The sequence below is a fragment of the Streptomyces sp. NPDC088097 genome (assembly GCF_044741845.1).
In the GTDB taxonomy this organism is placed as follows: Bacteria; Actinomycetota; Actinomycetes; order Streptomycetales; family Streptomycetaceae; genus Streptomyces.
The window spans coordinates 55,654-113,324 of sequence record NZ_JBIUTJ010000015.1; the positions used below are offsets into that span (position 1 = coordinate 55,654).

36 protein-coding genes and 4 pseudogenes (2 of these 40 only partly in view) are annotated in these 57,671 nt (G+C 71.6%); 18 read left to right on the plus strand and 22 right to left on the minus strand.

Annotated elements, in window-relative coordinates:
* Positions 1-244 carry the 3' end of an FG-GAP-like repeat-containing protein gene (locus ACIOD1_RS29525; protein ID WP_401905705.1) on the plus strand. Its footprint begins 884 nt before the window's first position, so the window shows 244 of its 1,128 coding nt (coding positions 885-1,128); its start codon lies off the left edge, out of view; it ends in the stop codon at positions 242-244.
* A 76-nt stretch (positions 245-320) separates the two neighbouring features.
* On the plus strand, positions 321-2,885 hold the full coding sequence (locus ACIOD1_RS29530) for an FG-GAP-like repeat-containing protein (protein ID WP_401905707.1): 2,565 nt from the start codon (positions 321-323) through the stop codon (positions 2,883-2,885).
* Between the two features lie 337 nt (positions 2,886-3,222).
* Here ACIOD1_RS29530 and ACIOD1_RS29535 read toward each other — a convergent pair whose 3' ends face one another.
* Positions 3,223-3,513, minus strand: coding sequence for a transcriptional regulator (locus ACIOD1_RS29535; RefSeq protein WP_365630218.1), 291 nt, complete (start codon positions 3,511-3,513; stop codon positions 3,223-3,225).
* Positions 3,514-3,607: 94 nt separating this feature from the next.
* Between ACIOD1_RS29535 and ACIOD1_RS29540 the strand changes: the two genes are divergently transcribed.
* On the plus strand, positions 3,608-3,958 hold the full coding sequence (locus tag ACIOD1_RS29540; RefSeq protein ID WP_365630215.1) for a hypothetical protein: 351 nt from the start codon (positions 3,608-3,610) through the stop codon (positions 3,956-3,958).
* Between the two features lie 366 nt (positions 3,959-4,324).
* On the opposite strand, the gene ACIOD1_RS29545 is transcribed toward ACIOD1_RS29540, so the two are convergent.
* Entirely contained in the window at positions 4,325-5,227 is a 903-nt protein-coding gene (locus tag ACIOD1_RS29545) for an NmrA/HSCARG family protein (RefSeq protein WP_401905711.1), read from the minus strand.
* Positions 5,228-5,349: 122 nt separating this feature from the next.
* Between ACIOD1_RS29545 and ACIOD1_RS29550 the strand changes: the two genes are divergently transcribed.
* The 4 genes and pseudogenes from ACIOD1_RS29550 to ACIOD1_RS29565 all read left to right on the plus strand — a co-directional run.
* Positions 5,350-6,060, plus strand: a complete 711-nt coding sequence (locus ACIOD1_RS29550; protein ID WP_401905712.1) for a TetR/AcrR family transcriptional regulator — start codon at positions 5,350-5,352, stop codon at positions 6,058-6,060.
* 130 nt (positions 6,061-6,190) lie between these two features.
* Positions 6,191-6,958 (plus strand): annotated as a pseudogene (locus ACIOD1_RS29555) (ISAzo13 family transposase); the annotation flags it as partial.
* 38 nt (positions 6,959-6,996) lie between these two features.
* Entirely contained in the window at positions 6,997-7,602 is a 606-nt protein-coding gene (locus ACIOD1_RS29560; RefSeq protein WP_401905715.1) for a hypothetical protein, read from the plus strand.
* 22 nt (positions 7,603-7,624) lie between these two features.
* Positions 7,625-8,083, plus strand: a pseudogene (locus ACIOD1_RS29565) (transposase); the annotation flags it as partial.
* Positions 8,084-8,894: 811 nt separating this feature from the next.
* Here ACIOD1_RS29565 and ACIOD1_RS29570 read toward each other — a convergent pair.
* Positions 8,895-12,206, minus strand: coding sequence for a S8 family serine peptidase (locus ACIOD1_RS29570; RefSeq protein ID WP_365625661.1), 3,312 nt, complete (start codon positions 12,204-12,206; stop codon positions 8,895-8,897).
* 228 nt (positions 12,207-12,434) lie between these two features.
* Here ACIOD1_RS29570 and ACIOD1_RS29575 point away from each other — a divergent pair, with 228 nt between their 5' ends.
* Positions 12,435-12,716, plus strand: coding sequence for a hypothetical protein (locus ACIOD1_RS29575; RefSeq protein WP_365625658.1), 282 nt, complete (start codon positions 12,435-12,437; stop codon positions 12,714-12,716).
* Between the two features lie 332 nt (positions 12,717-13,048).
* Here ACIOD1_RS29575 and ACIOD1_RS29580 read toward each other — a convergent pair whose 3' ends face one another.
* Positions 13,049-13,390, minus strand: coding sequence for a DUF6980 family protein (locus tag ACIOD1_RS29580; protein WP_401905717.1), 342 nt, complete (start codon positions 13,388-13,390; stop codon positions 13,049-13,051).
* A 279-nt stretch (positions 13,391-13,669) separates the two neighbouring features.
* Here ACIOD1_RS29580 and ACIOD1_RS29585 point away from each other — a divergent pair, with 279 nt between their 5' ends.
* The 3 genes from ACIOD1_RS29585 (at position 13,670) to ACIOD1_RS29595 (ending at position 16,852) form a co-directional block, all read left to right on the plus strand.
* The gene (locus tag ACIOD1_RS29585) at positions 13,670-16,135 is read left to right on the plus strand and encodes an MFS transporter (RefSeq protein ID WP_401905719.1); all 2,466 of its coding nucleotides are present in this window, start codon (positions 13,670-13,672) and stop codon (positions 16,133-16,135) included.
* A 189-nt stretch (positions 16,136-16,324) separates the two neighbouring features.
* Complete coding sequence (locus ACIOD1_RS29590; RefSeq protein WP_401905721.1) at positions 16,325-16,645, plus strand: hypothetical protein; 321 nt, start codon at positions 16,325-16,327, stop codon at positions 16,643-16,645.
* 72 nt (positions 16,646-16,717) lie between these two features.
* The gene (locus ACIOD1_RS29595) at positions 16,718-16,852 is read left to right on the plus strand and encodes a hypothetical protein (RefSeq protein ID WP_365625646.1); all 135 of its coding nucleotides are present in this window, start codon (positions 16,718-16,720) and stop codon (positions 16,850-16,852) included.
* Between the two features lie 182 nt (positions 16,853-17,034).
* On the opposite strand, the gene ACIOD1_RS29600 is transcribed toward ACIOD1_RS29595, so the two are convergent.
* The gene (locus tag ACIOD1_RS29600) at positions 17,035-20,487 is read right to left on the minus strand and encodes an endonuclease/exonuclease/phosphatase family protein (protein ID WP_401905723.1); all 3,453 of its coding nucleotides are present in this window, start codon (positions 20,485-20,487) and stop codon (positions 17,035-17,037) included.
* 976 nt (positions 20,488-21,463) lie between these two features.
* On the opposite strand from ACIOD1_RS29600, the gene ACIOD1_RS29605 reads away from it, so the two are divergent.
* From ACIOD1_RS29605 to ACIOD1_RS29620, 4 genes and pseudogenes are all read left to right on the plus strand, one after another.
* Positions 21,464-22,234, plus strand: a complete 771-nt coding sequence (locus tag ACIOD1_RS29605) for a YqcI/YcgG family protein (protein ID WP_401905725.1) — start codon at positions 21,464-21,466, stop codon at positions 22,232-22,234.
* On the plus strand, positions 22,231-23,151 hold the full coding sequence (locus ACIOD1_RS29610) for an EamA family transporter (protein WP_365625637.1): 921 nt from the start codon (positions 22,231-22,233) through the stop codon (positions 23,149-23,151). The genes ACIOD1_RS29605 and ACIOD1_RS29610 overlap by 4 nt, the downstream gene beginning before the upstream one ends.
* Positions 23,152-23,493: 342 nt before the next feature.
* Positions 23,494-24,171, plus strand: a complete 678-nt coding sequence (locus tag ACIOD1_RS29615; RefSeq protein WP_365625634.1) for a DUF4232 domain-containing protein — start codon at positions 23,494-23,496, stop codon at positions 24,169-24,171.
* 495 nt (positions 24,172-24,666) lie between these two features.
* A pseudogene (locus tag ACIOD1_RS29620) lies at positions 24,667-25,515 on the plus strand (polyprenyl synthetase family protein); the annotation flags it as partial.
* Here the strand turns inward: ACIOD1_RS29620 and ACIOD1_RS29625 are convergent.
* The 8 genes and pseudogenes from ACIOD1_RS29625 to ACIOD1_RS29660 form a co-directional block, all read right to left on the minus strand.
* On the minus strand, positions 25,461-25,850 hold the full coding sequence (locus ACIOD1_RS29625) for a hypothetical protein (protein WP_401905726.1): 390 nt from the start codon (positions 25,848-25,850) through the stop codon (positions 25,461-25,463). The pseudogene ACIOD1_RS29620 and the gene ACIOD1_RS29625 sit on opposite strands and share 55 nt — an antisense overlap.
* A 245-nt stretch (positions 25,851-26,095) precedes the next feature.
* Positions 26,096-26,653 (minus strand): hypothetical protein, encoded by a 558-nt coding sequence (locus ACIOD1_RS29630; RefSeq protein ID WP_401905729.1) that lies wholly within the window; start codon positions 26,651-26,653, stop codon positions 26,096-26,098.
* Positions 26,650-27,162 (minus strand): hypothetical protein, encoded by a 513-nt coding sequence (locus ACIOD1_RS29635; RefSeq protein ID WP_401905731.1) that lies wholly within the window; start codon positions 27,160-27,162, stop codon positions 26,650-26,652. The genes ACIOD1_RS29630 and ACIOD1_RS29635 overlap by 4 nt, the downstream gene beginning before the upstream one ends.
* Before the next feature lie 387 nt (positions 27,163-27,549).
* Positions 27,550-30,609, minus strand: a complete 3,060-nt coding sequence (locus ACIOD1_RS29640; protein WP_401905733.1) for an AMP-binding protein — start codon at positions 30,607-30,609, stop codon at positions 27,550-27,552.
* Positions 30,610-30,703: 94 nt separating this feature from the next.
* Positions 30,704-34,069 (minus strand): amino acid adenylation domain-containing protein, encoded by a 3,366-nt coding sequence (locus tag ACIOD1_RS29645; protein ID WP_401905735.1) that lies wholly within the window; start codon positions 34,067-34,069, stop codon positions 30,704-30,706.
* The gene (locus ACIOD1_RS29650) at positions 34,066-39,741 is read right to left on the minus strand and encodes an amino acid adenylation domain-containing protein (protein ID WP_401905737.1); all 5,676 of its coding nucleotides are present in this window, start codon (positions 39,739-39,741) and stop codon (positions 34,066-34,068) included. Before ACIOD1_RS29650 ends, ACIOD1_RS29645 begins: the two co-directional genes overlap by 4 nt.
* 116 nt (positions 39,742-39,857) lie before the next feature.
* Positions 39,858-43,010: an amino acid adenylation domain-containing protein gene (locus ACIOD1_RS29655; protein ID WP_401905739.1), complete on the minus strand. Its 3,153-nt coding sequence runs from the start codon at positions 43,008-43,010 to the stop codon at positions 39,858-39,860.
* Between the two features lie 438 nt (positions 43,011-43,448).
* Positions 43,449-43,721: pseudogene (locus tag ACIOD1_RS29660) on the minus strand (transposase); the annotation flags it as partial.
* Between the two features lie 180 nt (positions 43,722-43,901).
* On the opposite strand from ACIOD1_RS29660, the gene ACIOD1_RS29665 reads away from it, so the two are divergent.
* The gene (locus ACIOD1_RS29665; RefSeq protein WP_365625613.1) at positions 43,902-44,855 is read left to right on the plus strand and encodes an SDR family NAD(P)-dependent oxidoreductase; all 954 of its coding nucleotides are present in this window, start codon (positions 43,902-43,904) and stop codon (positions 44,853-44,855) included.
* A gap of 257 nt (positions 44,856-45,112) precedes the next feature.
* Here ACIOD1_RS29665 and ACIOD1_RS29670 read toward each other — a convergent pair whose 3' ends face one another.
* The 3 genes from ACIOD1_RS29670 to ACIOD1_RS29680 form a co-directional block, all read right to left on the minus strand.
* Positions 45,113-46,561, minus strand: coding sequence for a SulP family inorganic anion transporter (locus ACIOD1_RS29670; protein ID WP_401905742.1), 1,449 nt, complete (start codon positions 46,559-46,561; stop codon positions 45,113-45,115).
* Between the two features lie 23 nt (positions 46,562-46,584).
* Positions 46,585-47,184, minus strand: a complete 600-nt coding sequence (locus ACIOD1_RS29675) for a carbonic anhydrase (RefSeq protein ID WP_365625607.1) — start codon at positions 47,182-47,184, stop codon at positions 46,585-46,587.
* 162 nt (positions 47,185-47,346) lie between these two features.
* Positions 47,347-47,772: a hypothetical protein gene (locus ACIOD1_RS29680; protein ID WP_365625604.1), complete on the minus strand. Its 426-nt coding sequence runs from the start codon at positions 47,770-47,772 to the stop codon at positions 47,347-47,349.
* 660 nt (positions 47,773-48,432) lie between these two features.
* On the opposite strand from ACIOD1_RS29680, the gene ACIOD1_RS29685 reads away from it, so the two are divergent.
* The gene (locus ACIOD1_RS29685) at positions 48,433-48,705 is read left to right on the plus strand and encodes a hypothetical protein (protein ID WP_401905745.1); all 273 of its coding nucleotides are present in this window, start codon (positions 48,433-48,435) and stop codon (positions 48,703-48,705) included.
* A 90-nt stretch (positions 48,706-48,795) separates the two neighbouring features.
* On the opposite strand, the gene ACIOD1_RS29690 is transcribed toward ACIOD1_RS29685, so the two are convergent.
* Together ACIOD1_RS29690 and ACIOD1_RS29695 are read right to left on the minus strand one after the other, a co-directional pair.
* On the minus strand, positions 48,796-49,491 hold the full coding sequence (locus tag ACIOD1_RS29690; RefSeq protein WP_401905748.1) for a TetR/AcrR family transcriptional regulator: 696 nt from the start codon (positions 49,489-49,491) through the stop codon (positions 48,796-48,798).
* Positions 49,492-49,928: 437 nt separating this feature from the next.
* The gene (locus tag ACIOD1_RS29695) at positions 49,929-51,170 is read right to left on the minus strand and encodes an FAD-dependent monooxygenase (protein WP_401905819.1); all 1,242 of its coding nucleotides are present in this window, start codon (positions 51,168-51,170) and stop codon (positions 49,929-49,931) included.
* Positions 51,171-51,386: 216 nt separating this feature from the next.
* Between ACIOD1_RS29695 and ACIOD1_RS29700 the strand changes: the two genes are divergently transcribed.
* Positions 51,387-51,521, plus strand: coding sequence for a PT domain-containing protein (locus ACIOD1_RS29700; RefSeq protein ID WP_401905749.1), 135 nt, complete (start codon positions 51,387-51,389; stop codon positions 51,519-51,521).
* A 305-nt stretch (positions 51,522-51,826) separates the two neighbouring features.
* On the opposite strand, the gene ACIOD1_RS29705 is transcribed toward ACIOD1_RS29700, so the two are convergent.
* The 4 genes from ACIOD1_RS29705 to ACIOD1_RS29720 form a co-directional block, all read right to left on the minus strand.
* Positions 51,827-53,035 (minus strand): hypothetical protein, encoded by a 1,209-nt coding sequence (locus ACIOD1_RS29705; RefSeq protein WP_401905751.1) that lies wholly within the window; start codon positions 53,033-53,035, stop codon positions 51,827-51,829.
* 589 nt (positions 53,036-53,624) lie between these two features.
* Entirely contained in the window at positions 53,625-54,599 is a 975-nt protein-coding gene (locus tag ACIOD1_RS29710) for a hypothetical protein (RefSeq protein ID WP_401905753.1), read from the minus strand.
* A gap of 787 nt (positions 54,600-55,386) precedes the next feature.
* Positions 55,387-57,456 carry a WD40 repeat domain-containing serine/threonine protein kinase gene (locus ACIOD1_RS29715; RefSeq protein ID WP_401905755.1) on the minus strand — a complete coding sequence of 690 codons (2,070 nt, stop codon included), beginning with the start codon at positions 57,454-57,456 and terminating at the stop codon, positions 55,387-55,389.
* Positions 57,457-57,493: 37 nt separating this feature from the next.
* On the minus strand, positions 57,494-57,671 hold the 3' portion of the coding sequence (locus tag ACIOD1_RS29720) for a WD40 repeat domain-containing serine/threonine protein kinase (RefSeq protein ID WP_401905757.1). The gene runs 1,898 nt beyond the window's last position; the window shows 178 of its 2,076 coding nt (coding positions 1,899-2,076); the start codon falls outside the window, past its right edge; it ends in the stop codon at positions 57,494-57,496.

Genomic DNA, 57,671 nt, shown 5'->3' on the forward strand with positions numbered 1-57,671 from the left:
CCTCGTGGCGCGGGACGGGTCCGGGAACCTGAGGATGTGGACGCACAACGCGGGCGGCTACTTCAACGCTTCCGTCACGGTCACTGGTGGCTGGGACTTCTCGCAGACGGCTGCGGCCGACTTCGACGGCAACGGCAAGGCCGACCTCATCGCCCGCGACGACAACACCGGCAACCTCAACATCTGGGCCGGCCGCGGTGACGGCACCTTCGGCGCCGCCTCCGCACTCACCGTCGGCTGGTAAATCCCAGCCCCACACCCGCCGCCCGGTATCACGCAACCGGGCGGCGGCTCCGCCCCCCGATCCGAGGAATCCTCCGATGCCCTTCCCGAAACGCGCCTTCCTCCGAATACGGACCACGGCCCTGCCGCTGGCCCTCTCCCTGGCCGCCGGCGGGCTGGTCACGGCCACCGCCGCCCCCGCTCACGCCGCGACGTACAGCACCGTGCGTGAGGCATTCAACAACACGGCGATCAGTGCGGACGGCGCACCCGGCTCGGCCGACTTCGACGCCGCGGGACGCAGCATGTCCGCCACCGACCTCGACAAGGCCGGCTGGCAGCGGGGTGCACGCGTCACGGTCAGCGCGACGACCTACACGCGGGCCGATGTCGCCCCCGGTCAGCCCGACAACGTGCTGGCGACGGGCCAGACCCTCGCGGCACGGGGCTCCGGCAACGCTCTCGGATTCCTGGCATCGGCGACGTCCGGCTCCCTCTCCGCGCCCGTCACCGTGGCCTACACCGACGGCACATCGGCGCGGCAGACCCTGGAGGTGGAAGACTGGAACACCGGGGGGACGGCGACGGCGGCGCTCAGCCTGGACCACCGAAACACCGTCTCCGGACAGCAGACGGCCGCAGCCCGGCTCTACGCGGTCACCGTGCCCCTCGACCCGAGCAGGACCCTCACATCGGTGACCCTGCCCAGGACCGGCAGCGCCGCCGCCCCGGGCGCCCCCGCCCTGCACGTCTTCGACATCGCCATCCGCAGCACACCTGTCGCCCCGGGCGGAAAGTTCTGGGCGGGCAGCTGGGGCGCGTCCTTCGGCCAGGCCCGGCAACTGGCCCAGCCGGGCTGGGCCCAGCAAACCCTGCGCGTGGTCGTCAACCCGCACACCAGCGGCGCCACCGCCCGCATACGGTTCGCCAACACCTTCTCTCCACAGCCGATCCGGCTCGGCCACGTGACCGTCGCGTCCCAGGTCCCGGCGGGCGGCGCGGCCGCGACCCAGGCCCCTGTCTCCCTGACGTTCGGCGGCGGCCAGGAGACAACCCTTGCGGCCGGCGGTGAAATCTACAGCGACCCCGTCGCCTTCCCCGTCACCGCCGGAAAGAACCTCCTGGTCAGCGCCTACCTCCCCGACCAGGTCACCGTCGTGCCCACACACGACTACGCCCTGATGACCTCCTTCATCAGCGGCCGCCAGGCAGGTGACCACACGGCCGACACCACCGCGACCGCCTTCCCGGACACGCTTCCGTACTGGCCCTTGGTAAGCGGCGTCGACATCGCCGCGACCGAGAACATCGGAACCATCGTCGCCCTGGGCGACTCCCAGACCGACGGGGCGCACTCCACCCCGAACCGCAACCAACGCTGGCCCGACCACTACGCGGCGGCGCTGAACACCACCTCCCAGACCGCCGGCGTCGTCAACTCAGGCATCAGCGCGAACCGTCTGCTGACCGACCGCGCGGACAACGCCGGCCCCAGCGCCCTGAGCAGGCTGGACCGAGACGTCTTCGCCCAGAGCAACGTCCGCACCCTCGTCCTCTACGAAGGCATCAACGACCTCGCCCTCGACGGCGCGTCCGCGGAGTCGGTCAAGGACGCGATCCGCCGCATCTGCGCGCAGGCGAAGGCCCGCGACATACGCGTCGTCGTCGCCACCATCCCCGCGTTCGGCGGGTACACGGCCTACAGCGATGCAAAGGAGAACGTCCGCCAGCAGGTCAACACCGCTATCAGGACGACGACCGAGGCCGACGCCCACACCGACTTCGACCTCGCCACACGGGACCCCGACATGCCGTCCCAGCTCCTGGCGAGCATGATCAAGCCGGGCGGCGACGACCATCTCCACTTCGGCGACGCGGGAACCAAGGTCCTCGCCGACACCCTGTTCCGGGGAGCCGACGGTCCCAGCGTGAACATGTCGCAAACCGCGGCGGCGGACTTCAACGGCGACGGCGTCCAAGACCTCGTCGCACGCCAGGACTCCACGGGCATCCTCGCGATGTGGCTCGGACGCGGCAACGGCAGCTTCGCCTCGTCCGTCGACGTGACCAGCGGCTGGCGCCCGTTCTCGCAGACTGTGGCGGCCGACTTCACCGGCGACGGCAAGGCCGACCTGGTCGCCCGCGACACCTCGGGGAACCTGAAGCTGTGGAACGGCCGTGGCGACGGCTCCTTCGGCTCGGCCGTCACGGTCACCGGCGGCTGGGACTTCGAGCAGACCACCGCCGCCGACTTCGACGGTGACGGCAAGGCCGACCTGATCGCCCGCGACGCCTCCGGGAACCTGAAGATCTGGTCCGGTCACGGCGACGGCACCTTCGGGGCCGGTGTGGTTCTGACCGGCGGCTGGAACTTCACGCAGACCACCGCCGCCGACTTCAACGGCGACCACCAGGCCGACATCGTCGCCCGCGACGTCGCCGGGAACCTCAAGATGTGGACGCACAACGCAGGCGGCTACTTCAACGCCCCGCTCACCGTCACCGGCGGCTGGAACTTCTCCCAGACCGCGGCGGCCGACTTCACCGGCGACGGCAAGGCCGACCTGATCGCCCGCGACGACAGCACCGGAAGCCTCCGGAGCTGGGCCGGCCGCACTGACACCTCCTTCGCCGGCCCCACCACCCTCACCGGCGGCTGGTGACGGATCCGAGCGCCCGGCCACAGCGCTCTACTCCGGGCTGACCGCGCGTACCGGCGGGCACACGAGCGGGGCGTCCCTCAATCCGCCGCCTCGGGACCATTCCGCTGCCGGCGGCGGCAGGGCAGTCGTCAGAGCGCGGGGCTGGGTGAGTTCGTCGACTTCATCACGCCGCTGACGCCCTTCGGCACCCATGACCTCATGTTCGGTCCGCACGGCGGCTGGAGAGTCCGTCGAGCAGATCCGCCCGGACCTGGTGATCCCCTCCGGCAAGCGCGCGAGGGTGGGCACCCCTTGATCGCCGGGATCTCCAGGCCACGGCCGGCCCCGCAGCCCATCCTCAGCCATCGTTCAGGACAGCATCCAGGAGCCCGGGAAAGCGGGAGTCGAGGGCGTCGCGGCGCAAAGTCATCAGGCGGGCTTTGCCGGCCCGCCGGGTCTGGGTGATGCCGGCCTCTCGCAGGATGCGCCAGTGATTGGAGAGCGTGGAGGGTGCAACGTCCAGGCCCGCTGGACTGCATCCGCTCTCGCCGCCCTCAGCCATCCGCCGGACCAGGAAGAGCCGGACTGGATCGCCCAGTGCGTGCAGCACCGTAGCCATCTCCATTTCCCCGAAGTCGAGTTGTCTCATCCGTCCTCCTTGCCTACGCCCACCTGGCGTCCCTAGTATGCAGCTCAATTCGATATTTCGGGATAGACGAAATGATCTGAGGGGTTACACGCCGATGCTCGCTACCTATGCCCGTGTCTACGTCGACGATCTGGACACCGCCCTGCCCACGTTCACAGAGCTCACCGGCGAGCAGCCAGGGCTGCGCTTCACCTACCGCGACCTGCAACTCGCCACCATCGGCAGCTTCTTGCTGCTCGCGGGCACCGATGACGCACTTGCCCCATACCGAGGCACCCACGCCACCGCGATCGTCGGCTCCCTCACCGAAATCCTGCGCCTGACAGACCGGCACGGAGGAGAAGTTCTGGACGGCCCCAACGAAGTGCCCACGGGCCGCAACTTGACCGTGCGGCACCCGGGCGGCGCGACCATCGAGTACGTGGAGTTCAGCAGCGCCGCATGACCAGTCCTCACGGCACAACCCGCCGGCGACGGGTCGCCCGTGAGCCCCGCCAGCAACGGCACGCCCAAGACCTCCGCGTACCGGGCCCTTGTCTTCACCCGCCCGCGACGGGCGGCGCGGTGCTGCTTCGGACCCGTCGCGGATCGTTGATCCAATACCGTTCCCGGACCTTGTCGCGGCCGCCACGCAGCGAGGGGCGGTCGGACGCGCCGATGGACTTCCACTTCGCCTGCTGCCGGTGACTGTGATGCTGCTGTGCGGGTGTACGCGGGCCCGTACCTGGTGTCAGCGGCACCATTTCGACCGGTTTCCTTGCCGCACTGGCTTCTGCGCCGGATGCGCCGTTCCGGGTGAGCCGCCGCGTTGTCAGCGCGTGGCGTCCCGTTGTGTCGTGAGACGGGCTTTGCCAGAGCGGCTGAGCCAGGTACGGAAGTCCATGACGCCCGGGTGGGCCTGGCGCGGCGGGGCGGGGTCGGTGTTGTAGAAGGTGGCGTTCGCCCAGGTGTAGACCTTCGCAACCTCGGGATGGTGCTCCCACAGGATGTCGAGCGGGATCTGGGTGTAGGGGATGGGATGCCCGGCGGCCGAGCCGAGGGCTTCGGCGATCTGCGGGGCGGTGAGGCGGTCGCCCATGATCTCGACGGCCCTGCCCAGGTAGGCGCCGGGATGGGCGAAGGCCGAGGCCGCGAATGCGCCGGTGTCGTCGATGGCGATCAGCGGCATGGCCAGGTTGTCGTGCCAGGGGACATTCAGTGAGCCGTTCTGGAAGAACCGTGCGGTGCTGGTGAAGTCCTCCATGAAGACGGCCGGCCGCAGGATGGTCGCAGGTATGCCCAGCGCGCGGATGTGCTCCTCGATCTGCCACTTCTCTATCTGCCCCCAACCCTGCTCACCGTAGAAGCGGTTCTGGCTTTCGGCGCCGCCGACGGATGAGAACACCAGGTGCCGCACGCCTGCGGCCTTCGCGGCATCCGCGACGTTGATGCCCTGGTTGAGTTCATTTCCGTTCGCGGACTGCACGCTGTAGACCCCGTATGCGCCGCGCGCCGCTTCCTTGATGGAGTCGCGGTCGTCCAGGTCGCCGCGGACGAGTTCGGCTCCGGCGGCGCTCAGCGCCGCAGCGGCCTGGGTGGTGTCGTCCCGGACGAGGGCACGGACGTGCCAACCGTCTGAGAGCAGGTGGCGGGAGGTGGCGCCGCCCTGGTTTCCGGTCGCGCCGGTGACCAGGACCGTCCTGCCGCGGGGGATGGTGGAGGTGTTCACGTTCATGACTCGGCTCCTGCCGTCGAAACGGGGACACTGTCGCGACATGAACATATGACGGAGTTCGATATTTCGTCAACTAAAAAATTTGATTGACGGTATCTCGCATCTGGTCATACGGTTGGGCTGTGAGTGCCACCCCCGAACGACTCCGCGACCCGCAGCAACGCGCCGAACGGGCCGCGCGCATCCTCGATGTCGCTGCGGATCTGCTGACGCGCCACGGCTACCGACGGGTCACCATGGACGATGTGGCTGCCGAGGCGGGCATCGGCAAGGGCACCGTCTACCTGCACTGGAAGACGCGTGAACAGCTGTTCAGCGCCGTATTGGCACGCGAGGTACTCCATGCACTGGACGGCCTGCGACAGACGCTTCACCGGGACCCGCAAACCTGCCTGCTGCACAACTTCGCCCGCGTGTACTTCCTGGCGGTCGTGGAACGTCCGCTACTGCGCGGGCTGCTCTTGGGCGACCCCCACCTGCTCGGCAAACTGACCGGCTCGCCCGACCCGGCCCGCGACGACCGGCACACCACGATGGCGCGCGCCTACCTCGCACTGCTCGCCGAACACGGCCTGCTCCGCGACGACCTGACCGCGGACGAGGTCGGCTACGCCTATCAAGCGACCTTCGAGGGCTTCCTACGCGCCGAGGGCTCGGCCCCGACGGGCGGCCCGGAGCAGCGGGCCGAGCTGCTCGCGCACACCGTTCGGCACGCCTTCGAGAACGAGACGCCCCCCGACCTCCCCTTCCAAAAACTCACCGCCGCTACGATCGCGCTGCTCGGCGACCTGATCGAGGCTGACCGTACCGCTTTCGGCCTACCCGAGATCTGAGCGCGGCCGACAGATGGCGAGTGACAGCGACGGCAGATATGGCGGTTCGGATCTGAGAAGGTGAGGCAGTCGGGGGCGAGCGGACGTCGGGCCGGAGCGGGTGCGAAGGCAACCGCGCGTGGAGACGGTGATCCCGTACGGAATCTACGACATGACCGCGAACACCGGCTGGGTGAACGTCGGCGTCGACCACGACACGGCCGCGTTCGCGGTCGCCTCGATCCACCGCTGGTGGCAGGCCCGCGGCCGACACGACTACCCCGCGGCGTCCCGACTGCTGATCACGGCGGACGCTGGCGGATCCAATAGCTACCGCTACCGGCTCTGGAAGGCCGAACTGGCCGCGCTCGCCGCCGAGACCGGCCTGACGGTCACAGTCTGTCACTTTCCGCCGGGCACTTCGAAGTGGAACAAAATCGAGCACCGGCTGTTCTCACACATCACCATGAACTGGCGCGGCAGGCCGCTGACCAGCCACGAAGTCGTCCTCAACACGATCGCCGCGACCACAACCCGGGCTGGGCTTCGTGTCGAGGCCGCCCTGGACCACGGCTCTTACCCGACCGGCATCGCGGTCAGCTGCGAACAGCTGCTGACCCTGCCGATCACCGCCCATACCGACCGTAGCCGGTGGAACTACAGCATCGACCCGGTCGGCGGCACGGACGCCGCACCGCGCGCCGACGAGCGCACCACAGCCCGCGAGCGAACCCTGCAGACGCTCGCCGATCCCCGCCTGACCGGCATGAACACCGGCGAACTGGATTCTCTGCGCGCCCAGTTGGCCCAGCCCAGGCAGCCCGGACCGAACAGCGCCGCTACGTACTCCGCGGAGGCCGGCGCGTTGCCACGACCGGCCGCAGCCGAGCACTGCTGTCGGACGCGGACGAGGTCCTGATCACCGTCGTCTACCTTCGTCAGGTCTGCCCGCAGAAGGTGCTGTGCGACCTGCTGGGAATCAACCCGGTCACCATCGGCCAAGCCATCGAGGCAACCCGGCAGTTACTGGACGAGCAGAAGATCAGCATCACACCGACCGTCGTACGGTACTTCACCCGCGCCGAAGACCTCCGCGCCTGGGCCACCGGCGTCGCTCCGGCCGAGCACCCTTCAGCGATTCCAACCCACCAGGCCCTCACCGACCCGGCACTGACCGGCACGAGCCGCGAGGCACTGCACGCCCTGCTTGAGGAGCTGATCGTGCCCTACGCCGCCGCGATCGAACTGCGCCGTCACCGCCAGCGCGGCGGCGACCGACGCCCAGGCAGTCGTGGCGGCGTCTTCCGGCAGAAGATGACCGACGGCGATCGGATCCTCGCCACGATCCTCTACCGGCGTCGCGTCTGCGGCCTGGACCCCCTCGCCGAGCTGTTCGGTGTCTGCCGCAGCACGCTGTGGAACGCGATCAAGGACGTCCTCCCGATCCTCGAAGCCCGCCGCATTGATATCACCCCCGCCGAGCACCGGCACATGACAGCAGCCGACCTGCTCGCCTCGGTCAATGAGCCGCAGACGGAGGACCATCGGGTAGGCCGCGGATAGCCAACGTGTTGTTCTTTGACGGCTTCACCTGCTGCGGAACTCCTTCCGCTACGCCGCCCGCCAGGACTGGGACAAGATCGCCAGGGTGCTCAAGCCCGTATACACGGCGGCGACCGAGGAAGCCGCACTCGACCGGTTCGCCGAGTTCGCCGACGCCTGGGGCAAGAAGTATCCGGCGATCGTGCGGCTCTGGGAGAACGCGTGGGAAGAGTTCACTCCGTTCCTCCGCTTCGACACTGAGATCCGCCGGATCGTCTGCACGACCAACGCGATCGAGTCGGTGAACGCCTGGATCCGCCGGGCGGTAAAGGCCCGCGGGCACTTCCCCAACGAGCAGGCTGCCCTGAAGTGCGTCTACATGGCGATCATGTTGCTGGACCCCACCGGCCGAGGTCAGGCCCGCTGGACCATGCGCTGGAAGACCGCCCTGAACGCCTTCGACATCACCTTCGACGGTCGGCTCTCCGCAGCACGTCAGTAACCCTCAACAACCCGAGTTACACCGCTCGTTTGACAGACCCCGTCCGCGCTGCTCGCTGCGGAGCCGGACTCGCCCGGACGAGACGGAACGCGGCCGCCGGGTCGGCGGCGCGAGTGACCGCCCGGCCGACGACGTGCGAGGCCCCGGCGGTGATCGCCGCACGTGGTGTTCGGGACGGGAGCGGTCGGCGCGGATTCACCGGGTAGCGCGACGCCCGGAGTGACGATCAGCGAACTCCGAACCGGAAGGACCCGTAGCCGCCGGGCCACGCTGATCCGTGCGTCCTCGCCCCTCAATTCCCGCGGCCGGCGGTCATCGATGACACCCGCCGCATCCCGGCCGGCACCACAGACGTTCTCCCGCTCCGGCAGCCACCAGTGATCCAACGGCGACGTGCCGGCTACCCGGATTCCGCACAGCGTCCTGTCCAAGACGCCGAACGCGTGGGCGACGTCGGCGGAGAGGCCCGTCCGCGACGGCCCTCTCCCCGCGCATCTCCACGGGCAAGTGCGGCGGCCGCGACACTCGGCCGGCGGCACGAAGGGGTCGACGTCCACGTCGATCCGGTGGGAGTCGGTGACCGTGATGTTGTCGGAGCGGCTGGGCCAGGCGCCGCCGGTCAGCTTGTGGCCGGCGGTGACCTCAGGCTCCTCGAGGGCCTCGGACGGAGCGGGGCCCGCGCCCCGACTGGTCCGGCAGCTGGGCCCGTGCCGTCACACCGGCTCCCTCCTGCGCTCCTGCGGCCGTCCCGTCCCGTCCCGCCTTGGTCCGCCCCTGCCCGGGTGAGGGGCGGCCGCAGCCGTCCGCCGGGTCAGGGGGCGATCCGATAGGCGTTGGTGATCGTTTCGTGGGCGGTGTTGCCGTCTCGGTCCCTGAGGTCGACCTGGAAGGACACGGACGTGGCGGTCGGCGGGTGCGTGATGTTCACCGCACGGTTTCCCGTGGCGTCGGTCTTCACGGAGAGGGGCTTCCAGCTCGCGCCCCCGTCGTAGGACACCTTGACGGTCAGTGTGGCGACGCGTCCTGGGGCTGCGGCGCTCCCGCCCAAGCGCAAGGGCACCTTCAGGGTGCCGCGCGTCGGCGCGGTGCCGTCCAGCCTCAGCTTGGGCGAAAGGCTCACCGTCGACAGCGGGAGGACGACCGCCTGGTCCCCGGCCGCGTGGGCGGACGCGAAGGTCCACGACGCGGCCACCTTCGTGCTCGTCGAGGTGTCCGCGGGGGAGCGGCTCGCCTCCACGCTGAGCCGGTAGTCCGTAGGTGCGGACGGGACCTCGGCGCTCACCCAGTCGGAGGCGGTCCCCTCAGCGATGACTCGGCCGCCGGATTCCAGCCTGCTGAAGCCGTCGGTGACGACGGACGAGCCCGAGTGTCCGCTGCCGTCGTTGAAGAGCTGGATCCGGGTGTCGATGTAGTCTCCGTAGCGGAACGCCCCCTGCTGGTCGCCCGCCTCCACGTCGGGGCCGACCACTGCGGTGTTGAAGTTCGAGGTGTAGCGGGCGCCCGGCTTGTAGGCGACCGGGCCGGCCGTGTAGATGATGCGTGGCTCCCCCTGGCCGTTGACCTGTGAAGCCGTCCAGGACCACTGGACGCCCTTGGCGCTGACGAACTGGGTCGACGCCAGCGGTAGGTTCTGGGGGACGGCGTCCGGCGCACCGACGGTGAACCCGTTCGTATCCCTCGGGGTCGCGCTGATGAGGGCCTTGCCCTGGGTGACAGAGGCCCCGAAGCCCAGCTTCACTTCGGCGACCTCGGCGCGGGTGACGCTGTGGGTGAGGCCGTTGAACCAGCTGCCCGTACTGTGGAACGCGAGCCGGTAGTCGACGCTGCTGCCCGCTGCGCCGGGCTTCTTCCAGAGGCCGTTGTATTGCGCTCGCATCCCGGTTTGGGGTGGGCCCAGTGCGGCGGTAAGGATCCGTGTGGACCCGTCGGTCACCCAGGAGTTGTGTACGAAGGCATGATCGTCCTCGTAGCCGACGGTGGCACTGACCAGCCGGGCCTTCGGATCGGGAGGGGTGACGGCGAACGGGCGGGCCTTCCGGGAATCGAGAGTGATCATGGTCTTTCCGGTCACCTTGAGCACCGGCTGCACGAAGACGGCCATCGTGTCGCCGGGGCTGAAGACGAAGCTCTCCAACTGGTAGTCGCCCCTGGGCAGGCGTCGGGTGACGGTGCCGCTCGGATCGTTCGGGAAGTCGATCGGCTCCGGCACGACGGTCCCCAGCGTGGTGATCGTGCTGTAGTAGCTGAGCGGGCTCGTCCCGTTGACGTCGATGTGCCGCAGCGTTACGTCGTACGACTCGGACTCCCGGACCACCGCGAGGCCGGTGCGCACCGACTGGTCACCTCCCGCGGCCAGGACGCTGCCGCCGAAGTCCCCGTCGGCTGTCCCCTTGCGGGTGTCCACGGTGACGGTGGTCGTTGCGCGGCCACCCGCCGGGACGGTGATCTCGGCGTCCCGCACGGTGAACATTCCGTCCGGAGCCGGATCGCCGGCAGCGTCGGAGCCGGCCGAGCTCAGTCGCAGCGTGACGGCCTGAGTACCGTAGTTGTGGTAGGTGAGGATCCTGTCGACCGGCTTGTCATCCGTGTGCGGCCACAGTTGCATCCCGAAGTCGAGGGAACCGGGCTCGGACACGACGGCGGCCGTCACGGCCCGCGTCAGGTCGACGCGGCCCGCGCCCTGACGAGAGGCGTTGAGCGCGGGGTTCGGCTTGGCCGATCCGGTCAGCAGCGCCTTGAGTTGGGCACCGCTCCAGGTGGGGTGCTGCTGGAGCAGCAGGGCAGCGGCTCCAGCGGCGTGCGGAGTGGCCATCGAAGTCCCCGACAAGGTGACGTAGCCGGTGTCCGAGGGGAACTCACCCTGCGTCGTGCCCGCGGCGGTGATGTCGACGCCCGGTGCGGTGAGGTCCGGCTTGCTCCCCCCGTCGCGCGCGGGACCCTGGCTGGAGAAGTCCGCGATGCGGTCCTGTTTGTCGACCGCGCCCACCGTGAGCGCCGCGGGCGCGCTTCCCGGCGAGGTGATCGTCGCCGGGCCTGGGCCGTGGTTGCCCGCGGCCACCACGAACAAGGCCCGATCCGAGAGCCGGGCGACCCCGTCCTCCAGCGGGTCGGTCTCCGGGTAGTCCTGTGTGGACAGGCTCATGCTGACGATCTGCGCGCCCTGTTCGACGGCCCACTCCATGCCGCTGAGGACGTTCGACTCGGCGCCGAAGCCGTCGTCGTCCAAGACCTTGCCGTCCAAGAGCCGCACGTCGGGAGCCACGCCCTTGTAGCGGCCGCCCGACAGCGCGCCCGTGCCGGCGATGGTGGAGGCCACATGCGTACCGTGTCCGTTGCGGTCCCGCGTCGTGGGCGATGAGGTGAAGTTCCGCTCGGCCGCTTCGGCACCCTTGAGATCGGGGTGGGTTTCGTCGACGCCCGTATCGAGGACCGCCACCGTGACGCCCCTGCCCGTCCAGCCCGCCTGCCACATGACGGGTGCGCCGATCTGCGGGACGCTCACGTCCAAGGCGCTGCGGACCTTGCCGTCCAGCCACAGGTGCGCCACGGGGCCGGCGTAAGCGGCTCCCGCGACGCGGTCCTGAGAGGTGCCGGTCACAGCGGACCACAGGGACCCGGCGTCGGACTTGGCCACTGCGAAGCCCTCGCCATCGACGGCCGGCAGCGGACGCCGTTCGCGTGCGACGCCGGCGAGTGCGTCCCGGGCGGCGGCCAGAGCCCCGGTGCCGGCGGTGTCCCGGCGGTAGCTGACGATGAGGGGCAGAGACTTCCGGTGCGCGTCGTCGTAGCCGTCCGCGATCAGCTGGGTGACGTCGAACAGCCTTCGGTCGAGAACCCCGTCGCCGATCATGCGCAGCGCGTCCTGAGGGATGACGTGGGTGTGGCCGGCCTCGCGGCGCACAGAGAACACGATTCCCGCGTGGCCCGGTGCGCGGACGAGCTGCGCGACGCTGCCGTCCCCTGCGAGGGCGACGCGGTCGCCTGTGACCAGCGTGATGACGGCCACGGGCCCCGTTGATTTCGACGAGGCGTGCGGAGCGGAGCCCGTCGCCGCGTGAGCCGACGGGACGCCGGCGGACGTCATGCCCGCGAGCAGCGTTCCGGCCAGTGCTGCGGCGAGCACGGCGTTCCTCGCTACCGGTGTGTGTCTCACTCTGTTCCCCCGTCGTCGTCCGGGGCAGGACCCGGACGACCATGCTGGAGGGTTGCCGGCCGGACTGTCTTGGATAAATCGGAAGCCGCGAGCAGCCTCGTGGCGCAGAGCCGCGCGCCCTTCAGGAGACTGCGGAGATGTGTGACGATTATCTGCGAACTTTCCTGAGCGATAGGCTGGTTGGAAGGGCAAACGGATATGGCCAAGGTCAGTGCGGCGTTCGCCGCGCATCTGGCGCGGTACGAGATGAGCGCGCGGACGGACGCGGGCAGCGAAGCGGGTGCCGTGCACCTCTACGCGCCCGAGGACCCGTACATGTCGGTCGGCTGGGCTTCTCCCTCGATGGGCGGCGGTGGCCCGTACATGGCGTTCGCCCGAGTCTCGGGGCGCGGGGCGTTCGGCAACTCGCGCGAGCTCGGGCTGTTCAGGACCGTTGAGGAGGCGCTGCAACAAGTGGTGGATTACTACCTGGCTCGGTGACGGCCCGACCCATCTCCGGCATGCGCTTACGCCTCCCGCAGGGCTGACGACCAAGGCGATGCCCGGGAGACCTCAAGGGCCTGCACGCGCGGAAGGTCCGTCCAGTACACCCCTGCATAAGCTGCACCGCGAGCGCGACGGGCGGGGCCATCCACATCCGCCTCGTCAACCCCCGCCCATCGTGGGGGCCGATCCCGCCGCGCAACTGCCCGACCTGCTGCGCGCGTAGGAGAACGCCCTCCGACCAGCAGCAACTGCCCTGGCCCAAGCCGCATGGACGTGTTCAGCATCCGGGGCCACGGCCCGAAGTCGCTTGAGCGGCCGTTGGTTCGTCAGTCCTGAGGCGGCGCGGCAAGCCGGCGGTCGTCTTGGAACGCGGCAGGGACCTTGTCCTCCCACGGATCGAACCTGCGGTGTCCCAGTTCGTCAAACCACCTGTTCCGCTGCGACTCGGGGAGGCGTCGTCCGCACCAGGGGCAGAAGTCGATCGTGATGCTCGCTGTGCCGCCGTCATGGATGATCAGCCCGTACTCCTGGAACTTGGCGCTGAACCCAATCAGCGCATCCGGACAGGCGAATGGACCGTCGTGCCGGTCGCAGCGTACGTTCACGCGGCTGTTCATCGCGTCGCAGCAGTGGTGGGTCCCCACGGCGGGCGCTGCGTCCGGGCTCACGCCGCGGCGAGGCGCTGCCGGCGCGGGCCCAAGAGCGCCTGCTCGTAGGTCTGGAACGCCAGCCGTGCGTTGGCGATCGCCAGTCACGGGCCAGTCCGCACCCTCACCGGTTCGAGTGGTTCTCCGTACCGGCTGATGGTTCACGGCACCCCCTCCCACCGGCCCGGATGCCCGCCGGTACCTCCGGGGCGTCAATCCGCCCGTTTGCTCATGCTGTTGTCGAATGCGAGAAAAGGGCGGCGCAGGCGAGATTGCCTGAGGCAACGAGGGGAGCAGTACGTGGGCGGTATCACTCTGGAGACGGACGAGCAGGCCGCCCCGCGGCCGGCCGCGATCCGCTTCGAGAAGAGGGGGCATCTCGATCCGGCAGGCCGGGACGTTGCGAGCGGACCCGCCCCCTCCGCCGAAGGGGGCCCGCCCGAGGAGTTCAGCCCGCGTCGGGTCCGGCTGGTGTTCTTCGGGCTCATGCTGGCGTTGCTGCTCGCGGCGCTGGAACAGATGATCGTCGCCACGGCGCTGCCGAAGATCGTCGGGGAGCTCCAGGGCCTGGACCGGATGTCGTGGGCCATCACGGCCTATCTGCTCACCTCGACCATCGGGCTGCCGCTGTACGGCAAACTCGGCGACCTCTTCGGCCGCAAGAGCGTCTTCCAGTTCGCGATCGTGGTCTTCATCATCGGTTCCGCGCTGGCCGGCTGGTCGCGCACCATGAACGAGCTCATCGCTTTCCGGGCGGTCCAGGGCATCGGCGCCGGCGGGCTCATGATCGGTGTGCAGGCGATCATCGCGGACATCGTGCCGTCCCGGCAGCGCGGCCGCTTCATGGGCCTGATCGGCGCAGCCTTCGGCCTCGCGTCCGTCGCGGGGCCGTTGCTCGGCGGGTTCTTCACCGACCACGCATCGTGGCGCTGGTGCTTCTACATCAACGTCCCGTTCGGACTGGTCACCCTGGCCGTGATCGCCGTTGTGCTGAAGCTCCCCAAGCCCACCGACCGGCCCCGGCTCGACGTGATCGGCGCAGTGCTCCTCGCCGCGGCCTCTACCTGTCTGGTGCTGCTGACCAGTTGGGGCGGCACCACGTACGCGTGGGACTCGCGGATGATTCTGGGGCTCGGCGTCGGCGCTGCCGGAACGTGCCTGCTCTTCGTGGTGGCCGAGCACCACGCAGCCGAACCGATCATCCCGCTGCGCCTGTTCCGCGACCCGGTCTTCACGGTCACCGCTCTGGTCGGGGCTGTCGTCGGCATCGCACTGTTCGGCGCGGCCAGTTATCTGCCGGCCTATCTGCAGATGGTCGAGGGCGCCACCGCCACCGAGTCCGGGCTGCCGATGATGGGCGGGGTCGTCGTCGCCTCCATCGTCTCCGGCCAGTTGATCAGCAGGACCGGCCGCTACAAGATCTACCCGATCCTCGGCGGGGTGCTGTCCACCCTCGGCATGTGGCTGCTGTCCCGGCTGGAGACCGGCACGACCCAGCTCACGTACAGCCTGGGGATGGCCGTCCTCGGCGTCGGCATCGGGCTCGTGCTCCCGGTGCTGGTCCTCGCCGTGCAGAACTCGGTGCGGCCCACCGACATCGGCACCGCCACCAGCGCCAACAACTACTTCCGGCAGATGGGCGGCAGCATCGGCGCCGCCGTCTTCGGCACGGTCTTCGCCTCCCGGCTGACCGACGCCCTCGCCGACCGGCTGCCCGTCGGCACCGGGCTCCCGGACCCCTCCGCCATCACCCCGCAGCTGGTGCACTCCCTGCCGCCGACCGTCAGGGACGCGTACATGGAGGCCTACGCCGACGCGATGCCGCGGATCTTCCTCTACCTCGTGCCGGTGCTCGTCCTCGGCCTGCTCATCGCCTGCTTCCTCAAGGAGAAACCGCTGGTGTCCCACAACGAGCCCGCAGCCGACTCGCTGCTCTCCGAGGCCCTCCCCGAGCCACTCCCCGGCGAAGTCCCCGCCGCACGGACCTCGACCGACGCCTCCCAGCCGGGCGCACTGCCGGTCTGCGGAACCGTCCAGCACCCCGACGGCAGCACGGTCCCCAGGGCCGCCCTGACCTTGATCGACGTGAGCGGCCATCAAGTCGGCCGGGGCGCCAGCGGAGCCGACGGACGCTATGCACTGAGCGTGCGCGGCCCCGGTTCGTACGTCCTGATCGCTGCCGCCGGCGGTCATCAGCCGCAGGCCGTGAGCGTGACGGTGGGCGACCAACCGGTCGAGCTCGACGTGGTGCTCGGCGGGGCCGGAAGGCTGGCCGGCGCCGTCGTCACGGCCGAGGGCACCCCGGTCCCCGACGCGGCCGTCACCCTCACCGACGTCCGGGGCGAAGTGGTCGCCTCCACGCGGACCGGCCAGGAGGGCACGTACGTCATCTCGGAGCTGGTGGCGGGGGAGTACACCCTGGCCGCGAGCGCCCCGGCGTTCAGGCCGGTCGCACTGCCGGTGAGCGTGCAGGCCTCCCACGAGACCCGCCAGAACGTGGAGCTCGCGGGCGGCGGGGTCCTGCGCGGCACGGTCCGCACCGGCGCGGGGAGGCCGGTCGAGGATGCCAGGGTCACCCTGCTCGACACGGCCGGCAACGTGGTGGACACCCTGACCACCGGTCCGGACGGAGCCTTCCGGTTCGTCGACCTGCCGTCGGGCGAGTACACGGTCATCGGGGTGGGCTATCCGCCGGTGGCGACGGTCCTGCAGGTCGCGAGCGGCGGGCGCACCGAGCGGGACGTACGGCTCGGGCACGTGGACTGACGATCGGTCATGCAACCGGGCAGGCTGCCCTTTCGGGGGCAGCCCGGCCGTCTCCGCCCCGCGGCTTCAGTTCTCCGGGGGCGGGGGCGGGGTAGGCCGCTGTGCCAGGCGTGTCACGTGGACCGTGAGCGTCCGGTTGGTCGACGCTGCGGCGGCCCCGTACACGTTCCCGACGTCCAAGCTCGTGGCGTGAACGACAGTACGGCTGAGGAACGGACCGGGCGGCAGAAGCCGCTGCTGACCGAGGACCTGGACATGTCCCGGGACCTGGACCTCGGCGGCCGGACGGAGGCGCTGGAACAGCGCGGCGTCAACCGGTTCGCGCACGCCGCGATCGTGGCGGCGGTGAGGGACGTCCTGCCCGAAACGCAGGTGGGCCTCCTGGTCGGCACCCGTCTTGGACCCGGCGCTGCCCCGCCACACGACGGTGGCCGAACCGACTTTCGAACGTCCACACCCCTTCCCGCCATCGTCTATCGGGGCTGCTTGGCCGAACTACGCCTTCGGTAGCGCACGTTCCGGCCCTAGCTTCATTGCTGACGCGGCCGGTCGGGCTGCGCACACGTCAAAGGGGGGAACACCGTGACGGCACTTCGCAAGGCTCTGACGGTACTGGCCATGGCCGTACTCGTCTCGCTCGGCTCGGTCGGCGTCAGCCACGCCGAAGGCTGCGACTGGCCCGGGTCGGCAGGCGAGTTCTACTGCGATCCGGCCTGACCACTGATGGGCGGCGGTGCACACGACACGCCCACAGCGGGCGACGTACACACCGCCGTACTGTCCTGGCCCGCTCCGGAGCCGGTCTCCGTGCACGGAGACCGGCTCCGGAGCGGGGGCACGCGCTGGTGTCCCCAGAACGGTCACGACATCAAGCAAGCCCCAGCAGGAGCAGTGTCACTTCAGCAGGAGCAGTGGGGAGCGGCGTCGAACCGCCACCATTGCCCGAGGTTGTTGGACCGCTCCTTGAGCTCCAACGGCTCCCCGGGGCGGGTGGCGGTGAGGACCGTACCGTCGAGGTCGTTCACTACGCGGTACCAGCCACCTCCGATTCGCTCCAGCCGCCACTGCTCGCCCTTGTTGTCGGCCACCGCGTCCATCAGCGCGGCCACTTTGTCGATGACGTTGTACGACAGATGCCGGGAGTCGATCAACCGCGGCGCCAGGCGCCAGACGCCGTCCGGACCTGCGTCGGCGTGCAGATCCCACTTCTGCCGGTCCTGCTTGGGTACCGGATCCGCTCCGACGATCTTCGTTCCGGCCGTGGTGTCACCGCCTGGCAGTTCCATGGCCAGACCCGTGGCTGACCGCAGCCCGACGCGGCCCGTGTCCTGCGGGTCGATGCCTCCCTTGAACGCGTCGGGGACGGTGACGCAGTCGGTCATGGTCAACGATTCATCGCTGCCGGGCACCATGCACTGGCCGCTGTCCGCGGCGCGCAGCGTACGGCCCTGCCAGGTCCACTGCTGGTCAGGGGTCTGGGTGCACGGGCCTGCCGTCACCCACTCAGAGGTCGGGTAGTGGCGCAGGCAGTCGTTTGAGGTGGAGTTCACCAGGAAGAAGGTGCCGTTGGCGGTCGGCGCCGGGGGCGTCTGCGTCCGTGTGCCCGCAACCGCGAGCGCTCCCGCTGGTGCTCCGTTGGCCGTCGTACCGGCCACCCCGGACGGGGATGCCGCGATCTGCGCGGTGGGCTGCCACTGCTGATCCGCCGTGCCGGCCTCGCACTGCCTCAGGCTCACGCTCCCGAGGCGGCCCTTGTCCACGCAGGTTCCGTGCTGATCGCTGACGATCTGCCGCTCGCCACGCTGCTCCCAACCGCTCGGCGCGGGGCGGGGATTGGGCAACGGGCCAGGCTCCTCGAACCACCAGTCCTGGTGGGCGCCGAGGTCGCAGGGCTCCACGGTGAGCCAGCTCTTGCGGTCCTCGTCGGTCATGACCTGCGGGTTCTGGGTGAGGCAGCCCGCAACCTTCCGCCGATCGCCGTCCTGGCGGAGATAGAGGTACTGCATGGCGCCGTTCGCGTTCGGTGGCGAGAGGGCCCATGTGGTGAGTCCGTTACGGCCGCCCTTCGCCAGCTGCGCCCACTTGCCGTCCTCACTGTTGGCCAGGGCGGTGTCGCCGTGCTTGACGGTGATGTCGGCGAGGACCGGCTGCGGCTCGTCCGAGTATTGCTGGACGGTCGGCCCGGCGGGCTTGTAGGCGGTGACGTCCCACGCCTGCTTGTCGGAGTTGCGCTCCTCCTCTCCCCGGACGTAGGAGCCGTCGCCGCTCCAGTCGACCTCGACGAGATCCCCGCTGCCTGCGCTCCGCAGCACCATGCGGTGGGTCTCTCCCTCGATGACGGACGCCCGGGGCTTCTTCTCGGAGACCCGTACGTCGGCAGGGCCCATGTCGGGCGCCCCGTAGCAGGCGAAGTAGCCCTTGGAGAGGTCCTCCGTCGCTTCCAGGGTCTTGCGCAGGCAGGTGCCCAGTGCCTGCTGCCCGAACGCGTTGGGGTGTGCCGCCTCCTGCGTCTCGCCCTGGGTCCAGGGGAGTGCATCGGCAAGCCCCGGAATCCACCGCACCCATTCGGTGACGCCGGCGTCGGGCGGGTTGCCGAGGGTGTTGTTCTCGTGTGCCTGGTCCGCGCCCTGCCCGCAGAGTTGGTGACCGGCCAACGCGGACTGGGGGTTGAGGAAGATGGTGTTGCGCACCTGGGCGACGGAGGCGAGGTGATCATTGAGGCCGGGCACGACCTCGTAGTGGAGCCAGTCCACGTCCTTGTCGGTCAGCGGGCAGCCGCCGGACATCTCCCGCATCCACGCCTTGTTCTCATAACGTACGTTCAGCGACGACGGTACGGGGTTGGGGTAGCCCTGCAGGATGATCTTCGCGTGGGCCTGGCCGGCATCCGACAGGGTCTTCTGTATCGCCTCGACCGTGGTGGTCACCGCGTCCCGCACCTTGCCGAGCTTGCGGGTGATCTCGTCGCGGCCCTTGTCGCTGCACGGACGGTTGGCCTCGTATCCGAGGACGCAATCTTGGGCGATCTTGGAGAAGCCCAGGTCGTTCCCGCCGATGGAGAGCACCACGTACTTGACGTGATACTGCCTGGTCAGGTCGGCCAGCTGCTCCACCTGCGGCTTCTCGCCCTTGAAGGTCCGGGAGAGGACATCCGCGGTGGTGGCGCCGGAACAGGCGATGTTGAAGCGTCGCTCCTGTGGGATGCCGAGCGTGTCGCCGAGCGACTTGATCGGCGCGACATCCGAACGGTGGCACTGCTCCATGCCCTCGCCGGTGTTCCCGTACACCCGCTTCGGGTCGTGCTCGCACTTCTCGTCGTTCCCGCTGCCGGTGCAGTTGAACGCGGTCCGGTCGGTGCCGTACGAGGAGCCCTCGCGGGCCTTGGCGCTGTACTGTCCGTTGAAGCCGTTGCCCTGCCAGCGCCCGGCCTCGCCGGAGATGTAGCTGTCACCCATGGACACCACCGCGTCCTGGCACTGATCAGCGCCGGCAACCCGGGCGTCCCGGGACGGTGCGCCGCCGGCGCGGGTGGCGCTCGCCGAACTCCAGGTGCACGCGTGGTCGGGGATCAGCAGCACCGGGGAGTGGTCGGAGAAGCGGCCCGGTTCGGCGAGCCGGACGGGATTGGTTTCGCCCTGCTGATGGACGGTGCCCGCGAGCGCGTAGTCGAGCTCCTTGCCACCGGTGTGCGTCTTCTGGCCCGTCTTGTGCAGGGTCAGGCCGTTGAGGTTGCCGAGCTGTCCCGGCTCCCGGTTGAAGTCGCCGCCGACCATGATGCTGTACGGACTCGGGGTATGCGCCTGTGCCCAGTTCCAGGCACGGCCCGCCAGCGCCATCGCGTCGTTGCCGTTCGGGGAGTCGGAGTGCAGTGTGAAGTACACGTCGTCGCCGAAGCGCACGCCCAGCATCGGGCGCAGATCGGCTGAAACCCGCCCGACCAGGACGGTGTCGTCGGCCGGCTGCCGGGTGACGATCGCGGGGTTCACCCGGTGTCCGCCCGTGTCCCAGTCGATGCGGTAGATGTGGTAGGTCTGCTGATTCGAGACCTTCCAGGTGTAGTGCTCGACCCGGTTGATGGGCTCGGCCCCGCTGTTGACGATCTGGGGTGTCATCGTGTTCTGGTACTGGGCGCTCGCCGGTACGTCCATGGGCCCGGCCTCTTGGATGAGGGCGATGTCCGCCCGGCCGGCCTCCGGGTCGGACAGCAAGGGCTTTTTGAGGACCTCCCACTTGCGGGCGGGGTCGTTGCCTCCCTCGCCGCCACCCTGCATGTTCCACGTGAGGACGGTGCGGTCGATGGCGGCGGCGTGGGCCGGTGCGGCGCCGACCGCGATGGTGAGTGCGGTCAGCATCGCCGCGAGGAGTGCGGTGACCAGCAGGAGTACGAGCGGTATTCGGGGTGCCAGGCTCCGCCTCCGAGGTGGGGCACCTCGTACTAATAAGAGTTCCATGTGTGTGCGTACATCCCTTCAGTGTCGCTTGGTGCTCTTCCAGCCGGTATGCGACGTGTGCGGTGTGTCCGCTACGCATAGGGCGAGGAGTCCGTGAACGCCGGAAAGGGGGATGCTACTTGCGCCGGACCGGGCCCCGACGGTGCCGTGGCGTGAACGCGCTGTGCGGGAGGATCGGCGCGGTGCTGATCTCCGCGTCAGAACGGGATGATCTTGAACTCCTGAAGGCCCGCGTCGGGCCCGGGCTCGACGCACCTGATGCCGCGGCGCCTTGTCCGCCGTCCGGCAGTCCCGGCCAGCCTGTCGAAGGGGCGAAGTCAAGCCAATCTATCGGCCGTGGACTTGCTGCCTCCGCCCCCTTCGTGTAGTCGCCGGATCCACGCGTGATGCCGTCCCCCTGGTCGGGTCGCACAGGAGGAGGCGGGCGAAGCGGAAGGTCGCGTGTTCGGCTGGTCCCACCTCAGGGTGCGGTTCTGCTGGGCCTGAAGCTCCACCGGTCCACCCCGACGCCGCGTATCTGGGAGGGTGTGGACACCCGCTCCCGCGCCGGCGTCGAGCCGGCGGCAAGCGTCGGACGTGAACTGATGCGCATCCACAAACACGAGGTTGATATGGCTCTTCAGGTGGCAGATAAGGGCCGCAGGGCGTCGACAGGGGTGGGAGCGGCCTGTCAGGTTGTGCCCGTGCCGATGCGCCGAACGCGCGCCGGTGCCGAGCCGCCCGCCCCTTCGGTGACCATCGACACCCAGGGCGGCGGCATCTCACGAGCGGTACGCACCGCCCCGTCCGGCAGACCGGTCCGGGCCCGCAACCTCACGTTCGCCTTGCCCACGAACTCCCTCACGCCTGCTCGGTGTGAGCGCAGACAGGAGCACCGGTGTCCAGCAGCACCACGTACGGCAGCCTCTTTCGAGCCGATGAGCATCCCGAGGGGCTGGAGTCCCACTTCGCGGGGTTCGCGCAGAGCGCGGGCTCCAAGGAGTTCCCCTGCGTCTTCGCACCCCTGGCCCTACGCAAGGGTGAGTTGCTCTTCGGCGTCGGGAACGTGGCCCACGAGGGATGGAAGGCTGCCGTCACGCTGATGAACCTGGCTGCGGAAGCCATCTGGGACGACCCCGATCAAGTGGTCGTGTTGTGGCTCGACGGAATCGACTCCGATTCGCTGGAGGGCGATCACGAGGCGTTCCGGCAGATCCTGCTGACGCTGCTGGAGGCCGGTGGGTGGTGGCCCGCGGACGCACCGGTCGATCCGGCGGACCCGAAGTGGAACTTCTGGTACCAGGGCATCGACTTCTTCATCAACGTCAGTACGCACCACCACCGGTTGCGACGCAGCCGCAACCTGGGGCATCCCTTCACGCTCGTCGTCCAGTCCCGCGCAAGTTTCGACCGGCTGCCCGTCCACGCGAGCGCCGCGCGCCGGCAGATACGCAGGCGCCTCGCGGCGTACGACGCGGTGGACGTCTCGCCCCATCTGGGCACCCACGGCGACGCCCCGGAACTCCCGCAGTACTTCCTCGGGGACACGAACGGCTGCCCGTACACGGCGCTCGCCGGACGGGACGTCACCGGACGGGTCACACCCGAAGAGGAGACGTCGGACCGCCCGGGCGGAGCGCCCGTTCACGGCACCCGGGGCACGGCGTGAGCCGCGCCGCCCGCCGGCAGCCCACGGGTCGCCGCCGGGCGGGACAAGCGCTGGGGCTCATCCTGGTCGGGTCCACGGGCATCCAACTGTCCTCCGCGTACGCGGCCGGGCTCTTCGACTCGCTGGGCCCGCTGCCGGTCTCCTCGTTGCGCATGGCCATCGCCGCGTTCATCCTCTGCGCGCTGTTGCGGCCGACGTTGCGCGGCAGGAGCCGCAGCCAGTGGACCTCCATCACGGTGTACGGCGTGGCCATGGCGGCCATGAACCTGTGCCTGTACTCGGCCATCGACCGCATTCCGCTCGGCGTCGCGGTGACGTTGGAGTTCCTGGGGCCCTGTGCGGTGGCGTTCCTGGCCTCGCGGCGCGTACGCGAGGGGCTGTGCGCGATCGCCGCGTTCGCCGGGGTGTTGCTGATCTCCGGGCCGGGGGGCTACTTCAGCGCCGCCGGGTTCGCCTTCGGACTGGGAGCGGCCGGCTTCTTCGGCCTCTACACCGTCTTCGCCGAGAGGGTGGGCAAGGACAGCACCGGGCTGTCGGGGCTGGCCCTGTCGGTGACGGTCGCGGCCGTCGTGTCCGCGCCGTTCGGTATCGGCGTGGCCGGCCGGGTGACCGGGCACCAGTGGCTCGTCCTGGCCGTGGCCGCCGTCATCGGCGTCACCATCCCGTACGCCGTCGACACGATCGCCGCGCGCGTCTCCTCCGCCCGGGTCGTCGGCACCCTGTTCAGCGTCGACCCCGTCATGGGCTCCCTGGCCGGCTTCCTGATCCTCGGAGAGCGGATCGACCCGGCCGCTGTCGCCGGCATCGTCGTCGTGGCCCTCGCCGGCGCCGCCGTGGTCTGGCTGTCCGAACCCGCGACCCCCGACACGCAGGAGGCCGCCCCCGTAACGGCAGGGGCGGGGACCGCCCCGGGGTGACGGCGTACACCCGAGGCGGGGGCGGTTGAGGAGGGCATGCCGCTGAGTTGGTCAAGATCAACTGTGTCACGGGTGTGTGTCGGGCGGAGGTGGCCGAGAGCGGTCGCGCGGTGGTGGCGTGATCGGTCATCTCGGCTGGTCGACAGGGCGTCATGCCGGGGTTTCGTCGGTGGTGGTGGGTCCCGTCATGACGGTGCGTGTAACGGCAAGGTATTAGGGAGGGGGCGGGTGGAACGGTTCGGCGGCCCGAGCGCCTCTTGACCACCAGAAAACGCCCGCTCGCACCGACGGTCTTGGCCGAGCCGGGCGCCGGGCGCCGCCAACAGATCCGAGGACAAGACGATGCGCGTTCACAAGCTGACCTTCGCGACCCTGGCCGTCGCGGCGAGTTTCTCGCTCACGGCCTGTCAGAACGGCGACGACGGCGCGGCGCAGGGCAGCCCGTCGTCCGCGGCTTCGGCGTCGTCCGCTTCCACCGTGTCGCCCTCGGGTGGTGCTTCGGTCTCGGGGGGTGCGGAGGCGGGCACCGCCAAGCCCTCCACCGGGACGTCCTCCGACGGGAAGGGCACGGCCGCCGGGACCGGGTCGACCGACAGCGGCAAGTCCGGCACGTGCAAGACGGACGAGCTGACGATCACCGCGATGGACAGCACCATCGGCGGGGACGCCGAGGGCACGGTCGCGGTGACGTTGAAGAACCGCGGAAACCGGGACTGCACCCTGCCCGGGTACGCGGGCGTCGACCTGAAGACGGCTTCGGGAACGCTGTCCGCGCAGCGCACGGGTGAGAAGACGGAGCCGAGCATCCTCAAGAAGGCGACGTCGGTGTCCTTCGGTGTCACCTACCCGTTCAACACCTCCGGCTCCGGCGTTCGCATCACGGGGCTGGTGGTGACCCCGCCCGGAGAGACGAAGTCGGTCACCCTCGCCTGGCCGGGAGCCGCCACCCTGCCCGTCACCGATGGCTCCGGCGCCCCGGTCAAGGTCGGCCCGATGGGCTCCGCCGGCCAGGGCGGCTGACACCACGCTCGGCATGTGGTGCGGTACCCGCTTGCCGCTTGCCGCCCGCCGCTTGCCGCCCATCGCTGCGGTCGGCGAGGGAGCCGTGGCTTGTTCCTTCGTCCTGAGCTTCGAAGGGCCCGGCCTACGTCGTACGGGCGAGGGGGCGGGGCCGTGGATCTCGCCCTCGCCGGTGTCGATCCCGACCGGCCGGTCTACGAGAATGGGCGCGGGCGCACCGGTGGGTCGCGGTGCGGCCGGATTCCGGGGGACGGGCGGGTGGCATGGCGGCAGTTGCGGCGCGTACGGACGAGATGCTCCGCCTCCTCGAACACGCGGGTGCGCGGACGCGGGTGGAGGCCGAGCGCTGGTGTGCGGCATGGGAGCCGCGGACGGCGCGGATCGTGGGCTACCAGCTGGGCTTGTGGGACGCAGACGGGCGCAAGGAGTCCGGGGGTGGAAAGGCGCTGAGGGCGGCTCTGGTCCTGTGGTGCGCGGAGGCGGTCGGAGCGGAGGCTCAGGAGGCTTTGCCGGGCGCCGTGGCGGTTGGAACTCCGGCACGCTCTCTCGCTGTTGCACGACGATGCCATGGACGGGGACGGGGTCCGTCGCGCGCGCCCCTCGGCGTGGCGGGTGTTCGGACGCGAGGCCGCCGAGCGGGCCGCCGACGCGGCGCTGCCGCTCGTCTTGGCGCGGCTGTTCGCTCCCCCCCCGGCCCCCCCCGCGCGGCTGGGGCCGGCCCGGTCCGCGGCCTCGGCGCTGGGCGGGGCCGTGATGCGGCTGGCCCAGGGGCAGGCCCTCGACCTGGCCTTCGAGGGGCGCCGGTCTGTGAGCGTGGAGGAGTGTCGCCGGATGATGGGCGGCAAGACCGCTTCGTGGATGGCGTGCGCCTGCCGTCTGGGGGCCCTGTACGGCGGCGCCGACGCCGAGTTGGTGGACGGCTTCACGACGTTCGGCAAGGACCTCGGGATGGCGTTCCAGCTGGTGGACGACGTGCTCGGGATCTGGGGCGATCCCTCGGTCACCGGCAAACCGGCCGGCTCGGACCTGGTGGCACGCAAGAAGTCCTTCCCCGTGGCGGTGGCGCTGTCGGCGGGCGGCCCGCTCGCGGCGCGGCCGGCCGAGGGTGTACGCCCCGACCGGCGAGCCGGGGAGGCCGGACCTGGCGGAGACCGTACGCCTGATCGAGTCGCTCGGTGGGCGGGAGCGGACCGTCGAAGAAGCGGTGGCCCACACGGTCCGCGCCCAGGACTTCCTGGGCCGGTTGAGCCGATCGGCGGACGCGCGGGCACCGGCCGCCGTGGACGATCTCAGGGGGTTGACCACGTTTCTCGCCGACCGGACCCGGTGAAGGGGCGGCCCTGAGTCGGGAGGTCGGCGCCCGCGCCCGACCGTGCGGTGTTCCAGGGCGCGGGCCGGTCGAAGGCGTTGGGCAGTCCCGCGGCGTAGAGCGGGGTGTCCACCTCGTGGAGTTCGTCGAGTTCGGCGGGGTGCCGCAGCGTCAGGATCTCGCAGGGCGCGGCGCGGGAGCCGGCCGCCGACAGCAGGGCGTTGACGGCCGCTTTGCCCGTCTGATCGGCGGCCTCCATCGTGGCCAGGTTGAGGTCGCTGTGGACCCAGTCCCCGGCGAGGAAGAGGTTGCCCAGAGCGGTCGCCGAGCGTGGTCGGTGCCGGGCCGAATCGGCGGTGGTGATCAACACCCGGTTCGGAGTTCCGCGCCCTGCCCGGTTGGTCCGGGCCGGTGGCGGCCGGGTCGAGGAACCAGGAGTGCAGGAGACCGTCGTGGAGTACCGTCCGGGCGGGGCTGTCGAGTGCCTGGCACATCCGGTGCCAGACTTCGGCGACCACTTCCTCGCTGGTGCAGTCCCAGGCGGCCTTGCCGAACAGCGGGCCCGGCACGTCCCAGGCGGAGACGTCCACCGACAGGCAGTCCCGTACCGCTCCGTCACCGTAGGTTCGCGGCGAAGTCGACGCCCTTCCAGAACTGCGCCTGGCTCACCGAGGTCAGCGCCCACGGGGAGTCGAGGTAGATCACGTGTCCGCGGGCGATCGGCGTGGGCTCGCGCAGGAAGAACTGCAGGCCGGTCATCCAATCCGTCCGCAGGTGCGCCACACCGGCCAGTGCGGGGTCCGCCGCGAGGATCTCGCCGTCCAGCAGGGACACGGCCTTCTCCGCGGGCACCGCGCAGACGAACCAGTCCGCCTCCACCCGCTCGGTACTTCCACCCGGTCCCTCGACCAGGGCGGCACTCACCGATCCCCTCGTCACTTCCAGTCTCCGGACCCGCCGATCCAGTACGAAGCGCACACCGAGCGACGTCAGGTGCCGCACCCACGGGTCGATCCACGCCTCGTTGGTGGGCGCGTTCAGGATGCGATCGGCCGCCGCGCGGCTCTTGCGCCCCAACAGCCCGTACCAGAAGTCGGTCTGGGTACGGGCGATGGACTCGGCGCCGGCCACCTCGGCCTTGGCCGAGACCAGGCTGCGACTCGGTCCGATCACACACAGACGGCGGTACCCCTCGGATGCGCCGTCGGCCTCGCAGAAGTCCCACCAGGAGGTCTTCTCCCACTGCCCCGCACGCCGAGCGTCGCCGCTCGTGGCGTACACCAGAAGGCGGTTGGCGAAGAATTCGCACTCCTGCGGCGAGAGTCCCCTGGCCTGGACGAGGAAGTCCCCCAGGCGCGGAGCGTGCCTTCGAGATCCGGCGTCCGCCCCTCACCGCCGACCCGCAGCAGGAGACCGTCCTGCCCGTCCGACCGGGCATGGAGGACCTCCTCGGCCTCGACGAGGTTGCCCGCCACCCCGTCGGCGTTCCCGGGGAACGGGATGCGGCTCATCGTCCTGGGCAGGTCGAGGTAGAACCCGGGGAAGAACCGGAACCCGTGTTCCCCGGGCAGGTCACGGCGCCCCTGACGGCCCGTGCCCCGCACCGGGATGCTCCGCGTTTTCCCGCCCAGGGATCGGGCCTCCACGACGGTGACGGTGAAGCCCCGTTCGGCGAGTTCCATGGCCGCGGTCAGACCGGAAACCCCGCCGCCCAGCACGGCGACACGGCCCCGGTCCCCGGGCTGACACGGCGTCGGCACCCTCGCCGGACGTACGCCGGGACCGCTGCTCCCGCCGACCGTCACCGCGCCCACCCGATCCTCGATGCGAAGTCCTGTTCCACCCGGTGAGTACGGGTGATGGGGCAGATGCACCGGTGGTCCGCGCGTACGGGACGGTGTCGCTGAGTGAGGCGGTGATCCGGTCGAGCGTGCGTCTTCGGGAGCGGACGGCACGGCGGGGGAGGCGCCGCCGCGCAGCGGCCCCCGTGTCCCGGACCACCTTGCCGTCGTCGGTACGGAGGCCGCCGCCGGGCGAGGCCGTCGGCGGCGACCGGAACGGGCAACGGCTCAGCCGCAGGCGGCGGATAGCGCGGCGGTGAACTCCCCGGCCAGTTCGGTGATGACGGGGAGGTCGAAGGCCAGCGCGTTGTACTGCAACCAGCACCGCAGGCCGCCGCCCGGCTGCTCGACCACGGTCAGCTCGGGCACGCCCCGGTCGCCGCCCGGCAGCGGCCAGGGCACGGTGCTCCCACGCGGCAGCTCCCACGGCTCGCAGACCAGGCCGGGCAACTGTGCGGGCGCGGCCCACGCCTCGTAGCGGAGCCACGCCGCGAACGGTACGGACGGACTGAACTCGGCGAACGGGTACAGCTGGTGGTTCAGCGCATCGCTGTAGACCACCCGCAGCCGGTCCACCAGCTCGACGAAACCGGGTCCCCCGCTCGCGTCCACCCGCAACAGCAACGACTGGACGAAGCAGCCCACCGTCCGCTCGGAGTCCGGGCGCGGGCGGCCGGGTACCGGGGTCATCACCACCAGGTCGGGACGGCCACAGCGGCGCGCCAGCAGGCCGGTCCACGCCGCCGTGACGGCAAGGAAGGGGGTGGCGCCCAGTTCGGCCGCCCGGGCCCGCAGGGCCTCGGCCAACGCGGCCGACACCTCGAACTCGTGTGCCTTGGTAAGCACTTCGTCCACCGCCCGGCGCCCCGCGAACTGCTCGACGGCCTCCGGTGCCCCGGCCAGGGCGTTCGCGAAGTGGGCCCGCGAGGTGGGCCAGTGCGCGTTGGCCCCGTCCACCAACTCCCGATAGCCGGGGCCGGAACGGGCCGGCGGGGCCGACCGGCCCCGCCGCAGCGCGGAGTAGAACACCCCCAGGTCGGCCAGCAGCACACCGACCGACCAACCGTCGGAGACCATGTGGTGCACCGCGACCAACACCACGTGGTCGGTCTCCGACCGGCTGATCACGAGGAGGCGCGCCATCGGGTCTCGGGCCAGGTCGGTGAGACGGTCGCGTTCGGCCAGCAGCAGGGCGTCCACCTCCGCGTCCGTGGCCCCCGGGGCCCGGGTCAGCGTGATCCGGACCCGGGGCTCCTCGTCCAGCACCGCCCGTACGACCCCCTCTCCCATCGCTTCGAACCGCGTCCGCAGCGCCGGATGACGCCGGACCGCCTCGGTGAGGGCCAGGCCCAGGGTCTCCGGTCGCAGCCGGTCGGCCACGCGGAACAGCGCCGTCACAGCGCCGGCGTCCCGCCCCGGGGCCTCGGCCATCCAGCGGAAGAAGTTCTCCTGCTGCGAGGTGAGTGCGACGGCGTGCGGCTGCGCACGGAGTGCGGCCAGGTAGGGCGTCACGGTCTCCGTCCCGGCCGACGTTTCGCCGTCAGGGGTCAGCCGCCGGTCGGGGTGGTCCACCCAAGCGGCCTGCGATCGCAGCGAGGGCCGCTCGAAGACCACCCCGACGCCTGCCCGGATCCCGAACTCGCCGCTGATGCCGGTGGCGAGCTGCACCGCCCGGAACGAGTCGCCGCCGAGCGCGAAGAACTCGGCGGCCACGTCGCTGACCGGCCGGCCGAGCAGGCGCCGCCAGAGCCCGGCCAACCGCAGCTCCGTCGGGGTGGCCGGGGCGACCGTCGGGCCGCTGGACTCCGCAGGCCCGTCGAACAGCGGTCGGAGCCGGTGTTTGACCACCTTGCCGCTCGGGTTCCTGGGCAGGTCGCCGGCGACCAGGATCCGGACGGGCAGCTCGGCCCGACTCAACCGGGCGCTCAGGAACAGCCGTAGCTCGTCCAGGTCCAGACCCGCGGGCCCCGCCACCACGACCGCCACCGGGACGGCGCCCATCACCGGGTGCGGCAGGCCGAGCGCGGCGGCGTCGGCGACCGCGGGGTGCTCGTGCAGCGCCTCCTCGATCCGCAGCGTGGAGACCTTCAGCGCACCGCTCTTGATGACGTCGCCCTCCCGGTCGAGCAGGTACAGGTGGCCGTCCGGGTCGAGGCGTCCGACATCCCCCATCCGGACCCAGCCGTCCCGGAACACCCGGGCGCTGTGCGCGGCGTCGCCCAGGTAGCCGCGGGGCGGCCCGGGCTGGCGCAGCCAGACCTCTCCGACGTCCCCGGCGGGCAGCGCCAGCCCGTCCGCGTCGAGGATCCGGAGGTCACGGGGGTCCGTCGGGCGGCCCAGCGAGCCGGGGCGGCGGGCGTCGACCACGGTGGAGACCTGCGCGGGCGAGGCCTCGGCCGAGGTGTAGGTGTTGACCAGCGTCGCGCCCGGCAGCGCCGCGGCCAGCGCGGCCGCCACCGCCACGGGCAGCGCGGCGGCGGAGGAGTTGACCAGGCGCAGGCTGCTCAGGTCGTACCGGCCGGCGGTGCCGGCGTTGACCAGTTCGATCGCCATCGAGGGCACCAGGAACGCGGTGCCGACCCCGAATTCCTCGACCGCGGTGCCGAACCGATCCGCGTCGAAGCGCGGCAGGCTGAGCGTCGTGGGCGAGGCGGTCAACGCGCCGAGCAGCATCACCTGGCCCGCGTTGGTCCCGATCGGGAAGGCGTGCAGGGCGTACCGCGAGTGCGCGTAGGCGCGCCGGCGGGGGTGGGTGGCCAACCCGGCCGTCAGGTTTCCGTGCGCGGCGAGCACGCCCTTGGGCGCGCCGGTGGTGCCGGAGGTACCGATCACCTGGGCCGGGTCGGCCGGGCCGACCCGGTGCGGCGGGACGTCGGGCGGCTCCGGGTGCGCCGCGAGCAGGTCCTCCAGACGCAGCTCCACCAGCCCCGGCACGGTCGGCGGTTCCCCCTCTCCCAGGAGCGTGCGGGCCTCGGCCAGCGCGGCCAGTGCGGCGGCATCGGTACCGGACAGGTCCTCGCGGACCGGGATGGGCACCCCGCCCGCGTACTGGACGGCGAGGAAACCGACGGCGTACCGCTCCCAGCGCGCGTTGGAGAACCGCAGCACCACCCGGTCGCGCGGTGCGACCCCGGCGGCGACCAGCCCGACGGCAGCGCGCAGCGCCTCCTCGCGCCAACGGCGGTAGCTGAGTTCCCCGCCGCCGACGACCCGCAGCGCCACGTGGTCCGGGTGCTCGGCGGCCCGCGCGTCGAGCAGCTCGGGGACGGTCGTCGCGGCGGGCGGCACAGTGGTGTTGATGGCGTTCTCCGGTGAGAGGAGGGGCGGGAGGTCGGGCCGCCGAGGGAGGCTCGTGTCCCCGGCGGCGTTGCTGGAGGCGCGGTCAGTTCAGCCGGCCGGCGGCCTCCTCCTCACTGAGGGCGTCGATCTCCGCGATCAGCAGTGCTTCGATCCGGGCTGCGAGGGCGGCCGGTGTGGCGCTCTCGAAGACGTCGCGGATCGACACGTCGAGGCCGACGCCGGCCCGGATCCGGGCGGCGACCCTGGTGACCAGGAGGGAGTCCCCACCGAGGGCGAGGAAGTCGTCCAGCACGCCGACCCTCGGCACGCCGAGGACCTCCTGCCAGAGCTCGACCACCAAGGCCTCGGCATCGGTGCGGGGCGCCAGGTACCCGGCAGCGGCAGCGGCGGCGCCCGTCGCGTCCTCGTCGGGCAGGGCCGCGGCATCGAGCTTGCCGTTGGCCGTGAGCGGGAGGGTGTCGAGCAGCACCACGGTGTCCGGCACCATGAAGGCCGGCAGCCGCAGCGCCAGGTACTCACGCAGTTCGCCCGCCTTCGGCCCGGCCGCGGACCGCTGCCCGGCGTCCGGTCGCAGGACGGCATAGGCCACCAGCCGGCGACCGTTCCGGACGGAGACGGCCACCCGGCCGACGGCCGGGTGGGCGGTGAGGGCGGCCTCGATCTCGGCGGGCTCGATCCGGTACCCGCGGATCTTCACCTGGTCGTCGGCGCGGCCGAGGAACTCCAATTGCCCGTCGGTGCGCCACCGGGCGCGGTCGCCCGTGCGGTACATCCGGCCGTCCGGGGCGCCGGCGAACGGATCGGGGAGGAAGGCCGCCGCGGTCAGTTCGGGCCGGGCCAGGTAGCCGCGCGCGAGGCCGACGCCGCCGATGTACAGCTCGCCCTCGGAGCCGGCGGGCAGCAGGCCGCCGCGCTCGTCCAACAGGTAGAGCCGCACCCCCGGCAGCGGACGGCCGAGCGGCGGGCGCCGCTCGGCGGCGGATCCGGTGCCGAGCCCGCCGCCGAGCTCGCCCGCGGTGACAATGACGCAGGCCTCGGTCGGGCCGTAGGTGTTGACCAACCGGACGGCGTCGCCGTGCCGCTCCCGCCACTGGGCGACGGTCGCGGCGCGCGCCTCGGAACCGCCGAGGACCACCAGGCGCAGCGCCGGCGGCCAGGGGGTCTGCTCTCCGAGCGACACCAGTTCCTGCCAGTACGCGGTGGGCAGGTCGAGTACGGTGACGGACCGTCCGGCCTCGCTGCGCAGCAGATCGGGCAGCGTCCGGCCGCCGCCGGGCAGCAGGACCACACAGGCGCCCGCGGTGAGGGCGGGCCATATCTCCTCGGCGTGGGTGTCGAAGCCGATGGAGGCGAACTGGACGATCCGGTCGCCCGGCCGGAGCCCGTATCCCTCGGGCCCGGCCATCCACCGGACGCGCTCGGCCAGCGCGGCGTGCTCGACGGCGACACCCTTGGGGGCGCCGGTGGAGCCCGAGGTGTAGAGGACGTACGCGAGGCCGTCCGGCCGGGCTCCGGCCGGCGCGGCCCCCGCGAGCCCCGGGCCCCCGGGGTCGGAGCCCACGTCCCGGGCCGGCTCGGCCCCGGTGCCCGGATCGCCGGCGGCCGGCGCGGTGACCTCCAGCGCCGTGACCTCTGGCACCGTGACCCCTGGCGCCGTGACCTGCGCCGGGACCCCCAGCGCCGGGACCCCCAGCGCCGGGACCCCCAGCACCGGGACCCCCAGATCCGGACGCTCGCCTCCGGTCAGCAGCAGGGCGGCGTCCGCCTCGCCGAGCATCAGTCGCTGACGCTCGGTCGGGTGCGCGGGGTCGAGCGGCAGGTAGCCGGCGCCGGCCTTCCAGACGGCCAGCAGGGCGGTGACCAGTGCGAAGGACGGCTCGATCCGGACGCCCACCGCACGGCCCGCCACCGGGCCCAGCCGACCGGCCAACTCCTCGGAGGCGCGATCGAGTTCCGCGTAGGTCAGGACGCTTCCCGCACATTCGAGAGCGGGAGCGTCGGGGCGCGCGGCGACCCGGTCGGCGAAGCCGCGCAGGATCGGGCGGGGGTCCTCGGTCACGGCGGGTCCGGCGCCGAGGGCGAGCAGCGCGGCGCGCTCCTCGCCGGTCAACAGCCAGTCACCGTGCAGCGGCACCTCGACGTCCACGACGGCTCGGGCGAGCAGGTCGCGAACCCGGCCGGCCAGGGCCTCGACCGTGGCGCGCTCGAAGAGCTCCCGGTCGAAGCAGAACGAGAGCGTCATCCCGCCGTCCGGGGTACGCCAACTGTCCAGCAAGAGATCGGTCTTGGCCCGATCGAAGCCGGAGTCCATGCTCGCCGTCCGGACCCCCGCGGGCAGCGCGGTCCGCTCGTCGGCGCCCGCCAGCTCGTACTGGCTCTGGTGGACGAACACCGCCTGGTAGAGCGGGCCCACGCCGGGCAGCGCCGGCAGCCCCAGTTCGCCGGCGACCCGCTCGACGGGGACGTCCTGATGGCTCAGCGCGGCCATCGTGGCCGAGCGCACCCGGCGCAGCACGGTGGCGAAGTCGGGCTCGCCGGTGAGGTCCGCACGGATCACCCCGGTGCGGGAGAAGTAGCCGAGGAGGGCCTCGTGGGCGGTCTCGTTGCGGCCGGCCAGCGGGGTGCCGACGGCGAAGTCGTAGGTCCCGCTCCAGCGGGCCAACACGCTCTGGTAGGCGGCGAGCAGCACCATGAACGGGGTGCAGCGCTGCGCGCGGGCCAGGGCGTCGAGTCCGGCGACGAGGCCGGGGCCGAGGGCGAGGTCGGCGAAGCCGGCCGGGTGGGTGGGCTCGGCGGGCCTGGGATGGTCCAGCGGCATCCGCAGGGCGCTGACGCCGGACAGTCGTCCGCTCCAGTGCCGGACGGCCTCCTCGGCCGCGCCGCCGTCCAGCCTGGTCCGCTCCGCTTGCGCGAAGTCGCCGTACTGGAGCTTGAGTTCGGGCAGGTCGGCCGGTCCTTCGCCGATCTCCGCGCGGTACAGCGCGAGCAGTTCGCGCCACAGGACGGTGAACGACCAGCCGTCGGAGACGATGTGGTGGACCACGATGCTCAGGGCGTGTTCGTGCCCGCCGGCGCTGACCAGGACGGCCCGCAGCGGCGGCCGCTCGCCCAGGTCGAAGGGGGCGTTGACGAAGGGGGCGCAGGCTGCGGTGAAGGATTCCTCCGCGGCGTCCGGTATCGGGACGAGGGCGAGTTCGACGTCCCTCACGGGCTCGACGAGTTGGACGGGCTGCCCTCCGTCCAGGGCGAACCGGGTGCGCAACACCCGGTGCCGCGCGGTGAGGCGGGTGAGTGCGGCGCCGAGGGCCCGCGGGTCGATCGGGCCGCTCCAGCGCCGGTTCAGGTACATGTTGAACCCGGCGTCCTGCGGTTTCAGTTGCTGGAGGAACCAGAGACGGCGCTGCTCGTCGGTGAGCGGATGGCGGGAGATCGGGGTCGGGGAGGTCATCTGTTCATCTCGCCTTTCGCGCGGGCCTGCAGGGTCTCCAGGCCGATCAGGTCGTCGGATTCGGCGTCCGGGACTTCCCGGTCGAAGCGGGCCAGGACGGGAATGCAGAAGCTGACCAGGACCAGTACGGCCATGGCGAGGCCGAACACCAGGTAGAGCAGGCCGATGCCGCGCCCGTCGCCGGTGCCGATCAGCGCGCCGACGCTGGAGGCCAGCGCGCCGCCCTCGTCCATCAGGGGCTGGAGCAGCTCGGGGCCGGCCGGGGCGACCAAGGCGAAACCGATCGGCAGGGTGGACCAGGCGACCATGGTGTTCACCGCGATCACCCGGCCGTGGAAGCGCATCGGGACCTTGGTCTGGACGACCGTCGCGTAGATGCCGTTGAGCAGCGCCAGTCCGTAGGTCATGCCGAACGCGCCGACGGCGACCACGGTCACCGAGGGTCGCAGTCCGGTGACGACGCAGGCGGCGGCGAGACCGAGGGTGGCGAACAGGACACCGCGCAGGCGCATCCGGCGCGGGCCTCCCCAGACCAGCAGGGTGAGGCCGCCGAGGACGGCGCCCAGGCCGGCCGCGGTGGACACCCAGCCGGCCGCGGCGGTGGAGGAGAAGGACAGCACCAGCGGGGTGACGAGCAGGAAGAGGGGGGAGAGGAAGAGGTTCAGCACCGCGAACCAGAACAGCATGGCCCTGAAGTGGCGGCTTCCGAGGGCTCGTTGGAAACCGGCGCGGATCTCGGCGCCGACGCTCTCGCGGCGGGCGGCGGCCATCGCGTCCGGGAAGCGCACCGCCAAGGTGACGCCGGTGGCGATCAGGTAGCTGACGACGTCGAAGACCAGGATGCCGCCGAGGCCGATCACGTGCAGGATGCCCACGGCGAGCAGCGGGACGAGGAACTGGGCGAGGCCGAGGACCATCTGAACCACACCGTTGGCGCGACCGAGGAAGCGCTTGGGCACCAGCTGCGGAACCGCCGAGCCCCAGGCGACGCGCTGGAAGGCGAGCGCGGCGGACAGCAGGGAGATCATCACGTAGCAGTGCCAGATCTCCAGCGAGTCGCTGAGGTAGAGCACCAGCAGGGCAGCCTGGGTCAGGCCGGCCGCCATGTCGCCGCCCAGCATCACCCGGCGGCGGTCGCCCCGGTCGACGATGGCGCCGGCCAGCGGGGCGACCACGATGCCGGGCACCAGGCCGAAGGCGGCGAGGAGGCCGAGTTGGAACAGCGAGCCGGTCTGAAGGTAGATCCAGATCGGCAGGGCGAACTCGGTGAGCGCCGATCCGATCATCGAGAGCTGCTGGCCGGTGGCGATGGCCAGGAAGCGGCCCATGGTCGGACGGACGGGGCGGCGCTCGCGGGCCTTGCGGGGCTTCCCCGGCTTCCCGGACCGCTCCGGGGTCCTGTGCCGCTCCGCCGTGCCGTCCCGCTGGGGCGTTTCCGGCTGCCCGGGGTCCGGCTCGGGGCGAGGCTCGGTGTCCGGCTCCGTCCCGGCGACGTCGCGGGACAGGCCCGCCAGCCACCAGGTGGCGGCGGCGGTGCGTTCGTGGCGCGCCTCCTCGCCGGAGGCGATCGAGCGGTGCACCCCGGTCAGGATGTCGGCCAGCTCCGCCGCGCGGTACTTGAGGTAGAAGTGCCCGGCCTCGTCGAGGACCACCACGGCGGCGGTTCCGGTGATCCGGTGCCACTCGCGGAACCGCTCCTGGTAGAACTCGGTCGCCGGATCGCGGTCCCCGCAGACGGCGATCACCGGCGCCCTCAGGACGCCGCCCTCGCTCTCGTACAGCTCGCCGAAGTAGCGCTCGGCGCCCTTGGTGCCGACCCGGCGGTTGTGCACGATCAACCGCAGTTGGTCCGCGTCGACCTCGTCCACGTCCAGACCCGCAGCGGCCAGGGCGTTGATCATGCCCTGGTCGCTGCGCAGGCGGGCGGCCAGCTCGGCGAAGTACTCGGCCATCGCGGCGCCGCGGCCCTTCGGGCGGGCGAACGGGAAGATGCCTCCGAGGTGGACGGCGTCGATCTCCCGGCCTGCCGCCTCCACCCGGCGGGCGATCTCCACGGTCAGCCGGACGCCGACCCCGCAGTGCCCGTAGAGCACCAGCGGTCCGGCGACGTTGGCGACGATCTCCTCGGCGCAGAGCCGGGCGACCTCGTCGACGTCCATCGCCTCCTCACCCAGCTCGTGGCCGGGAACCGCGATGGAGTGCAGGGCCCAGTCCGCCGGCATGGCGTCGGCGAGCGGCTTGTAGATCAGTGCGCTGCCGCCGCCGTAGGGGGCGCAGACCACGCTGGCGGCCACTGCGCGGCGCTCGGGGGTGAGCAGGTGTAGCAACCGGCGCGGACCGCGGTCGGCCGCGGGGGTGGCCACCAGAGCGGCGAGTCGTCTGACCGTCGGGTACTTGAAGAGGTCCATCACGCCGACCGGGGTGGCCAGGTCGGGGAAGGCCCGGCGCATGCGGGCGACCACCTGGGTGGCGAGCAGGGAGTGGCCGCCCAGCTCGAAGAAGTCGTCCAGCGCGCCCACTCGGGGGAGGTCCAGCAGGTCCGCCCACATGGCGGCGATCACCTGCTCGGTCCCGCCCTCCGGGTCGACGTGGGCGCCGGCGGCGGGTCCGTCCGCGGGCGCGGGCAGCGCCTTGCGGTCGACCTTGCCGTGGGCGAGCAGCGGCAGCCGCTCCAGGACCACGTAGCGGGCGGGGACCATGTAGTCCGGCAGGATCTCGCCCAGGGCGGCACGTAGTTCGGCGGCCGCCGGCGATTCGCCGCCGGCGGGACGTTCCAGGTAGGCGACGAGGTTCTGCTTGACGCCCTCGCCGCGGGCCAGGACCACCGCCTGGGTGATGCCGGGCAGGGCGGTCAGCGCGGCCTCGATCTCACCCGGTTCGACCCGGTAGCCGCGGACCTTGATCTGGTCGTCGCAGCGGCCGAGGTAGTCCAGGACCCCGTCGGCGCGCCAGCGCGCCAGATCGCCGGTGCGGTACATCCGCGGACCGCCGGTCCCCGCGGCGCCCGGGTCGGCGCCGGACGGGTCTGCGTACGGGTGGGTGTAGGGGTCGGCGTACGGGTCGGGCAGGAACCGCTCGGTGGTCAGCTCCGGCCGTCCGAGGTAGCCCCGGGCCAGCCGGTCCCCGCCCACGTACAACTCACCGGTGACGCCGGGCGGTACGGGGTTGCGGGCCTCGTCCAGCACGTAGCAGCGCCCGCCGGCCAGCGGACTGCCGATCGGGGTGCTCCCCGGCGCGTCCACGCCGTCGGCGGTGACCTCGTGGACGGTGATCCCCACCGTCGCCTCGGTCGGACCGTAGTGGTTGAACACCGCGCACCGGCCGAGTGCGGCGATGCCCGCCGCCCAGGACCAGCTGCCGGCCTCACCCCCGAGGACCAGCGCACGGCGCGGCAGCAGCCGCTCAAGGGGTGCGTCGGCGGTCAGCGCGGCCAGGTGCGAGGGCGTCATCTTCAGGTAGTCGATGCCGGCCCGCTCGATCTCCGCCGCAAGTTCCACGCCCGCGATCCGGCGCGGCAGCAGGTGTACCCGGCCGCCGGTCGTGAGCGCCAGGTAGAGCACGGTGATGCTGAAGTCGAAGGAGAGGGACTGCAACAACCCGAATGAGGCACCGGGCTCGATCCGCAGCCGCGCGGCCGCGCCCGCGAGGTAGTTGAGGACTTGGCGGTGCTGCACCGCGACGCCCTTGGGCGTGCCGGTGGAGCCCGAGGTGTAGATCACGTACGCCAGGTGGTCGGCGCCGGAGACCTCCTCCAGCGGGGCCCCGTCCCACTCCCTCGCGCCGTCGCCGTCGGCGCCGGTCAGCAGATCGATCGCCGGGTGGTCGCCGAACCGGGGGCGCAGCACGGGGTCGGTGATCAGGACCTTGGCTCCGGAGTCGGCGACCAGGTGGGCGAGCCGAGCGGGGGGCTGCTCGGGGTCGAGCGGCACGTAGCCGCCGCCGGCCTTCAGGACGGCGACCAGGGCGACCGCCAGCTCAGGGGACTGCTCCAGGCAGACGGCCACCCGGTCGTCCGCCCCCACGCCCAGCGCCCGCAGGCGCCTGGCCATGTCGTTGGCGCGGCCGTCCAGGTCGCCGTAGGTCAGCGTGCGGTCCTCGAAGACCAGCGCCGACGCCTCGGGCGTCCGGGCCGCGGCCCGGGACAGCGCCAGGGTGAGTGTGGCGGGACCGCCGTCCGGCAACGGTGGACCGACGGCCCAGGTCTCCAACACGGCTGTTCGCTCGGCGGGGCCGAGCAGCGGAAGCCGGTCGACCGGTAGCGCGGGGTCGGCGACGGCTGCGGCGGTCAGCAGCTCGAACCGCTCGGCGAGGCGCTCGACGGTGCCGGCGTCGAAGAGGTCGGTGCGGTAGGTGAACAGACCGTAGAGGCCGCCGTCCGGCTCCTCGCGCATGTAGAGGGCGAGGTCGGCGTGGGTGGTCGTGGCTTCGTAGCCGAAGCCCTCGGAGGCCATGCCCGTGGCGGCCCCGGTGAGGTCGGCGGTGTGGTCGCCGTAGTTCTGGAAGGCGAAGGTGGTCTGGAAGACGGCGGCCCGGCTGACGTCGCGTTCCACCGCGAGATCGTTGACCATCTGCTCGAACGGCACCTCTTGGTGCGCGTACGCGTCGAGCGTGGTCTCACGGACCCGACTGATCAGCCGGCCGAAGTCGAGGTCGGCGGAGAGCCGGGCACGGATCGGCAACATCGTGACGAACGCGCCGACGACGCCTTCGAGTTCATGGTGGAGTCGGCCGGCGACGGCGGAGCCGACGGCGAAGTCGCGCTGACCGGCATGCCGACCCAGCAATGCCTGGAACGCGGCCATCAGCACCATGTACGTGGATGCGCCGTAGGCCCGTGCCACCTCGCCGACCTGGCGGGAGAGTTCCGTGCTCCAGCGGAACTCGGTCGCGGCCCCCTGGAAGGTGAACACCGGCGGTCGGGGCCGGTCGCTGGGCAGCTCCAAGGCCGGGACGCCATCGAGTTCGATGCGCCAGTGCTCACGCGAGGCGGCGAGCCGCCCGTCCTCCAGACAACCCCGCTGCCAGGCCGCGTAGTCCCCGAACTGCACCGGAAAGGAAGGGAGTTCGCCCGGAGTGCCATGGGCGTGGTGGGCGTAGCGGAGGTCGAGCTCGCGGTTGAGGAGGTCGATCGACCAACCGTCACAGATGATGTGGTGCATCACCAGGGCCAGGACGTGGTCGTCCTCGGCGATCCGGACCACCAGGGCGCGCAGCAGCGGGCCGACTTGGAGGTCGAAGGGTTCGGCGATCAGCGCGCCGAGTTCGGCGGCGGCGCGCGCCTCCGGGTCCGGGTCAGCGCCGGCGTCCAGGTGCCGGGCGGCAAACGGCGCGGGCTCGGCGACCCGGACCTCGGCGGTGCCCGTTTCGGTGGTGAGGAAGGTCATCCGCAGGCTCTCGTGCCGGGCCACCAGGTCGGTCAGCGCGGCGTCCAGCGAGGCGCGGTCGAAAGGGCCTCGGAGTCGGCGGGCCGGCGCCAGGGTGTAGGCCGTGGAGCCGGGTGCGAACTGGTCCATGAACCACAGTCGTTCCTGCCCGCTGGAGAGCGGCGGTGCGGTGTCCGCCGGGCGGGGCTCCACCACCCGGGCGGGGGCCGCGGCGCCCCGCAGCCGCTGGCTGAGCAGGGCACGCTTGGCTGCGGACCAGCCGGTGGGCAGGTCCTGGGTATCCGTCATCGGGTTCCTGTTCGGGCGTTCGGAGGGGGAATCGGAGGGCGCGGACGCGGCGGGGCCGGGCACGGCGGGGCCGGGCACGGCCGGGTGGGCCGCGCCCGGCGTACGGGGTGCGGGGCCTACTGGCGCGCGCGGACGGCGGCGGCGATGCCCGCCGGGGTCGGGACGTCGAAGAAGATGTCGAAGTCCAGCTCCACACCGAGCGCGTCGCGGAGCCGGGCGGCGATCTGGATGACCGTCAGCGAGTGCCCGCCGAGGTCGAACAGGTCGTCCTCGGGCCCGACATCGGGCAGGTTCAGCACCTCGGCCCAGATCCGGCGGACCGTCCCGATGGGCTCGGCGCCGGCATCGGCGGTACCTGAGGCCTCGGCGGCCTCGGCGGCCGGCGGCGGGGTGGCCTCGCGCGGCGGTACGGGCAGGGCCCGCCGGTCCACCTTGCCGTTCGGGGTGAGGGGCAGGCGCTCCACGGTGAGCCAGCGCTGCGGCGCCATCGCGGCGGGCAGCGTGCCCAGCAGGTGGTCGCGCAGATCGGCGGGGGCGGGTGTGCGGGCTCCGGTGGCCGGTACCAGGTAGCCCACCAGGAAGGGCTCGCCGTCCTGCGAGGTGTGGACGGCGACAGCGGCCTGGGCGAGGGCGGGGTGCTCCAGCAGGGCGGACTCGATCTCGCCGAGTTCGATCCGGTGCCCGCGGATCTTGACCTGGTCGTCGATCCGACCGAGGAAGTCCAGTTCGCCGTCGGGCGTCCGCACGGCACGGTCCCCGGTGCGGTAGAGCCGGGAGCCGGGCGGCCCGAAAGAATTCGACACGAAGCGTTCGCGCGTGAGTTCGGGCAGGCCGAGATAGCCGTGGGCGACGCCGTCCCCGCCGATCAGCAACTCTCCGGGGATGCCGAGCGGGGTGGGGTTCAGCTCCTCGTCGACGATGTAGGCCTGGGTGTTGGCGATCGGCCGGCCGATCCTGACCTGCTGCGGTTCGGCGGTGATTTCGGAGCAGGTGGACCAGATGGTGGTCTCGGTGGGCCCGTACACGTTGAACAGCCGGGCGGTGCGCGCGCGCAGTTCGCGGGCGAGCGGCAACGGCAGCGCCTCGCCGCCGGCCAGGCCGGTGACGGTGGTGAGCGGGCCCGAGCCGGTCCCCGCGGCGAGCATCACCCGCCATCCGGAGGGGGTGGCCTGGACGTGGGTGACACCCTCGGCGCCGATCAGCGCGAGCAGGCCGGGGCCGTCGACGGCGAGGCCGTCCGGCGCGAGGACCAGGCGGCCGCCGGTGATCAGCGGCAGGTAGAGCTCCAGCGCGGAGATGTCGAAGGAGAGCGAGGTCAAGCCGAGCCAGGCGTGCCGGGGGCCGGAGCCGAGCCGGTCGGCGAAGGAGGTGAGCAGGTTGACCAACGCCCGGTGGCCGACCGCGACGCCCTTGGGGCGGCCCGTGGAGCCGGAGGTGTAGAGGACGTACGCCACGTCGTCCGGACCGGGGGCGGCCCGGTGGGCGGCTTCGGTCAGGTCCTGCGGCGACGGCGCGGGGAGGCGTAGGACCGCGGGGGCGGCGGCGGCGACCGCGGGGGAGGGCTCGCGGTCGGCGAGCACCAGAACGGCGCCCGAGTCGCTCAGGACGAGGGCGAGGCGCTCGGCCGGATAGCCGGGGTCCAGCGGCAGGTACGCCGCGCCGGTGGCGAGGACGGCGAGCAGCGCGGCGGGCAGGTCGGCGGTGCGGTTCAGATGGAGGGCGACCAGGTCCCCGGGCCGGACGCCGCCGGCGTGCAGAGCCGCGCTCAACTGTCCTACACGACACAGCAGTTCGCTGTAGGTGAGCTGGCGGTCGGCAGCGCTGACCGCGATCGCCTCGGGGGTGGCGGCGGCCTGGGCGCGGACCAGGTCGAGCACGGTCCGGTCGGCCGGATAGAGCCGGTCGGTTGCGTTGGGCTCGGTGGTGACGGCCCGGAGTTCGGCGGCGTCCAGCAGCGGCAGGTCCAGCAGCCGGGCTCCGGGCGCGGCCACCGCGCCGGCGAGCAGGGTGCTGTAGTGGCCGGCGATCCGGCGCGCGACGTCCGGAGCGACCGCCGTTGGGTCGTACTGGAGGCTGAAGTCGAAACCGCTGCCCGGGGTGCCCGGAGCATCGGGAGTGTCGGGGGTGTCGGGGGCTTCGACGATCTGGAGGTGGAGGGTGTTGCGAGCGGTGCGGTTGTGCACGGCCCAGGCGATCCGGGCACCGGTGTCGGCGAAGTCCGGGTCCGGGCCGCGCCGACGGTAGCCGAGCGAGACAGCGGTCAGACCGACGCGGGGGCCGAGTCCGGCGACGGCGGCGCCGAAGGGCACGCTGCGGTAGGGGTAGCCGGCTCGCAGCTCGGCCCGGACCGCGGCGGCGAAGTCGGTGAAGGTCTGGGACGCATCGGCCGCAGGCGCGTGGACGGGCAGTTCATTGACGAACAGCCCTATCTCTCCGGCGAGTTCGGGTGTCCGGGTGGAGAACGGGACGGACACCGGCACCGCTTCGCCGCCGTAGCGGCGCAGCAGCCCGTGCAGGGTCGCGAGCAGGAACTCGAAGGTGGTGACGCCGGCGAGGGAGGCTGCGGCGGCCAACTCGCCCGCCTCGGAGCCGTCGAGGCGCCACTCGACGGCCTCACCGGCCGAGGCGACCGTCCGGGTGCGCGGCAAGCCGGGCAGTACCGGTTCGGTGGCGGCGGCCCAACGTGACCCGTACCACTCGGCAGCCCTCCGCACGGTGTCCGGATCCGCGCTCGGTGCGGTCGGCGGGACAGCCGGTGGGGTCGGCGCGGTGGTCACGGACACGGACACGGACGCCGAGCTGTACGCGGCTGCGAGGTCCCGGGCCAGGACGTCCTTGGAGTTGCCGTCGAAGACCACGTGGTGGGCCGTGACGAGCAGCTCGGCGCTGCCGTCGGCGCGCCAGTGCAGGGTGAAGCGGCTGAGCGGGCCGCTCTCCAGGACGAACGGGCGAGCGGCCTCCTCGTCCAGCCGCTTCTCCAAGTCCGCTTCGTCCGCCGGCGCTTCGAGCTGGACCAGTTCGGGCCGCTGCGCCGAAGGCTCCTGCCAGACCTGGCCGTCACGTTCCACCAGCCGTGCGGCAAGGGCCGGATGGCGCCTTGTCACGGCAGCCACCGCCCGCTCCAGTGCCGCCGTGTCGATCCGGTCGAAAGAGATCCGCACCGGCACGTGGAACGCCTCGTGGGCCAGTCCCAGCCGGTCGGTCAGCCAAATGCCCTGCTGGGCCGGCGAGGCCGGGGTGTGATCGGCCGGGGAGGGGATTTCGGACATGGGCGGCTCACTTAGGACGTCGGAGCAGGGCGGAGGAGCGGTACGGGTGGACGTGCGGACACGGCGTGGGACACGGCCTAGCGCACCTCGGAACTTCGGTCGCCAACGGCGGCCTACGGCACAGGAGTTCGGTGACGAATAAGGCCACGGCGTGGTGTCCGGCCCACCCCCGGGGACCGGCCGACGGTCGTGAGCGGTCAGGACCGCCGGGCACCCCGGGATCCCCCGAGACGTCAGGTGGCTCGGGCCCCCGCCCGATGATGACAATTGGTCCAGACCTGTCGAGAGATTCGCACAACGCCCATGCACCGTCAAGAGCCGTCCAAGGTCCGGAATCGGCCGGCGTGTCAGCGCCGAGATGTACCGGCCTTCACCCCAATGTCCCTGGACATGCATTGTCTTGACGTTCCGTCAGACCATGCACCTTCAGGCCAAACCGCGAGTGGCGATCGCGCGGAACTGTTTCAGACGGCTGAAGCAGCGTTCGACGATGTTGCGCTTCTTGTAGAGCAGCTTGTCGAAGGCGCCTGGTCTGCCGCCGGTGCGGCCTCGGCGGGATGGGTTGGCGCACGGGTCGCGGCGTTCGGGGATGGTGTGAGACGTTCCGTGTCCACGCAGGTAGGCGCGTATCTTGCGGGAGCTGTGGCCCTTGTCGCCCAGGACGTGGTCGGGGCGGGCCCGCGGCCTGCCGAGCCCGGCCCGGCGGACCTTGGGTGGGGATGCTGCGGCTGCTGCCGCGCCGGGCCCCCGCGATGTCGGTCGGCTGTCGGTGGGCACAGCGACCTGTCGGCGGGATGTGGGTGGTGTCAGGGACCGTGGGAGCGGGGCCGCCGGTTGTGAACGTGCGGCCCCGCCTGCCTCCACACCCCTCCGAGCTTCCGGGAGCCCGCCATGCCCTCCGTACCCCAGACCCCGCAGTGGGACGTCCACCGGCTGCCTCACGCCGAGGGAAAGAGCTTTCTCGTCACCGGCGGCAACGCGGGCATCGGTTATTTCGTCGCCGAGCAGCTCGCCGGTACCGGGGCCATGGTCGTTCTTGGTAGCCGCGACAGGGCGAAGGCCGAAGAGGCGATCACTTCCATCAGCTCGCGCGTTCCCGGCGCCAAGGTGAAGCACCTGCCCCTGGACCTGGCTGATCTCGCCTCGCTCAAGGCATCCGTGGACGCGCTCGAACTGGATCGCCTCGACGCCGTCGTCCACAACGCCGGCGTGGCGCTCGACCATCCACCGCGCCGCGAAACCACGGCCGGCCACGAGCTGATGCTCGCGACCAACCACCTGGGACACTTCGCGCTGACCCACCACCTGGCCCCCCTGCTTACGGCAACCCCGGGGAGTCGGATCGTCACCACCGGCAGCTTCGCCGCCAAGTCCGAACGCCTGGACCTCGACGATCTCCAGAGCACGCACGACTACCGGCCCAAGCGCACCTACGCGCGGTCGAAGTTGGCCCAGATGCTCTTCGCTTTCGAACTCGACCGCCGCCTGCGTGCTGCCGGCAGCACGACGCTGAGCGTCGTCGTTCACCCCGGCGGCGCGCTCGACTCCCTCACGCCTTCGCGCCCGCCATTCCATGTCCGGACCGTCGGCGAGCGGCTGGGCCACCTGCCGCTCGGCCTTCTCGTCCAGGGCAAGGACGCTGCCGCATGGCCCGCGGTACGGGCCGTACTCGACCCCGACGTCCGAGGCGGTCAGATGTGGAGCCCCCGCCTGTTCGGGCTGCGCGGTACGCCCAGGATCGAACCCCTCTGGAACCACCTCGCCGACACCACGACCGCGGCACGTCTATGGGCGGCCAGCTGCGACGTGACCAGCACCGACCCGTTCGTTCACCGCACCGCATAGAGGGCACCAGGCGCGCCTGTTCACGACGGCCTCCGAACTCCGTGGGTTCCTCCGCCATCTCTGATCCCAAGGACAGCACGGGCCGGTTCCTACGGGGCGCGGACGGGCCAGGGTGCCGGCCGGTTGCCATCCCGCGCCCGAAAGACGCGGGACCTGCGGGCGCGCTGCCTCGGCGCGGGCGCCGGGAGGTCGTGGCCCGCTCCGCGTTGGTGGGGCGGAGCGGGCCACCGTGACGTTCGGCTCAGCGGCTCAGCGGCTCACGCGGGCAGCAGGTCGGACAGGCCTCGCCGGCGTTGCTCGGCCCAACTCGCCAGCGCGGTCTGGCAGGCGTGGTCGAGGTAGCGCAACCCCGTCAGGTCGAGGTCGACCGCGCGTCCCGGCGGGAGCGCGTCGAGCTGGTCGAGCATCCTGGGCAACCGCAGGAAGGTGGCGTTGCCGACGACCCTCACACGGATCGGCCGTGACCCGCCGGCGTCGTCCACCTCCAGGTGTACGTGGCTGGTCTCCCAGGCCGCCTTCGCCACCGCCATGAGCAGCCCGACGAGCACGCCCTCGAACATGCCGACCACCACGATCGCCCCGCCGGTGACGAGCAGTACCACCGCCTCGCCCCGGTGTTCGCGCCACAGGGGAGCGATCTCCCGTACGGGCATCAACGTGCAGCCGGCGTACACGAGGACACCGGCGAGCGCGGCCACGGGCACCAGTGCGAGCACCGTCGGGAAGGCGGCGGCGAAGACGAGCAGCCACGCCCCGTGCAGTACGCGCGAGGCCTTGGTCCGGGCCCCGGCCCGGACGTTGGCGGCGCTGCGGACGATGACGGCGGTCATCGGCAGTGCGCCGAGCAGGCCGCACACGGTGTTCCCGGCGCCTTGGGCGATGAGTTCCTTGTCGTAGTCCGTGCGCGGTCCGTCGTGCAACCGGTCGACCGCCGCGGCGCTGAATAGGGACTCCGCGGAGGCGATCAGGGTGAAGGCGACGACCGTGCCGAAGATCCCGGGGTGGGTGAGCAGACCCGCCTCTTCGAGCCCCGGCAACCGGACGGCGTCGAGCAGACCGCTCACCCGGATCCGGGCCACGGGCAGGTCGAGCGCCCACACGGCCGCCGTGGCCAGGAGGACGCCGGCCAGCGGGGCGGGCAGGGCCCGCGCCCCCCGACGCCACCGGGGCCAGAACACCAGCACCAGGATGGTTCCCACGCCGACGGCCACGGCGCAGAGCGCGCTCGCGGAGCCGGCCGTGCGGACGACGAGGGCGGGCAACCCGCCGATGTTCGCGGGCCCGTTGCCGGGCGCCTTCGCGTCGGCGAGGGCGTAGACCTGTCCGACGACGATCACCAGGCCGATGCCCGCGAGCATCCCCTGTACGACCGCGACGGAGATCGCGCGGAACCAGCGGCCGAGCCGGAGCGCTCCCATGACCAGTTGGAGCAGCCCCGACGCCAGGACCAGGATGCCGAGGGCTTCGACCCCGTAGCGGGTGACCGCCTCCAGGACGAGCACGGTCAGCCCGGCGGCGGGACCGCTGACCTGGAGGCTGCTGCCGGGCATCAGCCCGGTGAGGAGGCCGCCGACGATGCCCGTGATCAGGCCGAGTTCGGCCGGCACACCAGAGGCGACGGCGACGCCGACGCACAACGGGACGGCCACCAGGAACACCACGAAGGAGGCGGAGAGGTCGGCGCGGTAGGACGTGAGTCGCTTCATGAGGGTGTCTTCCTTCTGGATCGTCAGAGCGGAAGGAAGAGACCGGAGGTGGGCTGGTAGGAGGCGACCAGACCGGTGTGCACCTCGTAGAACCAGCCGTGCAGGCCCACTTCGCCCCGCGCCACCCGATCGCGCACGCACGGGTACTCCCGCAACCTGGACAGCTGTTCGCGCACGTGATGTTGGACGGCGGCGCTGACCGACGGCTCGTCGTGCGCCGGCAGCTCGTCCGACAACTGCTGGTCGAGCCAGTCGCGCATCGCCGGTACCCCGGTCAGCTCCTCCCGCCTGGCCTTGGCGCCGACCGCGCCGCAGTGCGAGTGGCCGCAGACCACGATGTCGGCGACCCGCAGGACCGACATCGCGTACTCGATGGTCGCCGCCTCGGCACTGGTGGCGCCCTCGGTGTAGGCGGGCACCGCGTTGCCCGCGGTTCGCAGTTCGAACAACTCGCCAGGGCGGGCGCCGGTGATCAGGGAAGGGACGACGCGGGAATCGGAGCACGTGATGAACAGGGCGAGCGGGGACTGGCCGTCGGCCAGGCGCCGGTAGCTCTCGCGCTCCTCACGCCGGTGGGCGATGCGGGCCGTCAGACCCCGTGCGTGGCGGATGAAGGTCTCCATGGGGAGGTCTCCTGCTGAAGAGTGGTGTCACCGCGCGGGTGACATGAGGGCGAGTGGGGTCCGAGGGGTACGGGACTGGTCGCGCGCGCCCGCGGGGTGCCGTCCAGGCCACCCGCGCCGACGCCCGCCCGCCGAGCGGGCCGCAGACCGGTTCCACCTCGCTCAGCAGCGGAAGACGCCGTGCAGGAGGGGAAGTCGGCCGGGTCTGGCCGCGGCGGGTGACGCCGTCGCGGCAGGATGGGGCAGGGCCGCAACGGGTGTGGCCCGTACGTCGTCCTCGTGCCCGGGCGGACAGGAACGGCCCGCCCGGGCGGGCACGCGCAAGGCCGCACCGGCCGTCCGCGCGACCGCGGGGCCGTGTTCGTCCTGGGCGCCCGCGCCCGGACGCGAGGGGCACGTACCGGCGGGCGGGGTCGAGGGGACCGCCGCGTACGCGGGGGAGGAGACTGCGCCCCGGGGCGTCGCGGTAGCGGCCCCTTCGACCCCGCCCGCGCAGCCGAGCAGGCACATCAGAACGAGGACGACCACGGCCGACCGGAACCGCGCCGGCCGCCGCTGTTCGCCGGCGGTGACTGTGTCCAGGGGCATGGAGGGGCCTCCGTTCCGTGGTCGGTCGTCTGAGGGTCCGTCGTGCGCCGGTCGCGGAAGGTGGGCGTGGTCACCGGGCGGGGCGGTGTGCCGAGGCGGGCTCGGGGAGGGGCGCGTGGAGGTGAGGACGAGGGGAGGGCGAACGTGTGGGGTCGTCATCGCGGTGGGGTCCCGGACCAAGGTTCACGACGGATGCTCGTCGCTCCTCGACGTGCTCCGCGCCACCGTGGTGGCGCCGGTGGCATCGCGCCGTCGGCTCCCAGGAGATCACGGACGCGGGCTGCGGATAACGCGAAATGTCGCCAAATCCTTTGAGGCGCCGTCCAAAACCGCTCCGTGCGGCGACGACGCGGCACGTGCCCCGAGGGCGTCGCCCCCCCGGCGCGAGGTCCGTCGCGTACGCCTCGCCGAGGCTCCCGCACCCGGAGGTCCGGGGTGGCGCCGGCGCTTCGAGAGGGATACCGAGACCAAAACGCGTTGGAGTGGCCGGGAGCATCCGACGCGCGTACATCCGCCCCACCGGGGGCGGCACGGGACAGCCGACCGCCCTCGGCGACATCGAGGCCGCCGACATCATCCGACGCCGGAGGCACGGCGGCCCGCCGGTAAGGGACCGGCCGCTTGCCGTTTCGGGGCACCCGTCGCGGGCACGCGGCTGCCATGGACATCAGCGCGCACACCGAAGACGTGATCGAAACGCAGAGGGAGGAGCACCACGTCGTGCTCTCCGCCGACACCAACGGTGACGGGAAGCCCGACGTATGGATGATCGACACCACGGGCGACGGGAAGGCCGACCTGTACCAGTTCGACACCACGGGTGACGGGCGGATCGACGTGACCATGGCCGAGCCCGCGGATGAGCCCGCGGGTGAGGCCGCCGCCGACCGCCTGGTCGTCGAGGGCGACGGCGGTCACCCCCCGCAGGTGTGATGGCGCACTCCCCGCTCGTTGATCGGGTCGGCATCCCCGCCACGCCGGGTTGCCTCCGCCAGGGCGTGGCGTATCGCGGACCGGCGGTGGTCAGGACGGCAGTCGGGTTCCCAGGCCGTCGAGGACGACAGCGAGGCCGTCGATGAACTTGCCGTCGCGGATCGCGACGGCGTGGGCGTCGCTGTCGGGGTCCTGTGCGTCTTCGGGGGCCGTCGGGGGCAGGAATCGGGCGAGGAACCGCGCCTCGCTCTGCCCCGAGCGCGCCACCGTGGTCAGCCACGCCGACTCCATGGTGCTCATCCCGATGGAGTAGGAGAAAAGGGCGTCCACCGCGGTGTGCGGTTCGGTGAATCCGGTGTGAACGAACAAGGCCGTCAGGCGCTCCATCACCGCCGCCAGGTTGGGCCCGAGGGAGGCCAGGCCCGCTTGGCCCAACTCCGCGCACACCCAGGGGTGGCGCAGGGCCGTCGCCCGGAACGAGCCCGCGCACGCGGTGACCGCCTCCCGCCAATTCCCGTCGTCGGCCTCAGGTAGGACGATCTCTCCGAGGACTTCGTCCACCGCCAGCTCCAGCAGCTCGTCCTTGGTGTCGACGTGCCGGTACATGGACGTGGCTCCGGCACCGAGCCGGGCGCCCAACTTGCGCATGCTGAGCGCTTCGATGCCGTTCTCGTCGAGCATGGCGATCGCCTCGCGGACGATGGCCGCCCGGTTGAGCGCGGGGGTCCGGGGAGCCGGCGCGGGTCGCGCCCACACGGACGGGATGCGGTCTGCCTTCGCTGTCACGTGTGGTTATTCCTCCTGCGTGCGCACGGTGTACGCAGGAAGCGTACAGGCCCCTCGCGCCGCGCCCGCAGGGGCGGGGCGCAGCGCCGGATCCGCCTCGCGACCCAGGTTGCGCACGGTGTGCGCATCTGAATACAGTGTGCACGCCCCGTCGGGGGTTTGAACGGGGGAAATCACGGGGGACGGCTTCCGTCGGGGCCTACCGGCGTGATCGGGCGGGGTCGCAGGCGACCCCGCCCGACGCGACCCCGCCCGACGCGACCCCGCCCGACGCGACCCCGCCCGACGCGACCCCGCCCGACGCGGCTCGGCTCGACGCGACCCCGCCCGACGCGGCTCGGCTCGATGTCGAGGCCGCCACCGAGCCCGTTCCGCGACGACCGCGTGAACCGGCCCCCGCCACGAGCTTCGCGACCTCGCCGTCTCGACACGCTATGTCACACCCAAGGCGTGGCCGACGAGGTGATCGGCGATCCGGCCGGGGCTGCGGAGTCCGGCACCCCCGAGTAGTCGGGCAACTCGACGCCGTTGATCGCGCGCCCGACCAGCTCCGTGAACCATTCGCCGGCGAAATCGGGGCCCGGCTCGGCGTCGGGCCCAGGGATGTCGCGGCTGCGGGCGTTCAACCGGCCGATCTCCTGGTTGGCCTCGACGAACGAGCGCATCCGCGCCTCGTAGCGGGCGAACCCGGCGTCGGGGTCCCATCCGGCGGCGGCCAGCTCTCCGGCCAACAGGTAGGCACCGACCAGGGCCAGCCCGGTGCCCTGCCCGGACATCGGCGACGAGCTGAACGCCGCGTCCCCGAGCAACGCCACCCGCCCACTCGACCAGCGGTCCATCGCCACTTGGGCGACCTGGTCGAGGTAGAAGTCCGGGGTGTTGTCCAGGTGCGCGAGGACGTCCTTGGTCAGCCAGCCCATGCCCGCCATCCGCTCCCGCAGCAGGACCTTCTGGGCCGCTACGTCACGGTGGTCGACGTCGAAGTCGGCCGAGGCGAGGTAGAACATGGCCATGGCGCGGGTGGCGTCCTGGATCGGCCGCAGGAGGGCGGAGCGCCCGGACCCCTGATCCTGGTACTCGATCAGCCAGCGGTCCAGCCCGAACTCGTTGGGCACACTGTAGAAGGCCAGCACGTGCCCGAGGTGGTGGAGGAACCGCTCATGCGGTCCGAAGACCATCGCTCGCAACTCCGAGTGCAGCCCGTCTGCCCCGACCACCAAGTCGAAGCGCCGCCGGTCGCCGCCCGCGAAGACCACGTCGACCCCGTCCGTGTCCTGGGCGAGCTCGGCGATTCGATCGCCGAAGACGTACTCGACGCCGTCGCGGGTGTCGTCGTAGAGCACCTGGGACAGGTCCCCGCGCAGGATCTCGATGTCCGCGATGAACCCGTCGCCACCGTCGTCGTCGGCACGGAAGGTCTCCAGCACCTGCCCGTCCGCGTCCACGGTGTGCGCGCCGGCGGTGTCGGTGCACGCCGCGCGCACCGCCGCGTCCAACCCCATGCGCCTGATGGCCTCCCGGGCGACCCCGCGCGCGTCCACCGCCTGCCCGCCGGGACGCAGCTCGGGAGCCCGCTCCACCACGGTCACCTCAGCCCCCCGCCGACGCAGCCAGTGGGCCAGCGCGGGTCCCGCGATGCTCGCCCCAGCCACCAACACCCTGGGAGCGCTCACCGGCATCCCCCGCCCGCCTGTCCGGATCGCGTGTCCCCGGTCGGAGTCGTCCACGCTCATCACTGCCTCCATGTGCTTTCCCGCGCTGGAGGTTCCCAGCACCGGCCCATCTCTGTCGGGGTATCCAGCCGTATCGACTGCGGATCGCCACAAAACTCATCGGTCACGGCGGACATCGATGAGGAACGCCAACTCCGATGAGACTCACATCAACCCAGACTGGTGCGTTCAGGACCAACCAGCCAACCAGCCAACCAGCCAACCAGCCAACCAGCCGATCAGCCGATCAGCCAGGCCGCCATCCGCGACTTCGCCAGATCCGCGCGCAACGCGGCGGGAGTCGGCAAGGACCGCTGAGAACGCCTCCATCGCGCCCCCGTCGAGCGCCGCGCCTGCCGCGCCGACCTGCCATGGAGTGGGACCCGATTGCGGGCCGGCCCCGCTGCGAGCGGTTCTCCCACTGCGGGGCGGCCCCTGACGGCCCCGGCCGCGCGATGGGACCTCGGCGGAACGCTACGGGCCGTGGTTCAGCCCACGAACCCCCAGTCGCACCGCGTCTTCGGGCCGGCGCGGAGGCCGGCTGGGGTGAGTGAAGACCGGCCCAGCTGGAGGTCTCGCTGCCTGGACTCGTCCGCGCTCTCTGTCAGCTCGTCGATGGAGGATCAGCGGAGTTCGACGCTGGTGCCGACGCGTGCGAGTAGCTGAAGGACGTCGTCGACGTACGGAACCTCGCCCGCCGTGTCCACGGATACTGCGGCGAGCGCGCGTTGGGCCACTTCGGCGTCGTGCCAGACCAGCGTGAAGGGCGCGGGTGGCAAGTCCCCGCCGCACGGGCAGCCGCGCAACGTGAGCCAGCACTGGGGGTAGTGGCCGCCGGGGCCCGCGACCGCCTCGCCGATCGCGCACATGAGCCCGGGCACATCGGTGACATGGCGGCCGTCGAGGTGCCGTACGGGGCCGGGCAGGGCCCGGCCGGCGTCCTGACGGGCTGCGGTGAAGGTGGCCCACTCGGCCCGGCCCTCGGACGCGAACGCTGACCACGCACCGGGCTCAGTCGGCGGCCCCTCGAACCAGGCGTCCCACACCGGTCGGACCGTCGGCACGGGCCGGACGGCGGGGCCCTTGGCCAGCCACAGGTCCACGAGAGCACCGCCGAGCGCGGACGGGCGAGAGGCGACGACCTGCAGCGGCATGTGCTCCTGGTGGCGCATGACCCGGCCGGTCCGGTCCACGGCGAGCAGCGTGACGGGGTCGCCATCGCCCCGGGGGTTCACCAGTCGACGCAGCAACCGCTCACCGGGCTCGCAGCCGATCAGCCGCATGGGCGGCGATGCGGGGAAGGGCCGTTTGCCGTACAGGCCCTCGACCCGGCGGCACTCGCCCAGGCGCCCTCCGCCCGCTCCGTTGAACAGCCGCCATTTGGCGTCCGCCGGCTCGCCGCGGCGCCATACGGGGCCGTCGACCTCACCCTCGATTACCAGGTCGAACAGGGAAGTGTCGATGCTGGAGGGTCCACAGTCGACCAGGACGGGGGAGAGCAGCTCCCAGTGGTCGTCGTTGTAGGCGTCGTACGGGTCGCCATCGGGGTCGGCCCCTGGCACGGGGAAGTCCACGATGAGACCGAGTGCTCCGAGGTCGACGGGCTCGCCGCACAGGTGGCGGGCGCGAACGGCCGCCTTGAGCAGTCGACCGGTCGGGGCACAGCCGACGAGCGTCACCCGTTCCCGGCGAGGGGCCGATTCGACGAACAGGCCGTCGACCTCGGCGCAGCGCGCCCACACGATCAACTCGCCATCCCATTCCTCGCTGACCAGCACGTACTTGAGCGGCAGCGAGCGCTCCCAAGTCCAGACGGCCTCCTCGACCACCACCGCGTCCGCTCCCCTCGCTTGTGTGTCGTGCCTTCTTACCGGTCCCTCAGCCTGCCACCTCGGAATCCGGCGAAGACGGCGGGGATCAGGTCGGGGCGCTTGCCAGGAGCTTCTCAGTCGCCCGTCTGGTAGTCCGTATCAGATCAGGGGCCATCCCCGCGTATGCGGGGGCCCCATCTGTTTGGTCACGGTGGAGGGGTGCTGGTTCGACCCAGACGCGCAGGAGGACCTCTGCCTCGGCGGGCTGGATCGGGCCGTGGATGTCGGGGCGGGGGTTCTTCCGTCCCGAGAGAGCGTCGACGTGGTGTGGGGCGAGGGCGTCGAGGCGCGGGGCGACGGTGTGCGCCTCGGGCGGGACGTGCCTCAGGAGGAGCGCCCCCGTGTCCGGGTGGGCGCAGTCGAGGGCGGCACCGGTCCGTTGAGCCGGTCCTGGGTAGGTCGTCATCCGGGATCTCCGCGATGGCGGGGTCGGCCAAGAGATCCTCCGCTACAGATGGCGCCGCCGACGGCACCTCGCAGGTTCGGCTCTCCCCTGGAGCAGCGATCACCCCACTCCCCACCAGGGCACCCCGGGCAAGCAGGAGCGACTTCACCGACCCATACGCGTGTCGTCCTGCACTGAGTCCGTTTCGGTAGCCCGGGAACAGCGGACGGGGCCGTCGGTGAGCCAGGTGCCGTCGCCCAGGGGCTCCAGGTCGTAGGGGTGGGCCACCTCGACAGTCATTTCGCCGCTGATCGTGCCCGTGCGCACGTCGATCAGGTGGTGGCGGAACCACTCCTCCCCCTCCTCGGTCTCACCGCCGAGGGTGACTACAGCCGTGTCGGGGGTCAGATAGCCGCCGCTCCATTCCACGAAGGTCTCTTCCGGGTCGTACCCGAAGGCCTCGACGGGGAGAGTAAGGAGCACGTCCCCGCTGGGGTGGCGGTGGAAGGAGGCGTCCGCCTGCCCGTGGTCGACGGTCATGAACTGTTCCCCGCCTGGAGCCAGGTCGATCAGGCAGCGGTCCGACCACGGGTACGTCACGAACTCCACCTCGCCATCGGGCCCGGCCGTTCCCCGGAGAATGACGGAGCCGTCCTGACCCTCGCCGATGTCGAGGTAGATGCTGCCGTCCACGGGGTGCACGTGGTGGCCGGCGCCGTGCCCCACCGTCTCCAGCTCCCGGCGGCCGAGGACCGCCCCGCTGTCGACGTCGTACACGACCCACTGGTCTCCGCCCCCACGTTCCGCCATCGCGTCCGGCCGGTAGACCCACACGGTCCGGCCGTTCAAGGACAGCGCACAGCCAGGCTGGTGGCCATGGGGCACGTCGGAGTGCGGCTCGAAGTCCGACACCCACAGCAGGTCACCCGTACCCGTAAGACAGACGACCCGGTTCAACGTCGTGTAGACGACTCGCTCCCGATCGGGCCGAACCACCGACGCCACGACCTCGTCACCGGCCTGCGGCTGGAACACCGCGGCAGGCTCCAGCATCTCGAAAGCACCGGCGTCAATCACATAGGCATGGATGCGCCCATCGCGGTGACGGGTGATGACCTTCGGAAGCTGTGGAGGAGTCATCCGCCGAGGCTAGCGCCCAGCTCAGACACTCGACGGGTGGGACCGGCCTGCACGATCCCGCCCGTGATCAGGTACCGCGTCAGGCGGAGCAGGGTACTGCGCGGTGACACGCCGGATGTGACCTACCCAGGAATCGGGCGTCAGGAGGGACCATTCCACGTCGATCTCAACTCCGTGGAGTCGCCGGGTGTGGTCCGCAAGTTGCGTGAAGATCGCCGTCTGTACGTCCTCAAGGGCCGCATCGGCGTGCATCGGGACCTTGCCACACCGCCACCCGAGTCGTCGGCAGTGAATGTATAGGGCCAGACATCTTGCCCAGTCAGCAGGATGATCTCCCTCGGTATGCCGAAGGGAGGCCGCTTCTTCTTCGTCTTGGGTCGTCTCGCCACAGTGCCATCCAACCCGACAGAGCGCGGAGTCGGGCACGTGGCGTACACAGCTGTCACCCGGCGGCCGCATGGGCTCATCGGCGCGCTTCAGCTCAGCAGCTGGAGCCGGGCCCGAGAATAGCTGCCTTGCCGGGTCTCCGCGCGGGGGACGTCGATGTATCGGGCGAGGATCAGCGCGTCCGCAGGCTCGTCGGCCTGGAACGTGACACGCCGCAGCAGGTTGACCCCGCGGGAGGGGCGTCGAGCCCTCAGGGCGGCCGCATACCGTTGGGTGGGTAGGCGTGAAGCGTGAGCGTGCCGTCCGGCGCCGAGGTGGCGGGAGCGTCGCCGAGCGCGATTTTCTCTCCGTGCCCCAAGTGCTTCTCTCAGGGAGTCGAGGCGGAGATTCCGGATCCCCCTCACCCGAGATCCCACAGCCACACCGTGTCATTGCTCCCCACGCTCGTGCCGCTGCTGCACCCCGCGGCCAGCGACTTCCCGTCCGGGCTGAAGGCCAGTGCCTCGACGGAGGCGCCGGGCTCGTAGGTCGCGGTGGCGGTGCCGGAGGTGGTGGACCAGACGACCACCTTGCCGTCCCGGTCACCACTGGCCAGCGTGCTCCCGTCCGGGTGGAAGGCGACCGCCTGGACCGGGGAGTCGTGGCCTTCCAGGGTGGCGACGTCGGCCCGGGTGGCCGTGTTCCACAGGCGCACCCCGTCGCCCTGGCCGCCGAAGGCCAGGAGCTGACCGTCAGGGCTGAAGACCGCCCCGGTCGCGCCCGTGGCGTCGAGGGTGGCCAGGACGGCGTCGGCCGAGCCGTTCAGCAGCTGGACCGGCGATCCGGCGGCCAGCATCGCCCCGTCCGCGCTGTAGACGGCCGGGCCGTTCTTGACGTCCTCGCGCAGGGCGAGCCGGGATCCGGAACCGGTGTCCCACAGGTACAGGCCCCGGCCGCTGCCGGCGGCCAGCGTCTTCCCGTCGGGGCTGAGCCCCAACTCATGCACGAACCCGTCCTGGAGCTCGCCCGTGGTCTCTCCGGTGAACGTTCCGACCGTGCGGCCCGTGGCGACGTCCCACTTCAAGACTTTGTGCTCCTCCGCCCGGTAGAGCGTCTTGAGGTCCCGGCTGAAGACATGCGGCTGGATGTACTGGGCGATGCTGATCCGGGTGGTGCTGGTCTCCTTGCCGGGCAGCGACCAGCGCCAGATTTCCCCGTTCCCTCCGGCGGCGGCCAGCGACTTCCCGTCGGGGCTGAAGGCCAGCTCGTACGCGCTGCTCGGGCCGTCGAGCGCGTCGCTCTTCCGGAGCAGCAGGTAGGCGGGGACCCCGATCCCGGCGACTGCGGCGACCGAGGCGCCGCCGATGAGCAGCGCGCGCCGCGAGGGCCCACGGCGGGCCGGACCGGGTTCGGGGGGCGTCGGCCGCCCGGGTACGGGGCTGTCGGGGCCGGGTACGGCGGCGCCGAGGTCCGGCGCCGCTGGGCCCGCTGGGGCCGCCGGGGCCGCGTGGGTACGCGTCAAGGCAGCGGCCAGGGCGCGCGGGTCCTGACCCACGCCCGCGACCGGCCCCGGGCTCGCGGCCTGGGTGCGTTCCGTGGGCGGCGGCTGCGTGGTCTGCGGGGCCTGTCCCGATGGGGCCGCCACCACGGTCGGTGCGTGGCGCGGTGGGTGGACCGGCGCCGCCCGCGCGACGGCGGCCGCGAACCGGGCGGGCAGGCCCTCGACGGCGGGCCGGTCGGCCGGGTCCTTGGCAAGGCATTCGGTGAGGATGGCCCGCAGCTCGTCGTCGATCCCGTCGAGGGCGGGCGGTTCGTCCAGGATCCGCTGGACGACGGCCAGCAGGGAGGGCGCGTCGAACGGGCCACGGCCCGTCGCGGCGAAGGCGATCACCGAGCCGAGGGCGAACACGTCGCTGGCGGGCCCGGCCCGGTCGGCGCGGATCTGCTCCGGCGACATGTAGGCGTAGGTCCCGATGACCGATCCGGTCGCGGTCAGCGAACTGGCGTCCACGGCCCGCGCGATCCCGAAGTCGATGACGCGCGGCCCGTCCTCGGCCAGGATCACGTTGCCCGGCTTGAGATCCCGGTGGACCAGGCCGCACCGGTGGATGGCCGCGAGCCCTTCGGCGAGCCCCGCCCCGAGCCGCAGCGCCCCCGCCGGATCGACCGGCCCGTGCTCGGCCACCGCCCGGTGGAGGGTGGGGCCCGGGATGAACGCGGTGACCAGCCACGGGGATGCGGCCGACGGGTCCGCGTCCACGACCTGCGCCGTGTGGAACCCGCCGACCTGCCGTGCGGCCTCCACCTCCCGTGTGAACCGCTCCCGGAACTGCGCGGTGCCGGCCAGCTCCGGCCGGATCAGCTTCACCGCGACCCGGCGACCGCCCGGCGACGTACCGAGGAAGACCTGGCCCATGCCGCCCTCGCCCAGCCGTCCGTCCAGGCGGTAGGGGCCGACCCACCGCGGATCGTGGGGCAACAACGCGTCCATGAGCACCGTTCCTTGAGATGAAGAGAGAGGCATCCGGTCAGGCGAGCTGCCAGAGCTGGATCGTGCTGTCCCACGAGCTGAAGGCCGCCGCGAGGGTCTTGCCGTCCGGGCTGAACGCCAGGGCGGAGAGCAAAGGAGCGGCGACCGACTCCTCGATGTCGGCGGTGAGGGTCAGAGCCACCCGCCCCGTGTTCAGATCCCACAAGCTGATCGTG

Bases quoted from the DNA above. Each gene is read 5' to 3' on its own strand.
- ACIOD1_RS29675 (WP_365625607.1), bottom strand. From the start codon at position 47,184: ATGGAGACCTTCATCCGCCACGCACGGGGTCTGACGGCCCGCATCGCC.
- ACIOD1_RS29680 (WP_365625604.1), bottom strand. From the start codon at position 47,772: ATGCCCCTGGACACAGTCACCGCCGGCGAACAGCGGCGGCCGGCGCGG.
- ACIOD1_RS29530 (WP_401905707.1), top strand. From the start codon at position 321: ATGCCCTTCCCGAAACGCGCCTTCCTCCGAATACGGACCACGGCCCTG.
- ACIOD1_RS29710 (WP_401905753.1), bottom strand. From the start codon at position 54,599: ATGACTCCTCCACAGCTTCCGAAGGTCATCACCCGTCACCGCGATGGG.
- ACIOD1_RS29535 (WP_365630218.1), bottom strand. From the start codon at position 3,513: ATGAGACAACTCGACTTCGGGGAAATGGAGATGGCTACGGTGCTGCAC.
- ACIOD1_RS29665 (WP_365625613.1), top strand. From the start codon at position 43,902: ATGCCCTCCGTACCCCAGACCCCGCAGTGGGACGTCCACCGGCTGCCT.
- ACIOD1_RS29635 (WP_401905731.1), bottom strand. From the start codon at position 27,162: ATGGAACTCGCCGAACGGGGCTTCACCGTCACCGTCGTGGAGGCCCGA.
- ACIOD1_RS29695 (WP_401905819.1), bottom strand. From the start codon at position 51,170: ATGCCGGTGAGCGCTCCCAGGGTGTTGGTGGCTGGGGCGAGCATCGCG.
- ACIOD1_RS29645 (WP_401905735.1), bottom strand. From the start codon at position 34,069: ATGACCTCCCCGACCCCGATCTCCCGCCATCCGCTCACCGACGAGCAG.
- ACIOD1_RS29685 (WP_401905745.1), top strand. From the start codon at position 48,433: ATGGACATCAGCGCGCACACCGAAGACGTGATCGAAACGCAGAGGGAG.
- ACIOD1_RS29670 (WP_401905742.1), bottom strand. From the start codon at position 46,561: ATGAAGCGACTCACGTCCTACCGCGCCGACCTCTCCGCCTCCTTCGTG.
- ACIOD1_RS29615 (WP_365625634.1), top strand. From the start codon at position 23,494: ATGCGCGTTCACAAGCTGACCTTCGCGACCCTGGCCGTCGCGGCGAGT.
- ACIOD1_RS29600 (WP_401905723.1), bottom strand. From the start codon at position 20,487: ATGCTGACCGCACTCACCATCGCGGTCGGCGCCGCACCGGCCCACGCC.
- ACIOD1_RS29650 (WP_401905737.1), bottom strand. From the start codon at position 39,741: ATGACGGATACCCAGGACCTGCCCACCGGCTGGTCCGCAGCCAAGCGT.
- ACIOD1_RS29545 (WP_401905711.1), bottom strand. From the start codon at position 5,227: ATGAACGTGAACACCTCCACCATCCCCCGCGGCAGGACGGTCCTGGTC.
- ACIOD1_RS29575 (WP_365625658.1), top strand. From the start codon at position 12,435: ATGGCCAAGGTCAGTGCGGCGTTCGCCGCGCATCTGGCGCGGTACGAG.
- ACIOD1_RS29655 (WP_401905739.1), bottom strand. From the start codon at position 43,010: ATGTCCGAAATCCCCTCCCCGGCCGATCACACCCCGGCCTCGCCGGCC.
- ACIOD1_RS29715 (WP_401905755.1), bottom strand. From the start codon at position 57,456: ATGGACGCGTTGTTGCCCCACGATCCGCGGTGGGTCGGCCCCTACCGC.
- ACIOD1_RS29540 (WP_365630215.1), top strand. From the start codon at position 3,608: ATGCTCGCTACCTATGCCCGTGTCTACGTCGACGATCTGGACACCGCC.